The sequence below is a fragment of the Komagataeibacter ossonobensis genome (genome assembly GCF_057359305.1).
The window spans coordinates 166066-220433 of sequence record NZ_JBXAYQ010000003.1 but is presented as its reverse complement, the minus strand read 5'-3'; the positions used below and the strand labels follow the sequence as shown (position 1 = coordinate 220433).

Annotated in this window: 60 protein-coding genes and 1 tRNA gene (2 of these 61 only partly in view); 19 read left to right on the top strand and 42 right to left on the bottom strand. The window is 64.0% G+C overall.

Annotated features, from left to right (window positions below; genetic code table 11):
• The 5 genes in view from metG to AC1RQ9_RS05030 are tightly spaced (at most 3 nt apart) and all read right to left on the bottom strand, a layout consistent with a single transcriptional unit that may run on beyond the window.
• On the bottom strand, positions 1–1411 hold the 5' portion of the coding sequence (metG, locus tag AC1RQ9_RS05050; RefSeq protein WP_485985829.1) for a methionine--tRNA ligase. The gene continues 128 nt to the left of window position 1, outside the view; 1411 of the gene's 1539 nt are visible here — the first part of the coding sequence; its start codon is at positions 1409–1411; the stop codon falls past the left edge of the window.
• Positions 1408–2370, bottom strand: a complete 963-nt coding sequence (locus AC1RQ9_RS05045) for a DNA polymerase III subunit delta' (protein WP_485985828.1) — start codon at positions 2368–2370, stop codon at positions 1408–1410. The genes metG and AC1RQ9_RS05045 overlap by 4 nt, the downstream gene beginning before the upstream one ends.
• A complete protein-coding gene (gene tmk / locus AC1RQ9_RS05040; RefSeq protein ID WP_485985827.1) occupies positions 2363–3007 on the bottom strand; it encodes a dTMP kinase in 645 nt (214 codons plus the stop codon). The genes AC1RQ9_RS05045 and tmk overlap by 8 nt, the downstream gene beginning before the upstream one ends.
• 3 nt (positions 3008–3010) lie before the next feature.
• Positions 3011–4285: a D-alanyl-D-alanine carboxypeptidase family protein gene (locus tag AC1RQ9_RS05035; protein ID WP_485985826.1), complete on the bottom strand. Its 1275-nt coding sequence runs from the start codon at positions 4283–4285 to the stop codon at positions 3011–3013.
• A complete protein-coding gene (locus tag AC1RQ9_RS05030) occupies positions 4282–5295 on the bottom strand; it encodes a lytic murein transglycosylase (protein ID WP_485985825.1) in 1014 nt (337 codons plus the stop codon). Before AC1RQ9_RS05030 ends, AC1RQ9_RS05035 begins: the two co-directional genes overlap by 4 nt.
• 289 nt (positions 5296–5584) lie before the next feature.
• Between AC1RQ9_RS05030 and AC1RQ9_RS05025 the strand changes: the two genes are divergently transcribed.
• Together AC1RQ9_RS05025 and AC1RQ9_RS05020 are read left to right on the top strand one after the other, a co-directional pair.
• A complete protein-coding gene (locus AC1RQ9_RS05025; RefSeq protein ID WP_193732181.1) occupies positions 5585–6160 on the top strand; it encodes a DedA family protein in 576 nt (191 codons plus the stop codon).
• Entirely contained in the window at positions 6157–7251 is a 1095-nt protein-coding gene (locus tag AC1RQ9_RS05020; RefSeq protein ID WP_485985824.1) for a D-alanine--D-alanine ligase, read from the top strand. Before AC1RQ9_RS05025 ends, AC1RQ9_RS05020 begins: the two co-directional genes overlap by 4 nt.
• 186 nt (positions 7252–7437) lie before the next feature.
• On the opposite strand, the gene AC1RQ9_RS05015 is transcribed toward AC1RQ9_RS05020, so the two are convergent.
• On the bottom strand, positions 7438–7896 hold the full coding sequence (locus tag AC1RQ9_RS05015) for an MlaD family protein (protein ID WP_193732183.1): 459 nt from the start codon (positions 7894–7896) through the stop codon (positions 7438–7440).
• 123 nt (positions 7897–8019) lie between these two features.
• Here AC1RQ9_RS05015 and AC1RQ9_RS05010 point away from each other — a divergent pair, with 123 nt between their 5' ends.
• The gene (locus AC1RQ9_RS05010) at positions 8020–8862 is read left to right on the top strand and encodes an undecaprenyl-diphosphate phosphatase (RefSeq protein ID WP_193732184.1); all 843 of its coding nucleotides are present in this window, start codon (positions 8020–8022) and stop codon (positions 8860–8862) included.
• A 147-nt stretch (positions 8863–9009) separates the two neighbouring features.
• Here the strand turns inward: AC1RQ9_RS05010 and AC1RQ9_RS05005 are convergent, their stop codons facing one another.
• Positions 9010–10239, bottom strand: coding sequence for a mechanosensitive ion channel family protein (locus AC1RQ9_RS05005; RefSeq protein ID WP_485985823.1), 1230 nt, complete (start codon positions 10237–10239; stop codon positions 9010–9012).
• A 177-nt stretch (positions 10240–10416) separates the two neighbouring features.
• Between AC1RQ9_RS05005 and AC1RQ9_RS05000 the strand changes: the two genes are divergently transcribed.
• A tRNA-Met gene (locus AC1RQ9_RS05000) sits at positions 10417–10491 on the top strand.
• Positions 10492–10869: 378 nt separating this feature from the next.
• Here AC1RQ9_RS05000 and AC1RQ9_RS04995 read toward each other — a convergent pair.
• Both AC1RQ9_RS04995 and AC1RQ9_RS04990 read right to left on the bottom strand, forming a co-directional pair.
• The gene (locus AC1RQ9_RS04995) at positions 10870–11049 is read right to left on the bottom strand and encodes a hypothetical protein (protein WP_485985821.1); all 180 of its coding nucleotides are present in this window, start codon (positions 11047–11049) and stop codon (positions 10870–10872) included.
• Positions 11050–11075: 26 nt separating this feature from the next.
• On the bottom strand, positions 11076–11948 hold the full coding sequence (locus AC1RQ9_RS04990) for a class I SAM-dependent methyltransferase (RefSeq protein ID WP_485985820.1): 873 nt from the start codon (positions 11946–11948) through the stop codon (positions 11076–11078).
• A gap of 178 nt (positions 11949–12126) precedes the next feature.
• On the opposite strand from AC1RQ9_RS04990, the gene AC1RQ9_RS04985 reads away from it, so the two are divergent.
• The gene (locus tag AC1RQ9_RS04985) at positions 12127–13056 is read left to right on the top strand and encodes a DMT family transporter (RefSeq protein WP_485985819.1); all 930 of its coding nucleotides are present in this window, start codon (positions 12127–12129) and stop codon (positions 13054–13056) included.
• A gap of 144 nt (positions 13057–13200) precedes the next feature.
• Here AC1RQ9_RS04985 and AC1RQ9_RS04980 read toward each other — a convergent pair whose 3' ends face one another.
• Together AC1RQ9_RS04980 and AC1RQ9_RS04975 are read right to left on the bottom strand one after the other, a co-directional pair.
• Complete coding sequence (locus AC1RQ9_RS04980) at positions 13201–14103, bottom strand: sulfurtransferase (protein WP_485985818.1); 903 nt, start codon at positions 14101–14103, stop codon at positions 13201–13203.
• Positions 14104–14194: 91 nt separating this feature from the next.
• On the bottom strand, positions 14195–15595 hold the full coding sequence (locus AC1RQ9_RS04975) for a M20/M25/M40 family metallo-hydrolase (RefSeq protein WP_485985817.1): 1401 nt from the start codon (positions 15593–15595) through the stop codon (positions 14195–14197).
• 59 nt (positions 15596–15654) lie between these two features.
• On the opposite strand from AC1RQ9_RS04975, the gene AC1RQ9_RS04970 reads away from it, so the two are divergent.
• The 3 genes from AC1RQ9_RS04970 to AC1RQ9_RS04960 all read left to right on the top strand — a co-directional run bounded on the left by AC1RQ9_RS04970 (position 15655) and on the right by AC1RQ9_RS04960 (position 16428).
• Positions 15655–15777: a hypothetical protein gene (locus AC1RQ9_RS04970; RefSeq protein ID WP_256431441.1), complete on the top strand. Its 123-nt coding sequence runs from the start codon at positions 15655–15657 to the stop codon at positions 15775–15777.
• Positions 15778–15880: 103 nt separating this feature from the next.
• On the top strand, positions 15881–16069 hold the full coding sequence (locus AC1RQ9_RS04965) for a CsbD family protein (RefSeq protein WP_227672512.1): 189 nt from the start codon (positions 15881–15883) through the stop codon (positions 16067–16069).
• Positions 16070–16188: 119 nt separating this feature from the next.
• A complete protein-coding gene (locus tag AC1RQ9_RS04960) occupies positions 16189–16428 on the top strand; it encodes a hypothetical protein (RefSeq protein WP_193732191.1) in 240 nt (79 codons plus the stop codon).
• 177 nt (positions 16429–16605) lie between these two features.
• Here the strand turns inward: AC1RQ9_RS04960 and AC1RQ9_RS04955 are convergent, their stop codons facing one another.
• A complete protein-coding gene (locus tag AC1RQ9_RS04955) occupies positions 16606–17880 on the bottom strand; it encodes a DUF2075 domain-containing protein (RefSeq protein WP_485985816.1) in 1275 nt (424 codons plus the stop codon).
• 163 nt (positions 17881–18043) lie between these two features.
• On the opposite strand from AC1RQ9_RS04955, the gene AC1RQ9_RS04950 reads away from it, so the two are divergent.
• Together AC1RQ9_RS04950 and trhA are read left to right on the top strand one after the other, a co-directional pair.
• Positions 18044–18295 carry a hypothetical protein gene (locus AC1RQ9_RS04950; protein ID WP_485985815.1) on the top strand — a complete coding sequence of 84 codons (252 nt, stop codon included), beginning with the start codon at positions 18044–18046 and terminating at the stop codon, positions 18293–18295.
• Between the two features lie 456 nt (positions 18296–18751).
• Positions 18752–19429, top strand: a complete 678-nt coding sequence (gene trhA / locus AC1RQ9_RS04945) for a PAQR family membrane homeostasis protein TrhA (protein ID WP_485985814.1) — start codon at positions 18752–18754, stop codon at positions 19427–19429.
• 147 nt (positions 19430–19576) lie between these two features.
• Here trhA and AC1RQ9_RS04940 read toward each other — a convergent pair whose 3' ends face one another.
• Complete coding sequence (locus tag AC1RQ9_RS04940; RefSeq protein WP_485985812.1) at positions 19577–21031, bottom strand: sugar porter family MFS transporter; 1455 nt, start codon at positions 21029–21031, stop codon at positions 19577–19579.
• 168 nt (positions 21032–21199) lie between these two features.
• Here AC1RQ9_RS04940 and AC1RQ9_RS04935 point away from each other — a divergent pair, with 168 nt between their 5' ends.
• Positions 21200–22570 (top strand): DUF6056 family protein, encoded by a 1371-nt coding sequence (locus tag AC1RQ9_RS04935; RefSeq protein WP_485985810.1) that lies wholly within the window; start codon positions 21200–21202, stop codon positions 22568–22570.
• 111 nt (positions 22571–22681) lie between these two features.
• Here AC1RQ9_RS04935 and AC1RQ9_RS04930 read toward each other — a convergent pair whose 3' ends face one another.
• Complete coding sequence (locus tag AC1RQ9_RS04930; RefSeq protein WP_485985809.1) at positions 22682–22978, bottom strand: hypothetical protein; 297 nt, start codon at positions 22976–22978, stop codon at positions 22682–22684.
• A 182-nt stretch (positions 22979–23160) separates the two neighbouring features.
• On the opposite strand from AC1RQ9_RS04930, the gene AC1RQ9_RS04925 reads away from it, so the two are divergent.
• The gene (locus AC1RQ9_RS04925) at positions 23161–23349 is read left to right on the top strand and encodes a hypothetical protein (protein WP_193732198.1); all 189 of its coding nucleotides are present in this window, start codon (positions 23161–23163) and stop codon (positions 23347–23349) included.
• Positions 23350–23583: 234 nt separating this feature from the next.
• On the opposite strand, the gene AC1RQ9_RS04920 is transcribed toward AC1RQ9_RS04925, so the two are convergent.
• The 4 genes from AC1RQ9_RS04920 to AC1RQ9_RS04905 form a co-directional block, all read right to left on the bottom strand.
• Positions 23584–23880 carry a hypothetical protein gene (locus AC1RQ9_RS04920; protein ID WP_193732199.1) on the bottom strand — a complete coding sequence of 99 codons (297 nt, stop codon included), beginning with the start codon at positions 23878–23880 and terminating at the stop codon, positions 23584–23586.
• Between the two features lie 104 nt (positions 23881–23984).
• A complete protein-coding gene (adhP, locus tag AC1RQ9_RS04915; protein ID WP_193732200.1) occupies positions 23985–25019 on the bottom strand; it encodes an alcohol dehydrogenase AdhP in 1035 nt (344 codons plus the stop codon).
• Positions 25020–25161: 142 nt separating this feature from the next.
• On the bottom strand, positions 25162–26421 hold the full coding sequence (gene metC, locus AC1RQ9_RS04910) for a cystathionine beta-lyase (RefSeq protein WP_485985808.1): 1260 nt from the start codon (positions 26419–26421) through the stop codon (positions 25162–25164).
• Between the two features lie 11 nt (positions 26422–26432).
• On the bottom strand, positions 26433–27281 hold the full coding sequence (locus AC1RQ9_RS04905) for a sulfurtransferase (protein ID WP_193732202.1): 849 nt from the start codon (positions 27279–27281) through the stop codon (positions 26433–26435).
• 118 nt (positions 27282–27399) lie between these two features.
• Here AC1RQ9_RS04905 and AC1RQ9_RS04900 point away from each other — a divergent pair, with 118 nt between their 5' ends.
• Complete coding sequence (locus AC1RQ9_RS04900; protein WP_193732203.1) at positions 27400–28476, top strand: AI-2E family transporter; 1077 nt, start codon at positions 27400–27402, stop codon at positions 28474–28476.
• Positions 28473–29171: an endonuclease/exonuclease/phosphatase family protein gene (locus AC1RQ9_RS04895; protein WP_193732204.1), complete on the top strand. Its 699-nt coding sequence runs from the start codon at positions 28473–28475 to the stop codon at positions 29169–29171. The genes AC1RQ9_RS04900 and AC1RQ9_RS04895 overlap by 4 nt, the downstream gene beginning before the upstream one ends.
• 9 nt (positions 29172–29180) lie before the next feature.
• On the opposite strand, the gene AC1RQ9_RS04890 is transcribed toward AC1RQ9_RS04895, so the two are convergent.
• From AC1RQ9_RS04890 to AC1RQ9_RS04880, 3 genes are all read right to left on the bottom strand, one after another.
• Positions 29181–29582, bottom strand: a complete 402-nt coding sequence (locus tag AC1RQ9_RS04890) for a cytochrome c3 family protein (RefSeq protein ID WP_485985806.1) — start codon at positions 29580–29582, stop codon at positions 29181–29183.
• On the bottom strand, positions 29570–30274 hold the full coding sequence (locus AC1RQ9_RS04885) for a ferric reductase-like transmembrane domain-containing protein (RefSeq protein ID WP_485985805.1): 705 nt from the start codon (positions 30272–30274) through the stop codon (positions 29570–29572). The genes AC1RQ9_RS04890 and AC1RQ9_RS04885 overlap by 13 nt, the downstream gene beginning before the upstream one ends.
• 204 nt (positions 30275–30478) lie before the next feature.
• On the bottom strand, positions 30479–31897 hold the full coding sequence (locus tag AC1RQ9_RS04880; RefSeq protein WP_485985804.1) for a phospholipase D-like domain-containing protein: 1419 nt from the start codon (positions 31895–31897) through the stop codon (positions 30479–30481).
• A gap of 121 nt (positions 31898–32018) precedes the next feature.
• Here AC1RQ9_RS04880 and AC1RQ9_RS04875 point away from each other — a divergent pair, with 121 nt between their 5' ends.
• Positions 32019–32417, top strand: a complete 399-nt coding sequence (locus AC1RQ9_RS04875; protein ID WP_485985803.1) for a YraN family protein — start codon at positions 32019–32021, stop codon at positions 32415–32417.
• A gap of 15 nt (positions 32418–32432) precedes the next feature.
• On the opposite strand, the gene AC1RQ9_RS04870 is transcribed toward AC1RQ9_RS04875, so the two are convergent.
• The 10 genes from AC1RQ9_RS04870 to purB all read right to left on the bottom strand — a co-directional run bounded on the left by AC1RQ9_RS04870 (position 32433) and on the right by purB (position 40103).
• Positions 32433–32765 carry a hypothetical protein gene (locus AC1RQ9_RS04870; RefSeq protein WP_193732207.1) on the bottom strand — a complete coding sequence of 111 codons (333 nt, stop codon included), beginning with the start codon at positions 32763–32765 and terminating at the stop codon, positions 32433–32435.
• A 142-nt stretch (positions 32766–32907) separates the two neighbouring features.
• Complete coding sequence (gene grxD / locus AC1RQ9_RS04865) at positions 32908–33243, bottom strand: Grx4 family monothiol glutaredoxin (protein ID WP_193732208.1); 336 nt, start codon at positions 33241–33243, stop codon at positions 32908–32910.
• A gap of 37 nt (positions 33244–33280) precedes the next feature.
• Positions 33281–33514, bottom strand: coding sequence for a BolA family protein (locus AC1RQ9_RS04860; RefSeq protein WP_485985802.1), 234 nt, complete (start codon positions 33512–33514; stop codon positions 33281–33283).
• 19 nt (positions 33515–33533) lie between these two features.
• Positions 33534–35744 carry a phosphoribosylformylglycinamidine synthase subunit PurL gene (gene purL / locus AC1RQ9_RS04855; RefSeq protein ID WP_193732209.1) on the bottom strand — a complete coding sequence of 737 codons (2211 nt, stop codon included), beginning with the start codon at positions 35742–35744 and terminating at the stop codon, positions 33534–33536.
• A complete protein-coding gene (gene purQ, locus AC1RQ9_RS04850; protein ID WP_485985861.1) occupies positions 35741–36445 on the bottom strand; it encodes a phosphoribosylformylglycinamidine synthase subunit PurQ in 705 nt (234 codons plus the stop codon). The genes purL and purQ overlap by 4 nt, the downstream gene beginning before the upstream one ends.
• Positions 36442–36825, bottom strand: a complete 384-nt coding sequence (locus AC1RQ9_RS04845; protein WP_193732210.1) for a Rap1a/Tai family immunity protein — start codon at positions 36823–36825, stop codon at positions 36442–36444. Before AC1RQ9_RS04845 ends, purQ begins: the two co-directional genes overlap by 4 nt.
• Positions 36822–37064, bottom strand: coding sequence for a phosphoribosylformylglycinamidine synthase subunit PurS (gene purS / locus AC1RQ9_RS04840; protein ID WP_193732211.1), 243 nt, complete (start codon positions 37062–37064; stop codon positions 36822–36824). The genes AC1RQ9_RS04845 and purS overlap by 4 nt, the downstream gene beginning before the upstream one ends.
• On the bottom strand, positions 37061–37825 hold the full coding sequence (purC, locus tag AC1RQ9_RS04835) for a phosphoribosylaminoimidazolesuccinocarboxamide synthase (RefSeq protein ID WP_485985799.1): 765 nt from the start codon (positions 37823–37825) through the stop codon (positions 37061–37063). The genes purS and purC overlap by 4 nt, the downstream gene beginning before the upstream one ends.
• Before the next feature lie 131 nt (positions 37826–37956).
• Complete coding sequence (locus AC1RQ9_RS04830) at positions 37957–38700, bottom strand: NRDE family protein (RefSeq protein WP_193732212.1); 744 nt, start codon at positions 38698–38700, stop codon at positions 37957–37959.
• Positions 38701–38750: 50 nt separating this feature from the next.
• Positions 38751–40103: an adenylosuccinate lyase gene (purB, locus tag AC1RQ9_RS04825; RefSeq protein ID WP_485985797.1), complete on the bottom strand. Its 1353-nt coding sequence runs from the start codon at positions 40101–40103 to the stop codon at positions 38751–38753.
• 226 nt (positions 40104–40329) lie between these two features.
• Here purB and AC1RQ9_RS04820 point away from each other — a divergent pair, with 226 nt between their 5' ends.
• Genes AC1RQ9_RS04820 through AC1RQ9_RS04805 form a run of 4 tightly spaced genes read left to right on the top strand, consistent with a single transcriptional unit; the run spans position 40330 to position 43910 of the window.
• Positions 40330–40935 (top strand): YjbE family putative metal transport protein, encoded by a 606-nt coding sequence (locus AC1RQ9_RS04820; RefSeq protein ID WP_485985796.1) that lies wholly within the window; start codon positions 40330–40332, stop codon positions 40933–40935.
• A complete protein-coding gene (locus AC1RQ9_RS04815) occupies positions 40935–42911 on the top strand; it encodes a lytic transglycosylase domain-containing protein (protein ID WP_485985794.1) in 1977 nt (658 codons plus the stop codon). The genes AC1RQ9_RS04820 and AC1RQ9_RS04815 overlap by 1 nt, the downstream gene beginning before the upstream one ends.
• Positions 42911–43375 (top strand): phosphatidylglycerophosphatase A family protein, encoded by a 465-nt coding sequence (locus tag AC1RQ9_RS04810; protein WP_485985793.1) that lies wholly within the window; start codon positions 42911–42913, stop codon positions 43373–43375. Before AC1RQ9_RS04815 ends, AC1RQ9_RS04810 begins: the two co-directional genes overlap by 1 nt.
• 31 nt (positions 43376–43406) lie before the next feature.
• Positions 43407–43910: a CinA family protein gene (locus AC1RQ9_RS04805; RefSeq protein WP_193732217.1), complete on the top strand. Its 504-nt coding sequence runs from the start codon at positions 43407–43409 to the stop codon at positions 43908–43910.
• Between the two features lie 18 nt (positions 43911–43928).
• On the opposite strand, the gene AC1RQ9_RS04800 is transcribed toward AC1RQ9_RS04805, so the two are convergent.
• The 11 genes from AC1RQ9_RS04800 to AC1RQ9_RS04750 form a co-directional block, all read right to left on the bottom strand.
• A complete protein-coding gene (locus AC1RQ9_RS04800) occupies positions 43929–44219 on the bottom strand; it encodes a hypothetical protein (RefSeq protein WP_485985792.1) in 291 nt (96 codons plus the stop codon).
• 39 nt (positions 44220–44258) lie between these two features.
• Positions 44259–44747, bottom strand: coding sequence for a type II toxin-antitoxin system RatA family toxin (locus AC1RQ9_RS04795; protein WP_193732219.1), 489 nt, complete (start codon positions 44745–44747; stop codon positions 44259–44261).
• Entirely contained in the window at positions 44747–45739 is a 993-nt protein-coding gene (lipA, locus tag AC1RQ9_RS04790; RefSeq protein WP_485985791.1) for a lipoyl synthase, read from the bottom strand. Before lipA ends, AC1RQ9_RS04795 begins: the two co-directional genes overlap by 1 nt.
• A gap of 235 nt (positions 45740–45974) precedes the next feature.
• Positions 45975–47384 (bottom strand): dihydrolipoyl dehydrogenase, encoded by a 1410-nt coding sequence (lpdA, locus tag AC1RQ9_RS04785; RefSeq protein ID WP_193732221.1) that lies wholly within the window; start codon positions 47382–47384, stop codon positions 45975–45977.
• Between the two features lie 12 nt (positions 47385–47396).
• Positions 47397–48659, bottom strand: coding sequence for a pyruvate dehydrogenase complex dihydrolipoamide acetyltransferase (locus AC1RQ9_RS04780; protein ID WP_485985790.1), 1263 nt, complete (start codon positions 48657–48659; stop codon positions 47397–47399).
• 14 nt (positions 48660–48673) lie between these two features.
• Positions 48674–50044, bottom strand: coding sequence for a pyruvate dehydrogenase complex E1 component subunit beta (locus AC1RQ9_RS04775; protein ID WP_485985789.1), 1371 nt, complete (start codon positions 50042–50044; stop codon positions 48674–48676).
• Between the two features lie 7 nt (positions 50045–50051).
• Positions 50052–51011 carry a pyruvate dehydrogenase (acetyl-transferring) E1 component subunit alpha gene (gene pdhA, locus AC1RQ9_RS04770; RefSeq protein ID WP_227672521.1) on the bottom strand — a complete coding sequence of 320 codons (960 nt, stop codon included), beginning with the start codon at positions 51009–51011 and terminating at the stop codon, positions 50052–50054.
• 133 nt (positions 51012–51144) lie between these two features.
• Positions 51145–51636: a cyclic pyranopterin monophosphate synthase MoaC gene (gene moaC, locus AC1RQ9_RS04765; protein ID WP_193732225.1), complete on the bottom strand. Its 492-nt coding sequence runs from the start codon at positions 51634–51636 to the stop codon at positions 51145–51147.
• A complete protein-coding gene (trpC, locus tag AC1RQ9_RS04760) occupies positions 51633–52508 on the bottom strand; it encodes an indole-3-glycerol phosphate synthase TrpC (RefSeq protein WP_485985860.1) in 876 nt (291 codons plus the stop codon). The genes moaC and trpC overlap by 4 nt, the downstream gene beginning before the upstream one ends.
• 18 nt (positions 52509–52526) lie before the next feature.
• Positions 52527–53921, bottom strand: a complete 1395-nt coding sequence (gene trpD / locus AC1RQ9_RS04755) for an anthranilate phosphoribosyltransferase (protein ID WP_485985788.1) — start codon at positions 53919–53921, stop codon at positions 52527–52529.
• Between the two features lie 6 nt (positions 53922–53927).
• A protein-coding gene (locus tag AC1RQ9_RS04750) for an anthranilate synthase component II (protein ID WP_193732247.1) crosses the window boundary here: on the bottom strand, positions 53928–54368 show its 3' portion. It continues 156 nt past the right edge of the window; only the last 441 of its 597 coding nucleotides appear in the window; its start codon lies off the right edge, out of view; the stop codon is at positions 53928–53930.

The following is a 54368-nucleotide window of genomic DNA, read 5'->3' as shown; positions in this document are numbered from 1 at the left end:
GCATTTTATCCATGCTGCCGGGCATGTAGGGCTGCAGCACGGTGGCGATAATGCGCAGCGCATCGGCCAGCACGCGCAGCACGTCGCCCATGCGGGCGGCATCGGTCTTTTTCAGCTTCCATGGCGCCTGATGGTCGATATAGGCGTTGCAGGCGCGAATGACCTTCCACACTTCCTCCAGCGCATCGGTCAGGGCCTGCCGGTCGATCTGTTCATGCATGATCTGCGGCAGCAGGCTGGCGGCGGCCAGAAGCTTCGTGTCCTCGGGCGTGTGGGTGCCCTGCGGCGGCAGCTTTCCATCGCAGTTGCGTGCGATCTGCGACAGCGTGCGCTGGGCCAGGTTGCCAAGGTCATTGGCCAGTTCGACATTCATGCGCGAGATGATGGCGCGACGGCTGAGGTCGCTGTCACCGCCAAAGGGCATTTCACGCATCAGGAAAAACCGGATCGGGTCGAGGCCGAATTCCGCCACCAGGTCGCGCGGATCCACCACATTGCCCAGCGACTTGCTCATTTTCTGGCCTTCGATGGTCCACCACCCGTGCGAGAACACGCGATCGGGCAGGTCCAGCCCCGCCCCCATCAGCAGCGCGGGCCAGTAGATGGCATGGAAGCGCAGGATGTCCTTGCCCACCAGATGCAGGTTAGCGGGCCAGAAATCCCAGCGCGGGGCCGTCTGGTCCGGGTAACCCACGGCGGACAGGTAGTTGGCCAGCGCGTCCACCCACACATACATCACATGCTTCGGGTCGCCCGGCACGGGAATGCCCCAGTTGAAGCTGGTGCGGCTTATGGACAGGTCGCGCAGGCCCTGCTTCACGAAACTCGCCACCTCGTTGCGGCGGCTGGCGGGTTCGATGAAGCCGGGGCGGGTTTCGTACAGTTCCAGCAGCCTGTCACCGAATTTGGACAGATTGAAAAAGTACGACGGTTCCTTCACCCATTCCACGGCGGCACCCGTGGGGGCGACCTTCTTCCCGTCCGGGCCGTCGATCAGTTCTTCCTCGCCATAGAAGCACTCATCACGCGTGGCGTACCAGCCTTCATACGCGCCAAGGTAGATATGGCCGTTTTCCTCCAACTTTTTCCACAGCGCCTGCGCGCCGTCCGCATGGCGCGGTTCGGTGGTGCGGATGAAGTCATCGTACGAAATGGCCATCTTGTCGTACATGTCACGGAAATCGGCGGCCACGCGGTCGGCAAAGGCGATGGGGGTCATGCCCGCCGCCTGCGCCGCCTGTTCCACCTTCTGCCCGTGTTCGTCCGTGCCGGTCAGGAAAAAGACGTCAAACCCCGCCAGACGCTTGAAACGCGCGATCACATCGGCTGCGACCGATGTATAGGCGTGGCCGATATGCGGCGCCCCGTTCACGTAATAGATTGGTGTTGTGACGTAGTAGCGCCGTGTCATATTCCACTCACCCGCGCAAGCGCCGTAAGCAGCGCCTGCTGTTTATCCAGATTGAATTGTTCGGTTTCCGCGCGCAGCCGTACCATGTCCTGCCACAGCAGGGCCAGTCGGGCCGGATGCGGATCCCCCTCACGCCCCTGCTCCGTGCGCAGGGCAAGGTTACGCGTCCTGTCTGATATGGCATCACACAGCAGATCGAAAAAGACGCTAAAGCCATTTTCACGCCGGGTCACCTGTTCGGCAATGTCATACCCGGCATCCTCCCCCACCGTGCCATCCATCACGCCCGCCACGATTGCGGTCAGTTCCGCTGCATTCCCCGCCAGCAGCCCCCCCGCCCGTCCCGGCGCGCCGTGGGCCAGCGGCAGGATGCGCGCGACCTGGTCCGGCGTGGGGGCGGATTCCATGTCCGCCAGCACCGCGCGCATGGCCGCGTCATCCAGCGGCGACAGGGCCAGCACCCGGCAGCGGCTGCGGATGGTGGGCAGCAGCCGTCCGGGCACCGATGTGGTCAGGATCAGGATGGCGCGTTCGGGCGGTTCCTCCAGTATCTTGAGGATGGCGTTGGCCGCCGTGCGGTTCATGTATTCCGCGCCATCGACAATCACGACCCGCCAGCCCCCTTCAGCCGCCGTGCGGCGCAGGAAGGCGGATATGGGGCGGATGTCATCGCCCACGATTTCACGGCGCGGGCGGTGGCGTTTTTCATCCATCCCGCGCGCGATCACCAGCAGGTCGGCATGCGTGCCCGCGGTAACGCGGCGGCCCACGGGGCTGTCATGGTCCTGCGCGCCCAGCAGGGTACGCGCCATCATGAAGGCCATGGTGGCCTTGCCAATCCCCTCCGGCCCGGTCAGCAGCCAGGCATGATGCAGCCTGCCGGTGCGGATGACCGACAGGAATTCCTGCCACGCCATGTCATGCCCCAGCAGGCGGCGACAGGCGCGTGGATCAGGCATTGCCCGCCCGTTTCAGGTACGGGCCGACGACAGCGCGGATGTCGTCGCGCACTGCGTCCATCGTCGCGCTTGCGTCAATGCGGCGGCAGCGCGTGGCGTCACGCCGGGCAATCGCGTCGAACCCGGCCGCGACACGGGCATGGAACGCGGTGTTCAGCGCTTCATACCGGTCGGTGCGGCCATTGGCGCGTTCCGCCATGCGGGCGACGGCAATGGCGGGTGGCACCTGCAGCACAAGGGTCAGGTCGGGCACCACGGGCACCAGCGCGCGCAGGTGGGCGATCATGTCCAGCAGCGCGGGATCACCATCGCCCAGCCCATGCCCCTGATAGGCTTCGGTCGAATCGCTGAAGCGGTCGCATATCACCACCTTCCCCGCCGCAAGTGCCGGGGCGATACGCCGGTCAACATGGTCGGCGCGGGCGGCGAAATGGGCCATGACCTCGGCCCGGGGCGACAGGTCGTGACCGCCAAACAGCAGGAAGTCGCGCAGCGCCTCCGCCCCCGGCGTGCCGCCCGGCTCCCGCGTCAGGTCCACATCCAGCCCGAGGCCGCGCAGGTGGTCGGCCAGCAGGCGGGCCTGCGTGGACTTGCCCGCCCCCTCGCCGCCTTCAAACGTGATGAACAGCCCGGACATGGCCTAGCCGTGTCCCAGCTTGCGACCCAGCACGGCCGAGGCCCGGCCCATAAGCCCCAGCCGTGGCACCGCGGCCCCCGCGACCAGCGGAATGCGGATTTCCGCAAGGCCCGTATTGGCAATAACCATTTCACCCAACTGCTGCCCCGCCGTGACCGGCGCGGGCACGGGGCTGCGGTAATCCACGCTGACATGCACCCGGTTCTGCCAGCCATGGGGCAGCGTAAGCGTCACGTCACGGGTCGCGACCAGCGGCACGGTGGGCGCCTGCCCCAGCCAGACCGGGGCGTTGTCCACCACCGCGCCGTTACGGATCAGGGTCGCGTTTTCAAAATTGACGAATGACCATTCAAACAGCCGCTCACCCTCATTGGCGCGCGCGTTGCTGCTGGGCAGGCCGTTGATGGCCATGACAATGCGGTTGCCGCCGCGTTCGGCGCTGGCGCACAGCCCGAAGCCACCGGCGTCGGTATGGCCGGTCTTCAGCCCGTCGGCCACGCCCCGGACCACCAGCGCGTTGCGGTTTTCCTGCGATATCCTGTTGAAGGTGAAGCTGCGTTCGGAAAAGAAATGATAATATTCGGGGAAATCGTGGATCAGGTGCATGGCGATGGTCGCGACATCGCGCGCGGACATGTAATGCCCGTCCATCGGCCAGCCCGTGGCGTTCAGGAAATGGCTGTTGGTCATGCCCAGCTGTGCGGCCTGCGCATTCATCATGCTGACGAACTGGTCTTCCGACCCCGCGACGCCTTCGGCCAGCACGATGCACGCATCATTGCCCGACTGGATCACCATGCCCTGTATCAGGTCGGACACCGCAACGGACCCGTTCAGGGGCACGAACATCTTCGACCCCTGCATGCGCCATGCCTTTTCACTGACCGGCAGCGACTGTTCCAGCGTCAGCCTGCCGGCACGCAGCATGCCGAACACGACATAGGCCGTCATCATCTTGGTCAGCGATGACGGCGGCATGCGCTCATCCGCCGCCTTTTCCAGGATCACGGCGCCCGTGGTGTAATCGACAATGCACGCCCACCGCGCAATGGTGTCGATCGGCCCGATCAGGCTGTTCGCCGGGGAGGACGGGATCGCGGGTTCGGCCGCGGCGGGCATTGCTGCGGGATGGCGGCGGCGGCCCGCGGCCCATGCCGGGGTGGATACAAGAAGGCTGGTGGCCCCAGCCAGAAGGAAACGTCGGGTGTGCATTGCATCCTTGGTCCGGTAGGTGCCAGCCGGGCGCGCGGCCATGGCTGGCGTGACAGGGTCCGTCACGCGATTTCGTTCCCCAGCAGGCCAACGGCCAGCGCATAGAAATCAGATGGATTGTAGCGACGGATCGCGGCGAAATTACGATAGACCATGAAGGCCTCGCCCCCCGGCCCGTCGGGGCGCAGGACGGCGCCGGTATCGGCCGGCCGTTCAAAGGGCGCGCCGCCCATCTGCCGCACGCCCATCGCCATCCATTCCGCCAGCGTGCGGGTCTGGGTGCGGCCCAGCGTGGACTGCGCCACGGTGTCGGGCACGATCACCTGCTGGCCCCAGCTTTCGCCCCCCACCCAGCCGGACCCGGCAAGGTAGTTGGCGATGGAGCCGAACACGTCCGGTATGGAATGCCAGATGTCGCGCCGCCCGTCGCCATCGATATCGACGGCGTATTTCACGTAGGCCGAGGGCATGAACTGCGGCTGCCCCATGGCGCCTGCGTAACTGCCGGTCATGAGTTCGGGCGTGATGTCGCCCGCATTGAGGATGGCCAGCGCGTGGAACAGCTCGTCATGGAAGAATTTCGCACGCCGTCCCTCGAACGCCAGGGTACACAGCGCATCCACCACCGCGAATTTGCCCGTCATCGCGCCATAGCCCGATTCCAGCCCCCATATGCCCATCACCGCGCCGGCGGCCACGTCGTAGCGGGTCAGCACCTGCTGTTCCAGAATCGCGCGCTGCTGCGCGAAGGCGGCGCGGCCATCCGCGATCTTGCGCTGGGTCAGCACGCGGTCACGGTACTGCGCCCATGTCAGGTGGAATTCCGGCTGGTTGCGGTCACGCTGTATGACCTGCATGTTCGGCGCGGACAGCGCCAGCGCCCGGGCCACGGCATCAGCCGTCAGCCCCTGACGAATCGCATCACGCCGCACGGTGGCCAGGAAGGTGGCGTAATCCCCGCCCCCCGTGGCGGACGCGGCCGCATGGTGCGCCGCGCGCGCGGGCATGAGCCATGAGGCACCAGCCCCGGCAAGGGAAGCGGCGGCGACATGAAGAAGGCGGCGACGTACAAGCATTCCGAATGCTGTGCCACGGCCTTGCCCCCGTTTCAATGTCTGACTTGCATCCATATCAATGTCGGGCCGGCCCACACGGGGCGCGGGCATGGCCGTGTACACGCTGCGACACAATTTCGCGTTTGTGACGACAGGCGAAGCATGTCACAAGAACGCCCGTCGTCATTTCCCGTTGGCCGCTTATGGCCAATGTTTTCCACGCCCGCCTGCCGGGCCGACTGAAGGGCTTGTGCTTGCGTAGTCACGGTTTTCCCATCCCGCCCGGTCGGGACACGCTGGAACTGCGCGCATGCCCACGCTGACCGCCTACCTCATGGCGGCCGGGGCGTCGCCTGTCATGCAGGGGCTGGCGATCATCATCGGCACCTTCATACTGGAAGACGCCGCGACCATCATGACCGCCATGCAGGTGCGCACCGGGCATGTCGATCTTACGGTGGCGCTGGTGGCGCTGTATATCGGCATTGTCGTGGGGGACATGGGGCTGTACGGCATGGGCAGGCTGGCGGCGCTGTGGCCACCGGCGCGGAAATGGATCACCCTGCCCGGCGGCGCGCAGGAAGGACAGTGGTTCGACCGCAACGTATTCCGCATCGTGTTCATCAGCCGTTTCGTGCCCGGCGCGCGCTTGCCGCTTTACACCGCGTGTGGTTTCTTCCGCGCACGGTTCGGGCTGTTCTGTATCGCGGCGGTGCTGGCGACGCTGATATGGACATCCATGCTGTTCCTTGTCTCACTGCGGGTGGGGCAGTTCCTGATCGACCATCTGGGGACATGGAAATGGGCAGGCATGGCCGGTTTTGTCCTGACCATATTCCTGATCAGCCGCATGATCGCACGTTTGCAAAGTAATGAGACCCGATGACCGACGTAACCACAGCCATTGACAGCAGGCCGGACAGGCAGGCCGGGGCCCCTACGGTTTCCGCGTTTGAATTCTGGCCGGGATGGATCTTCTACACCCCCATCGTGCTGTACTGGATCATACTGGGGCTGTGGCACCGTGATTTCAGCCTGCCCACCGCCGCCAACCCCCGGATCGAGACCGGCGGCCTGTGCGGGGAAAGCAAGAGTTCGATCCTGGACATGGCGGGAGATGTGGCCCGTAAGTGGATCGCCCCCTATGCCGTACTGACCACGGGCCGTGATGACCTGCCGCGCGCGCTGGCGGCGATGAAGGGGGCAGGCCTGTCCTTTCCCGTCGTGCTCAAGCCCGATATCGGGTGCAATGGCACCGGCGTGCGGATCATGCGCGATGAAGACAGCCTGCGCGCGGGTCTGGCCGCATTCGGCCGCGACGTGCCGGTCATGCTGCAGCACCTGATCCCCTACGGGCACGAGGTCGGCCTGTTCTACATCCGCCACCCCGATGAGGCGGACGGCCGCATCACCTCCCTGACCTACAAGGAAGTGCCGTGCCTGACAGGTGATGGCACCTCCACGGTGGAGGAACTGATCCATGCCGATGCCCGCACCCGCCTGGTCCCCCACATCTACCTGCCACGACTGAAGGCGCGCCTGCATGAAATCCCGCCAGCGGGCCAGTTACTGCCGCTGGTGTTCGCGGGCAATCACTGCAAGGGCTCGATTTTCCATGACCGCGCGGTGGACATAACACCCGAACTGCAGGCACGCGTGAACACCATCATGCGCGACATTCCCGATTTCCATTTCGGCCGGATCGACGCCAAGGTCCTCAGCCTGGCCAGCCTGCGCAAGGGCGAGGATTTCCAGATCATCGAAATCAATGGCGTGGGGTCCGAGGCCACCCATATCTGGGATGCCCGCACCACCCTGCGCGATGCCTACATGACGCAGTTCATGCATTACCGCGAAACCTTCCGCATCGGCGCGAAAAAGCGGCGCGAGGGATGGAAAAGCAGCGGGGCGATGGCCATGCTGCGCGCGTGGCTGCGCCAGCGCAGGCTCATGGCGTCCTATCCGATGAATGACTGAGTGCCGTGGCCTACCCGCCTGCAAGCTGCCTGAAAGCAACCCGACGATAAAAAACAACAAGAGTTATCGGGTACCGCCTTTTTCACAAAGGTGGCGTTTGTGGAGCGCGTTCTGAAAAAAGGGCGGCACCCAGCAACTTTATTGTGATTGCACGATATTTCCTGGCCTGGCTTTTCAGGCCGCCTTTCAGTCGCTGGGCAGGCCGCCATTGCCGAAGATGTAGTTGCTGACCTGCTGTTCCAGGCTGAGCGGTTCACGCGTATTTGTAATGACCGCGCCGGGTTTCAGCCTGTCCGCGGATTGCCCCGGCTGCACCAGCAGGGCCGTGTCCGCCGTAAGCGTCGGGCTGCCGATCGACAGGGTTGTATCCGTCGGCAGGGACAATGTACGGTCCAGCGTGAAGCCCACATTGGCCATGTAGGTTGCCGGATCCAGTGCAATGGATGTCACGCGCCCGACGGGCACGCCGTCCATGTCCACATTGGCCCCCACTGCCAGTCCGTTCGCCGAAATGAAGCGCGCCATGACAGGGTAGCGATCCTGTGATCCGCCGCTTTGCGAAGCGCGGGCATAGACACAGAACCCTCCCGCAACCAGAAGGACAAGCCCGCTGGAGATGATCGCGCCACTTTTTTGCCTTGCCATGACGGCTCCCTGCCCGATGCGGTCACGCACCATCCCGAAATCTGCCGCAATGACGGGCGATGTGGGATCAGCGCTATGCCTTGCCTTATCTTTTCATCCTACTGCGTCATGGACGGGCGGACAATGACACTCATTCAAGCTATTATCATTGCAATCATTCAGGGTTCCACAGAACAGTTTCCCATAAGCAGTCTGGGGCACGCGGCCATCGTGCCCGCCCTGCTGCACTGGCCCGTTGACCTGCATGGGGAAATGTTCCTGCCCCTGCTGGTCATGCTGCATCTGGGCACATGCGCGGCCCTGCTGGTTTTTTTCTGGCGCGACTGGGTGGCGCTGTTCACCGGGGCAGTCGGGCGCCATGGTGTCAACGTACAGATGGACAGCATCCGCATCCTTGCGCTGCTGGTTGTCGCTACCATTCCCGCCGTGGTGATTGGCGGGCTGTGTGAACACGCCATCCGCAGCCTGTTCGGCACGGCGCGGTATGCGGCGGTTTTCCTGACGCTAAACGGCGTCATGCTGCTGCTGGTGGACCGGATGCGCGCGGGGCTGCTGTCCACCAGCAACAGATCGCTCGCCTCCCTGGGTTTCGGGGAAGCCCTGGTGATCGGCCTGTTCCAGTGCCTGGCCTTCTTCCCCGGCCTGTCGCGTTCGGGGGCGTGTATCGTGGGGGGCCTGCTGCGCGGGCTGTCGCATGAAAACTCGGCACGGTTCGCCTTTCTCATGGCGCAGCCGGTCATCCTGGCCGCCACCGTGCTGGAGGCGCTGAAACTGCGCCACGCCCCGCCCCAGCCCGAACAGATGCACATGGCGATCATCGCATCCATCGTGGCCGGTGTCGTTGCCCTGGTCTGCACCGGTATCCTGATGCGCTATTTCCGCGACCATGAAGACTGGGCGCTGCGCCCGTTTGGCTGGTACTGCATCGCAGCCGGCGCGGCCGCGTTCGTTTACCTGTCGTTCTGAAAAATTGACAAAAGGCTGTTTGAAAATAGCTGACTGATAAAAAATAATAAAAGTTTTCGGGTGCCGCCTTTTTTCAAAAAGGCGGCATTGTTGGAAGCTTTTTGAAAAAAGCTTCCCCAAAAACGTCTTTATGGTTCAGGGACGTGGTCAGCCGTGGCCCTGACCGCCGTCGGTCATGCTCATGCCGCCGCCGCTCGTGCCGCTGCGCGGGCCTGTATAGGCACCGGGCGGCGGACGTTTGACGGGCGGCGACAGCATGCCCGGATCGCCCATCACATCCAGCCCCGACACCGACGCCACGTGCGATATGCGGTCACGCGGCAGGGCCTCGGGGCATTCATCACGCAGGAAGGCGAGGATCTGTTCACGGATCTCGCACCGCAGGTCCCAGCTCTGCATGGCTGAACGCGCACTGGCGATCACGCGGATCGTCATGACATGGGCGTTGCAGTCCGCCACCTGTACCGCGAATTCCTTACCGTCCCATAACGGGGCGGAATGCACGATTTCGCGCAGGCGTTCACGGATGCGGTCCATGGGCGCGTTGAAATCGACATACAGGAACACCACGCCAATCAGGGCCGCAGAATTATGCGTCCAGTTCTGGAACGTATTTTCCAGGAAATACGAAATCGGCACGATATGCCGCCGCCAGTCCCATACCCGCAGCACGACATAGGTGGAGGTGATTTCCTCCACCCACGCCCAGTCGCCATTGATGATGATGAGGTCTTCCATGCGGATGGGCTGTGTCATGGCGATCTGCATGCCCGCGAACAGGTTGGTCAGCAGCGGGCGGGCCGCAAGACCGACCACCAGTGACGCCGCACCGGCGGACGCGAACAGGCTGAGACCATACTGCCGCACCGGCTCGAACGTCATAAGCGCGGCGCCCACGGTCAGCAGGCCGATCAGCAGGTCGGTCGTGCGTCGCAGTACACGCACCTGCGTCATGTGGGTGCGCAGCAGGATGTCGTCCTTGTCATCCTTGCCATTGATCCGCTTGAGATATGCATCGGACAGGATGCGCGTGGCGACCACGGCTGCATAACCCAGCATCAGCACGAACAGCACCACCAGCGTATGCGTGGTGGCCTGCATGATGTCATAGGGCAGGCCCGATACCGGCAGTGCCGTGCCGACAAACATGATCACCAGCATGATGCGCACGGGGCGCTGCATGGCCATGGTGAAGGAGCGCACGAACGCCCCGCGTTTCTGCCCCGGTATGCGCAGGATCAGTTTCGTGATGAACCGGCTGAACATCTCCGCCACCAGTCCCGCCACGCACAGCATGAGTACGGAGGACAGCAGTCCCGGCAGCCACCCGAAGAGGTGCCGGATCTTGGTCAGGAGCGCCAGGAATTCTGTTTTCACGAAGGATGCATAGCCTTTCCGGGTTGTTTACGGATTATGGGCGGGGTCACCAGTAGTACCCCCTGTTGGGGGGGCGTGACAAATCAATGGGGTTTTCGGATCTTTTCATCCCGGTTTCCAAAACACGGGTTGACTTGCCCCGACAGCGCGGGTATTCCGCACTCATCCTAACGCGATGGCGGTGTAGCTCAGCGGTAGAGCAGGGGAATCATAATCCCTTGGTCGGCGGTTCAAATCCGTCCACCGCTACCATCTGCGTTAGGATTGATTTCCCTTACATTTTTAGACTTTTTCAGGACCATCATACGGGTCTGTCACAAGCTGTTTTAGCACTCTGCGATCCCCTGTTTAGCACTCTCCTGCTCTAAACGATAACGAGTGGCCTTTGTTGCGGCATTGTGTGCCCGCTGTTTCTGGTGGGCTTTACGCACATGGTGGCCGGTAACGCCGTGATCTCATGTTCAGGTCATGCCGGCAGGGCAGCACGATATATGCCTCTGCCTTGACTGACCCGATTGATTGTCTGTCAGACGCCCTGCCCCGGACTGGATACCCGTTATCGGGGCGGTTGGCTGACGATGCAGGGGGCCGCACTGACGCGGCGTCCTGCCGCCCGGTGGCTTTTGCCCTTCAGATCACGGGCATCGCGGTTATGAAATTGAACGAGCATGACGCGCCACGATAGGTCATGCAGGCCGGGCTTTCAGCGCCACCGTCAATGTTGCCTGCCCCATCAAGCTTCGTGGTGATGTCGCGGCGCTGCCCATTATCCGTGATGGCGACCAGTTTCATGCCGGTGGACGTACGCACGGCCTTGCCTCCCACGGTGCCAGTACCTAATCGACCTTGCGGAACTTCAGTTCAAAATTGTCGCCCTCACCAATCGCCTGATATTTTGCATGATCGACAGCGCCAAGCGCATAGGTGGGCGGTAGCGTCCAGACCCCCTTGGGCCAGTCCGTCGTATCTTTGGGATTGGCCGCGACTTCCGATGTGCCGATCAGTTTGAATCCGGCGCGTTCGATCAGCGCGATTGCGTAATCCTGCCGGACATAGCCGCTTGCGGCATCGGGGTCCTGTGGCCTGGTCGGGCGGGCGCGATGATCCTCGACACCGAAGATACCGCCGGTCCTGAGCGCCTTGTGAACAGCCGCCAGCAGTTCGGGCGCATCCTTGTCCTGCATCCAGTTATGAAGGTTGCGGAAGGTCAGGATCACGTCGGCGGTGCCCGTTGGCGCCAGGTCAGGATGCGCGTGCCCGAACTGCGTATAATGAATACGGTCATAAAGGTCAGGATGCGCATTGATCCGGGCCTTCATCGCCGCGGGCCAGTCGGCATATTCACGCTCGACCTCCGTCCCGTCCGGCACGCCCATCGCAGCATAATAGACGCCTTTGTCCCGCAACAGCGGCGCCAGGATTTCAGTCCAGTAGCCGCCGCCCGGCCATATCTCCACCACCGTCGATCGTGGCGTGACACCATAGAACGACAGCAGTTCATACGGATGCCGCGCCCCGTCGCGCGCCACCAGATCGGGGGTGCGGGTTGACGCGGTTACCGCGGCGCGCAGGGGCTGGCTGGCGGGGGCGGCCATTGCAGGCGTCGCGGTTGCAAGGCAGGCGATCACGTAAAATGAATTGCGCATGTACACTTTGCCCGATCCTTCCGATATTGGCATCGCGATCGTTACGATATCATAAATTACCATGCACACCATCCGCCTGCGGCCGATATCCCTTTCCGGCGACCGGGCCGACCGGTCCGCAGCGTCCGTCCCGGATGCATGCTGTCGCAGCAGGGTTGGCATGCCAAAATGTTGCGGTCTGGCAATGGCTACCCCCACGATCATCGGATATACGTGACGCGCAGCAGCCTCCGGAGCCGCCATGGATCGCCTTCACAGCCGCACTGTCGGCGTTGCCCTCGTCGCACTGTCCGCCCTGCTGTGGAGTACGGCGGGCCTGTTCGTGCGGATGAGCCACCTGGACACATGGACCATCGTGGCGTGGCGCTCGTTCTTTTCCTTCGTGACCCTCGGGGGCTTTGCCGTGGTGCTGTACCGGCGGGCGCTGGGGCGCGTCATCCTGCGGCAGGGGTGGCCGGGGGTGTTCACCGTTGCCGTGTCGGTGGGATCGGCCATCTGTTATGTCATGGCCCTGCGGATGACGACCGTGGCGAATGTCATGATCATCTATGCCGCCCTGCCCTTCATCACCACGGGCATTGCCTTCGTGTGGCTGGGTGAACGGGTCACCACGCGCTTCCTTGTGGCGGGCGGGATCGCAATCGCGGGCATTGCCATCATGGGGCGGGCGGCGGCAAGCCCGCGTGACCTGCTGGGCCTTGGCGCGGCCTTGGTCATGACGACCGGCTTTGCAATACAGCTGGTGCAGGTGAAGCGTTACCCATCACTGGACATGACCATCATCATCACCCTGATGTCAGGGATCTGCATGCTGGTGGCCATTCCCGTCATGCGGCCCGGCATCCCGCCGTTCCAGTCCATGCTGGCCTGCGCCCTGTTCGGCACCATGACGATGGGACTGGCGTATATGCTGCTGCTGAAGGGCAGCCGGCTGATATCGTCGGGCGAGACCGGGTTCATCTCGCTGCTTGACGTGCCCGTTGGCCCGTTATGGGTCTGGCTCTTCTACGGCGAACGCCCGACCGGGGCGGTCATGGGTGGCGGGGCCATCGTGCTGGTGGCGGTTGCATGGTACCTGCTGACCAACCGCGCGCCAGCCACCAGCACTGTCACCACCACTGTCACCAGCCCGACATGGACCGGACCTAATAACCGCGAAACAATCAATTGATAAATAAAGGTTTTTTGGTGCCGCCTTTTTCAAAAAGGCAGCATTTTCCGAAGCTTTTCGAAAAAGCTTCACCGGGAACTTCTTTTACCGCACAGGGGGCCGCGGGCCGCGCCTGAAGCGCGCCCCGCCCCATTCCCGGCGCGATCAGTCGCCGCGATACGGGGCGGCCGCCCTGGGCAGGCCGTCCTCGATCGGCAGGGCGGGATTGCGGGACCATTCGTTCCACGATCCCATGTAGATCCGCAAGCGGCTGAAACCGGCGGAAGCCAGCGCGACATAGGTATTGGCCGCCCGCGCGCCCTTGAAGCAGTAGATGATGATGTCATCATCGGGCCGCAGACCACGGCTGACGGCAAGGGCACGGATTTCATCGGTGCTGCGGAAGGCGGCGTGATTGTCGGTGACCTTCATGAAATCATACCACTCGATCCACACCGCACCCGGTATACGGCCCTTGCGCGGGGCGAAATCGACACCGTAGGGCGACGAACTGTCACCCAGCCATTCCACCCGGTCACGGTTATCCAGCAGCCTGACCGTGGGCGCCCCCAGGGCTGCGCGCACGTCTTCATAGGTTGCCATAAGCCCGGCATTGATATGCAGCGGGAATGTGGTGCGCACAGGGGTGATGGTTTCGGTCGTGAGTGCCCCGCCCCCCTTGCGCCATGCGCTCAGCCCGCCATCCAGAATGCCGACAGCGGGATAGCCAAGGTAGCTGAGGATCCAGTACCCCCGGCATGACGCGCCATAGCGGGTATGCAGGGCATCTTCATAAATGATGGCGGTCTTTTTTCCATCCAGCCCGTAATCCGCGAACAGGCTGGCGAATGTCTGCTGCAGTGTGTGCAGGCCGTCCTGCGTGGTTTCCGCCAGGTAGGTGAAGATATCGGGCATGTTGACCGCGCCCGGAATGTGGCCTGCGTCGAAATCCTTGCGGTCGCGCACATCGATCACGACCGCGTCGCCACCGGCAAGCATCCGGCGCACATCATCGGGCGAATGGAGAACAGTTGTCGGCATCACGGCTTCCTGCATGGTTCGGGACATGGCTCCAGCCCTATCAGAAACACGGCGGGCCTGCCCCCTGCCCCACGCAGGTTAGCCATCACCGGGGCGCAGGCACGCCCCGGCGGTCAGGTCAGTTGGACAGATCGGGAATGATGGACAGCAGGAAGTCCACGCCCGGCGCGATGGCGGCCACCGGCGTGCGTTCGTTCAGGCCATGCATGAAGTTTTCCGACGGCTTGATGAACAGCGGGCTGGCTTCGTAGCTGGGCACGTTATGGGCGCGGAACCACATGTTGTCCGATGCCCCTGCCTCCATGGACGGGATGACCGGCAGGCCGGGATAGACGCCGTGGATCGCCTTGGTCACCGCGTCAATGAAGCCCTTGTCCATGGGGGAGGCATCGGTCGCGACCGACCCGGCCGAAACGTCGCGCACCTGCACGTTCGGGTCGGCCACCACCTTCTGCAGTTCGGCCATGATGTCGGCCTTGGAATGACCGGGGAAGATACGGCAGTTGATGTTGGCCGTCGCCCGCTGCGGCAGGGCGTTGAGCGCATGGCCCCCGTTCACCATCGTGGCGACGCAGGTCGTGCCGATCTTGCCCACCATGGACGGATCGGCCGACAGGGTCGCAATCGCCTTTTTATCCGCCGGGTTGGCGGCGAACGCCTTCATCGCGGCACCCAGCCTGCCCGGTTCCAGCCTGGCCGCCCCCTCGAAATAGGCGCGGGTAATGTCGTTTTCCTCCGGCTTGAACTGGTATTTCTGGATACGCGACAGGGCTGCGGACAGTTCGGCGATTGCATTGTCGGCCCGGGGTTCAGACGAATGGCCGCCGGGATTGGTGACCGTCAGTTCATAATCGTCATAGGTCTTTTCCGCCGCCGCCCATGCGAAATATTCCGGCTTGCCGGTCTGTTCGTTCAGCACGCCATCGGCGCCATCGACATTCAGCACCATGCCCGTATCGGACAGCCTGTCCGCCAGGGCCGCGCCACTGCGCATGTCCGTTTCCTCATCCCCGGAGAAGGCGAGGATGATCGTGCGCTTCGGCCTGTAGCCCTCGCGCCGGAGTTCGATGAGGGAGGCGATCGCCAGCGTGTCATCCAGCTTCATGTCCGTGGCCCCGCGGCCGAACAGGTAGCCATCCTCCACCACCGGGGTGAACGGGTCACGCTTCCAGTCGGCGGGTTTCGCCTCCACCACGTCCATGTGGCCCAGCACCACCAGCGGCTTGAGCGACGGGTCGGTGCCATGCCACGTGGCGGTCATGTACATGGTTTTGCCGACCGGGACGATCTGGATGTCCTTTTTGGAAAAACCACCGGCCACCAGCGCCTTGCTGAACAGTTTGGCCACATCCGCCGTCCTGTTCTCCGGCCCGGCCACCGAACGCAGTGCAATCGCCTTTTCCGCAAGGTCCAGTGCCTGGGCATCGGCCTGCGGGTGTGGCACCACGTCCGCGTGCGCCATGGGGGGAAGCAGGGCCGGAAGGGCGGTAAAGGCAAGCAAGGCCATGACTTTGCGCATAGATCGGTAACTTTCCAAAAGTATCATTTCGATAAAATAATGACATGGAACCGCCCTGCATGCCAGTCGCCCATCACACGGCACCGGATACCGGGCGGGAGCAGGCACATGCGCAAAATACGGGTGCGGGCATGGCCGGACGGGTCATGCGGGCGGGCGTGACGGCCATCATCATGCATTAAATGTTTGTCAGGTATGCATTAATTGTTGCATGTGCACATGCATCATGCTGTTGTCTGCCATGCGCATGGCGCAGCATTCTTTCCAATGGATGAAAGGTCTGACATGGATCGTTTCAAGACGATGCTTAGCGGTCGCACCAACATGCTGCTGGGCCAACTGAAACAGGAAATCGGCTATGCCACGGGCCTGCGGCGGCTGGAACGCCAGGGCATCGCGCAGGAAATGCGGGGCTTTTCCCAGACGGCCCGCCTGCACCGCATGGCGGCCATGGACCAGTCCGAACAAGGCTGAATCTCCCATACTGCATTCATGCTGACAAACGCATAACCGCATCGCGCGCATGGAGGTTGCCGGGAAACCGGCAACCCGTACGATGGCCGCATTACCTAATCCATTCAGGAATGACGGCCATGAGCAAAGACCAGATCATCGACATGCCCTTCACCACGGACGCCATGAAGGCGGCCATTGAACGGCGCATCATCCAGGCCCCCGGCCTGTCCGATTCCCAGAAGCATGACCTCAGCGTGACCCTTGCCGGGCTTGATGCCACGAAGCTGGCGACGCTGGTTGAAACCGTGCTGGGCCACGCCATTGAATCCGGCCCTGAAATCCTGCCGTACCTGCAGCGTCTGGGCCAGCGCGGCTGACAGGCTGTTTTCGGGATAAACGTTTCCGGGTGCCGCCTTTTTTCAGAAAGGGCGGCGCTCCTTGAAGCTTTTTGAAAAAACCTTTCCCTGATCTGCGCACCGTTTCAAAAACGGGCCTTCGCACATCAGGCGTGCGGCCCGTTGAGTGTTATAACAATCTCACCTGATTGCCCGCATTCATGACATTCCCGTCTGGTCCGGACATGCATCCGCCCCCACCGGGGCCAGCGCACGGGCCTTCCACAACGCTGCCAGCCGGGCATGCAGCTGCGGGTTGCTGGCATGGATGTACAGCCCCCTCACCCCGCGTGTCATGAGCACGTTGATGGAATTGAGGATGATGCGTTCCATCACCACCTGCGGGTTGTCCACGCCGTCCCGCCCGGTAAAGGCGGCCCTGTCCTCATACCGTGACGGGTCGATCACGATCCGGTCGGCCGCCGGGTCATAGGTCACGGACGGGCCAAGAATCACGCCCGCGTAATTCAGGTCGAACCCCTGTATGGTATAGACCGAACCGACCTCATCAATCGTATCGGGCCGTTCCGCCCATGGCAGGCGCGCCTGCGGCATGGCGCGGTCCCAGCGCAGGTGGAAACGTCCCTCGGTAATGAAATGGTCCTGCCCGTTCAGGGTATAGGGGTAATCGTACGTCGCCAGCATGCGGCACAGGCCATACCGCGCATTGTGTTGCCTTATGGCTTCATACATGGCCTGCGCATCGTCAAAGATACGGAAATCAAAGGGCTGCGGGGCGGGTAATGGCAACAGCCTGCCGTCACGCAGGGCGTGGATCCATGCCATGACATCCGCATGGGCATGCACGCGGAACTGCTGGTCCAGCCTGCGGGTCACGACCGGATAGCCCGCTACAAGCCGGGCCAGTGTGGCGTCGTTCCACAGGCTCTTGAACTTCAGCACCTGATACGCGTCGAATATGATGACCACGACATGGGCATGGCGGATGATTTCCGCCAGCTGGTTATCCTGCCGGAACCGGTTGTACGGATCGCTGCGGGTCAGCAGCAGGTGCGCCTCATCCACCAGCACGATATCGGCGCGGCCATCACGGTCGTGCATCTGGTTGATGAAGGTGGTCGGGCGTTCGAAATCCTTCTTGCGCAGGCAGGGCTGGGTTTCGGAAATGTTGCGGTACAGCTTGATCATTTCCGGGTGGTTGACCAGCAGCCAGTTGCGGCTGCCATGCAGCGGGTCATGCGCATCGCGTCCGCGCGCCGCATCCTGTATGGCGGTAAACAGGGAATTGAGCAGCAGACTCTTTCCCGTACCCGCGTCCCCTTCGATGATGAACAGCGCGTGGTCATCCGCCCGATGGGCGCGGCAGAAGGCCATGACCTCCGCCTTCAGCGCCTGCTGCTGGCCCGTCAGCGCCATGGTGGGGGCAAGACGCGCAAGCGCGCTGTCGGGGGTATGGTCGGTGGGGTCTGGCATGTCTGTCCCTTCTGGTATCCCCCTTTTACGGCGCGGGGTGACTGACCAGATATGTGAAATATGACGCAAGGGCATGTGTACCCTATTGGTTTTCCTGCCCTGCCATGCGTTATATCATCCATGCACGCGCATATCGCGCATCATTCAGACAGGATTGCCCATAATGACCGACAAACCCACCGCCGCCGCACGCGAACACATGCACAAGCTGGCGGACAAGGGCCAGAAGGAACCCAAGCTGCTGACCAGGGAAGAAGTGATCGCACTGGGCCAGCACGTCGCCAAGGAACATGGCCACGCCACCGAAGCCGAACATGAAATCGCCAGGAAGGCGCAGCACAACCCCGAAGGCATCACGGTGGCCGAAATCAAGACCCTGTGCAGCCACGTCAAGGGCGAGCGCACGGCCCGCTAAGGTCCGGGACCGGGGGATGTCGGGCGCCTGCATGCGCCTGCGTTCCCCGGTTCGTCCCGTTGCCGGGCGTTTAAAAAGTTTTTGGATGCCTCCTTTTTGAAACAAGGCGGCGTCTCTTGAAGCCTTAAAAAAGCTTCACCAAGAAATTCTGTACTGTTTTTAGTATGCCTCAGGTGGAGTTTTTAAGTAAAGATAGCAACCTGATGCCTTTTTTATTTCCCGTCAACGGGCTGTCCTGAAATAATCCCCTGCCCGCGCAACCTTCATGCCGGACATGGATCAACCACCCCATCATGTGGCGTGGACTGTATGACCCGCGGGGGCCGACGGGACGGGTGACGGATCCGGCCTGCCGGAGGCCTAACGCATGCATGATCTTTTTTGCATATATAGAAACAGACTTATTCATTATATGGGATCGGACCTGCGGAAAAATAAGGAGTATTTTCCGCCGCCATGAACACCCGCACGCGTTTTCCCATCTATTCCCTGTCCGAACGGGCTGCCGACCTGCTGGTGCATATCATCGGCGTGGTGGGGCTGGGGTATGGCGTGCTGTGGCTGGTGCATACCGCCATGCTGTCCCATTCGGGACTGGAATCCGGGGTGACGCTGCTGTACTGCGGGGCGATACTGGCGACGTGCCTGTCCTCGGCTGCGTATAATTTCTGCCCGTCATGCTGGCTCAAGGGCGGGTTGCAGCGTGTTGACCAGTCCGTAATCTTCGTCGCCATCGCCGCGACCTATACCCCGTTTATCCTGCTGGGTGGCCGGGGTCGCGGCAGTGTGTGGTTCTGCGCCCTGTTATGGGCCATGGCCGGGACCGGCGTGCTGGCCAAGATGTGTTTCTTCACATGGTCGCGCCGGTTCCATGTCGTGCCCTATCTGTGTGTTGCGTGGGTTTTCTTTCTGTGTCCCGACCCGCTGGTGTGGACGCTGCCGGCGCCTGTCTTTTTCCTGATCGTGCTGGGGCTGGTGTTCTTCTGTATCGGCGTTGTGTTCTACATGCGTGAAAACATGCCGTTTTCCAACGCGCTGTGGCATGTGATGGTCGTGCTGGGTGCTGGCACGCACATGGCCGCGGTGGGATCGATGCTGCTGCATTACAGCCGGGGGGCAATGCGCGGCTTCTAGGCCGAGGACTACCCCTTGAGGTGTCCCACGCAATCATAAAGACGTTTTTGGTAAAGCTTTTTTCAAAAAGTTTCTGGATATGCCGCCCTTTTTGAAAAAAGGCGGCACCCGGAAGCTTTTATTATTCCTCAATGGATTATTTCGGCCCTAACGCCCGATTTCACGCAGCGGGCGACCGGCCTCCAGATGCTGTTCGATCACATCCAGCGGCACGTCACGGGTTTCGGGCACCAGGGCCAGCGTGAACAGCACGAACACCACGTTCATCACGCTGAACCCGGCAAAGGTCCAGCCCGCCCCGGCAACCGCCACGATGCTGAGGAACGTGTTGCTGACCGCCCAGTCCATGCCCCAGTTGGCCAGTGTGGAACAGGCGACGCCAAAGTCCCGTCCCTCGATCGGCTGGATTTCCGAACACAGGGTCCACACCAGCGGCCCGGCCCCCATGCCAAACCCCGCCACGAACACCAGCAGGGCGGCTACCAGCGCCAGCACCGCGCCCAGTCCGGTCAGGTGCATCCCCTCGATCACGCCTGCGGCCGCCAGTGCCACCGCCATGATGACGCAGCTTGTCACCAGCAGCGGCCTGCGCCCCCAGCGCGAGACCATGAAGATGGCCAGCACGCCCACGACCGCGTTGACCGCGCCGACCATGACGGTGGCCCATGCGGCGGCGGATGTCCCGAAATGCGCGCCTTTCAGGATCTTGGGCGCGTAATACATCACCACATTGATGCCGGTCAGCTGCTGCATGACCTGCAGCCCGATACCCAGGGCGACGGAGCGGCGGAAAAACGGTCTGGTCCGCAGCAGGGTGAAGCCCCCCACCGGCCTGCCCGCACCCAGTTCGCGGCGGATGTCATCCAGTTCCCGGTCCGCCGTCACTTCATCCCCGCGCAGGCTGCGCAGGACCTTGCGCGCTTCCTCGAACCGGCCCTTGGCCGCCAGCCATGACGGGCTGGATGGCAGGAACGCGCACCCCATGAACAGCAGCGCCGCCGGAATGACCGGCAGCCCCACCATAAGCCGCCAGTGCCCCCCGCCCGACAGGATGCCGCCAGCAAGGTACCCCAGCAGGATGCCCGCCGACTGCAGCATGGAAAAGGTGGTGACCATGGTGCCGCGCATGCGCCCCGTCGTCAGTTCGGAAATATACAGCGGCGCGGTAAAGGTGCAGATGCCAATGGCCATCCCGATCAGGAACCGCCCCAGCATGATCTGCCCGATCAGGCCCGCCGTGGCGCATAACAGCGCCCCCAGCCCGATCAGCAATGTTGCCGTGCCCAGCGCCAGCCTGCGACCGAAACGGCTGGAAAATACCCCCGCGGCCCCCGATCCCAGCAGCGCGCCCACCATCAGTACCGACACGACCCATTCCTGCGCCCGGGCGGAGGCATGGAAATCATGGCCGATGAAGCCCAGCGCCTCCGCGATCAGGCCGGTATCCAGCCCCACCAGCAACCCCGCGCTGGCCGTGGTCAGGGCCGCGCGCGCAGCCCCCCCGCCCGCGCCGGGGGACGGCGGGGGCGACCCGGCGGAGGCCGGGGTGGCAGGCGCCGCGCCATGCGGGGGGGCGACGGATCGATCGGCAGGCTGTAACACGTGGCTCTATCCCCTGATCTCCGGCATGATCGTGATTGACGGGGCCGGTCAGGGTGGATTCATAGGCGATGCGACGGCAGCGATCCATGATACAACCCCAATTACGGATCAATTGCGCGAACGGCCCGGGGCCGGAGCGTATCATTTTTCCGTAGGGACCGCGCCGTCATGGCGGAACCGAACCCCGGACCGGCAGAGGCCCAGCATCGAATGAAACCACCCGCATGCATTCCCCCCCGCCCCGAACCCGGTGAACGGGTCGGGCTGGCGCTGTGCTTTGCTTTCCTGCTGTGGGCCAACTGGATCACGCCGCTATGGGCGGATGATTACTGCCGCACCATGCCGTTCAACCCCACCACCATCGTGCGGATTGTCTGGGGCAATTACAATTTCTGGACGGGACGGTGGTTCACCACGTTGGTAACCTTTTTCGTGCTGGACCTGCGTCCCTATGGGTCACTTGCGGCCTTTGCGGTGGTGAATGCGGGCATCTTCACCTTTCTGGTCCGTGTCGTGGTGCATATGTGTCGTGCGGCGACGGGCCAGCCCGCCCCTGCCCGCTGGCGGGACGGGGTGGCGCAGTACCTGCTTGTGTTCCTCATGCTATGGTGGCTGCCGCGCACCATTGGCGAGGTCGCGTTGTGGAAAACCGGGGCCATTGGCTATCTGTGGCCTGTCGCGGGGGAAACGTGGCTGCTGTCGCGCATCCTGTCGCGCCGCACGGACATGAACATGGCGCAGCATGTCGCCACTTTCCTGATCGCCACGTTCCTTGAACCGCTTTCGCTGCTGCTGACACTGATGCTGGCAGGGGACGCGGTGCGGGCGTGGAAGCGGGGCCAGCGCGCGCCATGGCCACTGCTGTGCAGCCATGGGCTGGGCACGCTGGTGCTGGGGATCGCGCCGGGCAACTATGTGCGCATGCGCACCATGACGCCCAGTCCGGTCATGGACCGGCTGGATGGGCTGCTGGGCAATCTTGGCAGCCTGTTTGACCCGTTCTGGCTGCCATTTGTGGCGGTGATCGGTATCGGCCTGTTCCTGGGCCGGCGGCAGGTGCCGTTTTCCGCCAGCCTGCGCGCGGGGCACGGGATATGGTTTGTCGGGCTGGCGCTGGCCTATATGGCGCTGCTGATCATGTTCCCACGTGAAGCCTTGGCCGCGCGGGTGTCCTTTCCCGCCAGCGTGCTGCTGGTGTGCTACCTGACCTGCCTGCTGTTTACCTGTCCCGTCGGGCCGGTTTTCAGTCGGGTCGTGGCGTCGGGCTGTGCCGGGCTGGCTGTCATGCATATGGCCATTGTGGTGCCCGATTTTGTGCGTCTGGCGCGCATAAGCCACGACCGGGTGGCCAGCACCCGCGAACAGGTGGCGCGTGACCAGCCGGTTGTCCTGCCCCGCGTCACGATGGGGCCACGGCACAAACTGCTTTATGTGCGCAAGGACATTATTTTCGTGGGTATCAACCCCGACCCGCACAACATGCTGACCATGTGTTTCGCGCAGGCCATGGGGGCATCATCCGTCCGGTCCGTGCCATGACGGATGATAAAAGGTGATAAAAGTCTTCGGGTGCCGTCTTTTTTCAAAAAAGGCGGCGTTTTCCAAAGCTTTTGGGAAAAAAGCTTCACCAAAAACTTTTACTTTGACCTCTTACTGACCACCGTTACTGGGCGGCGGCGCGGACTGCGCTCCCCCTTCGGGCGGGCCATTTTCGGGTGGCTGCTGCTGGTTTTCACGCGCTTCCTTGCGCGCATGGTGGCGTCGCGCCATGCCTGCGGCACAACCGGCCGCCGCCCCGCCCTTGCCATGGCCACTGCCAACGAAATGCCCCGCCACGCCACCGGCGACGGCCCCCTTTACGCAGCCCCCCGGTTCCGCCTGCGCCGCAAGCGGCAGGGCGAGGACAGTCGTGGTGGCAAGGGCCAGTGCGGTACGCCTGAAAAACATATCTTATCCCATCAGGTTGGTGTTGAAGCCTTTCAACGGTGGATACTGTCCGGGGTTCCCCCGTTTCGTTCCGGCACGGTTTCAAGGGGTATCAGGGAACGGCAGTCATGCAGGGGCAATGGTTGCCAGCCACCGTGGCATCTTTCATCCTCTGCCCATCAACCCAACGGGAGACTGCCGACATGGCCAAAGAACCGACAGACGTCATCCACGCCGCCCTGATCCACGCCGCCGCCACCCTGACGGCCGCGAAAAAGGACGTGATGGAAAAGGCTTCCCCTGACGAGGTGAAGAAGCATTTCAAGACCTTCCTTCACACGCTGGAAGAAGGCTGGCGCGAGCATGAGGCAGGCGATCACCACCATTCCTGATCGCAGGGCGTGAATGCATAAAAGGGAGCGGTACCATCTGGCACCGCCCCCCCTTTTTTTTCATGTTTCCCGGACGAACCGGGGCCATGCACGCGCTGGTATCCCCGCAAAAATGTCCGGCAACCATATGAAAAGTTTCTGGTGAAGCTTTTTTCAGGAAGCTTCAGAAAACGCCGCTTTTTTTAAAAAGGCGATACCCAAAAAATTTCCTGTTTTATCAGTATATTATTTCAATCAGCGATGCCCTGTGAAGAACTGGCTCATGTCGCCCTTGGTATCATGGCCCCACTTGTCCAGCTTCTTGCCGGTCCGGTTGCCCCAGTCCTTGGCATTGTCGGTCTTTTCCGCCGCCTTTTCGTGCGCTTCATGGGCCTTTTCACGGGTTTCCGCGCTGGTTTCGTGTGACTTCAGGCGTACTTCACATTCCGCATGATCCGTAACGCCGTCACAGGCATCCGCCAATGCCGGGGCCAGGGTTGCCACGTTCAGTCCGGTTGCGCACAGCCCTGCCAGAATCAGCGTCTTTTTCATGATTACCTTACCTGTCCTAAATGGTTTGTCAGATGCGGGCACGGACGCACCGGACGTCCATGCCGTGTCTGTATGCCAAACGCACCCGGCAACGCGGAGTTGCCTTACGCCCCGTTGCGGAAATCCAGCACCACGCGCCCCTGCACCCGGCCGTGCTCCAGATTGTCGAAAATGGTGTTGATGTTTTCCAGCCTGTCGGGGCTGACCACCGTCGTGACCTTGCCATCGGTAAAGAAGGACATGGCTTCGATCATGTCCAGCCGCGTGCCGACAATGGACCCGCGCACGGTCGTGCCGTTCATGACCATGTCAAAGATGGACAGCGGGAAGTCACCGGGCGGCAGGCCGTTCAGCACCACCGTGCCGCCACGCCGTGCGTACCCCACCGCCTGGCTGAACGCCTTGTCCGACACGGCGGTGACCAGCACGCCATGCGTGCCGCCCGTCTGTTCACGGATATACGCGACGGGATCCTGCTTCAGTGCATTGACGGTCACGCGCGCGCCCAGTCTGCGGGCTTCCGCCAGCTTTTCATCGCTGATATCCACCGCCGCAACATTCAGGCCCATGGCCACGGCGTACTGGATGGCCATCTGCCCCAGCCCCCCCGCGCCGGAAATGGCGACCCATTCCCCGGCCCGGGTATCGGTCATCTTCAGGCCCTTGTACACCGTCAGCCCCGCGCACAGCACGGGGGCCGTCTTGATCGGGTCGATGTCCTTGGGCAGGTGGGCAACGTAATTGGGGTCGGCCACCACGTATTCGGCAAAGCAGCCATTGACGGAATAGCCGGTGTCCTCCTGCTTTTCACACAGGGTCTCCCACCCGCCCAGGCAGTGTTCGCAATGCCCGCAGGCCGAATACAGCCACGGCACGCCCACCACGTCTCCGGTCTTGATCCAGTTGACGTTGCTGCCGACCTCGACCACATGGCCGATCCCCTCATGCCCCGGAATGAACGGGGGCCTGGGCTTGGTGGGCCAGTCGCCACGGGCGGCATGCAGGTCGGTATGGCAGACGCCGCAGGCATCGACCTTGACCAGGATCTGGTTGGCGTTGATCTGCGGAATGTCCAGTTCCTCGATCGTCAGCGGCTTGCCGAATTCCCGTACAACCGCAGCCTTCATCTTTCCAGCCATCTTGCACCTTCCGTTCCGATGTCATGGCCCCGGCCATGGAGCCACCATTCCTGCGCCCCCCGCCCGGCCGGCATGGCCGGGCGGGGGGCATCATGTGTGGGCCAAGTGTCCCATCCCTGCCCCGTCGCAACCTTGATCTACGTCAGCCGGTCCCCCGCCCTGCGCGGGCGGCAGACATGCCATCCAGACCACGCGCCAGATCGGCCACCAGCAATGTGCCCGCCTCCAGCCCCACATGCAGCCTGCAGGCCGGCCCCGCACCGGTAACCGACGGGCAGGAACGCGAGATCCCGCCCGTGGTGGGCAGCACAAGGCTTTCGTACCCGCCCCATGACGCGCCAATGCCGAAATGCTGCAGGCCATCAATCATGGCGGTCAGGTCCGCCTGCGTGAAGCCCGCGTCAAACACCACGCCAAACAGCGAGGACGCGCCACTGAAATCCCGCGCCCAGTATTCATGCCCCGGGCAGGACGGCAGGGCGGGATGCAGCACGCGATGCACCTCGGGCCGGGACTGCAGCCACAGCGCCACCCCCAGCGCGGTGGCCGCCTGGCGTTCCAGCCGCGCGCCCATGGTGCGCAGCCCGCGCAGGGTCAGCCAGCAGTCATCCGGCCCCGCCGTCTGCCCCGCCTGTATCGCCGTGTCGCGCAATGGCCGCCAGTGCGCATCCGACGCCACCGTGACCGCGCCGATGATGGTGTCGGAATGGCCCGCCGCGTATTTGGTCAGCGCCTGCACCGAGACATGCGCCCCATGCGCGAACGGGTTGAACAGGCCGATGCCCCATGTGTTGTCCACCACCAGCGTGGCCCCCGCGCGGGCGGCAAGGCGGCCGAGCATGGGCACATCCTGCACCTCGAACGAATGGCTGCCGGGGCTTTCGGCAAAGATCAGGCGGGTATTGGGCTGCACCAGCGCCTGCACTTCATCTTCGCCCGCCATGGGGGGAAAGTAGGTGACCTCCACCCCGAAACGCCGCAGCACCCTGTCGGCAAAGCGCCGGGTGGGACCATAGACGGAATCGGACAGCAGGCAGTGATTCCCCGCCTGCAGGTAGGTCAGCAGCGGCAGCGTGCAGGCCGCAAGCCCCGATGGCACGACCTGCGCCTGGGTGCCGCCCTCGATTTCGGCAATGACCGCTTCCAGCCTGTGCTGGATGGGCGTGCCCATGGCGCCGTAAATCAGTTCCGGCCCGTAGCGGCCATGCCCGGCGCGGTCCATGGCCTCCAGACTGGAAAACAGCACGGTGGACCCGCGCCCGGCGGCGGGATTGACGAATACGCCCCTGTCGCCTTCGGGCGCATCACGCCCCATCTGGACAAGCCGCGTGGACATGTCGCGCCAGCCGCGCACGACGCGTTCAAGCAGGTCAGGCGGCACCAGCGCCATGGGATCGGTCATATCGTCCGCCCTTACGCGCCGCACACGATGGGCGAATCAGGCGTGGACGCCCATTCCGCCCATGACCCGTCATAGACCGCGGGTTCCCCCGCGCCGGCCCCGATACTGACCAGCGCGAGCGCGATCATGCACGCGGTCATGCCGCTGCCGCATGAACATGTCACGGCCGTGCCGTCGGTCACGCCAAGGCTGGCGAATTTTTCCTTCAGCGCGTCAACCGGCAGGAAGCGGCCATTGTCATCCAGCAGTTCGGTATAGGGCAGGCTGCGCGCGCCGGGCATGTGGCCGGATTCGATCCCGGCGCGGGGTTCGGGGTCGCGGCCTTCGAACCGGCCCCGGCTGCGCGCATCCAGGATCAGCCCCGGCAGGCGGCCCTGCACGATATCCAGCACGTCGCCCGTCCCATGTAGCCGACCGTAGCGCGGGCGGCTGACAAACGGCGCGGGGGCGGCAAGGTCCGGGCCGCTTTCCAGTGGCAGGCCAGCGCTTTTCCACGCGGCCAGCCCGCCTTCAAGCACCTGCACCCGTTCATGGCCGAACAGGCGCGTCAGCCACCATGCGCGCGCGGCACATGCCATGCCGTCCTGGTCATAGAAAACGATGTGTTTCGTGTTCGCCATGCCGCGTTCGGTCGCAAGGCGGGCGAAGCGGGCCTGACCGGGGATGGTGTGCGGCAGGGGGGAATCCGGGTCGGAGAACGTGTCGATGTCAAACCGCACGGCACCGGCGATATGGGCATTGGCAAAACGCTGCTGCGGGTCGAAGGCCTGTCCCGGCAGCGCCATGGAGGCATCGAGCACAAGGATGTCGCCATGCTGGATGGCCTGTGCCAGGTCGGTGGCTGAAATCAGCGGATGCATACCTTCTCCCGGTGTTTAGGAATTGCGTGTCGCACAATAAGGTGCAGCATACGGCAAGGGAACGAAAGTCCTGAACATTTGTCTTTCGTTTAATGGCAGGAGGGGATAGGCCACCGTTATGGTCGAACGTATCATGATGGGACTGATGCTGGGGGGGATCGCATTCGGCTGCGTCCTGATCCTGTATCCGTTCATGACCGCCCTGCTGTGGGCTGCGATCCTGACCTTTTCCACGTGGCCGGTGTTCATGCGGCTGCGGCGGCACATGTCGCTGCTGCCCGCGGCCCTGATCATGACGGTGCTGTGCGCGCTGGTGCTGGTGGTGCCGCTGGCCGCCGTGGTATCCAACGGCATTGCCGATGTCCCGGCGACACTGCAGTACATGGTGGACGCGGTGGGTACGCTGCACCTGCCGCCACTGCCCGCGCGCATTGCGCATATTCCACATTTCGGCCCTGAAATTGTTGAAAAATGGCAGAAATGGTCGGTTGATATCGGCAGCATAGACCAGATCGTGCGCCCCTATGCCGGGCGCATCGGGCAATCGATCCTGACCGGCATGATGCAGCTGGCCAGCGGGCTGGCGCACCTGGCCATGGCGCTGTTCATTTCCTTTTTCTTCTGGCTGGGCGGGGATGCGCTGGGGGATACCTTTGTCGCCGTGGTGCGCAGGATCGCGGGCGTGTACGCCGACCGGATCCTGCGCATCGTGGGCCGGACCATACGTGGCACGGTGTACGGCATTCTTGGCACCGCCATCATCCAGGGCATCCTGACCAGCATCGGTTTCGCCATCGCGGGTATTTCCAGCCCCGTGCTGCTGGGGGCTGTCACCGCCTTTGTCGCGGTGCTGCCGATCGGCGCGCCGCTGATCTGGATTCCCGCCGCCGTGTTCCTGCTGCTGACCCATCATCCGGGCTGGGGTATTTTCCTGCTGCTGTATGGCACGATCATCGTATCGGGGGCGGACCATGTCATCCGGCCCATGTTCATCGCGCGCGGGGCGCAGATGCCCTACCTGCTGACGGTGCTGGGCGTGCTGGGGGGCGTGCTGACCTTCGGGGGCCTGGGCATTTTCCTTGGGCCCGTGCTGATTGGCGTGGGCTATACCCTGACTGCCGAATTCGCTGCCGGTGATCCCCGGTCCAAAGACCCCATTCCTGATGAGATACGCGAGCCGTTTATCGAACCATGACCCTAGCGCGCCCCTACCTTCGCCTGCCCTCCATCCAACCCCGGCACGGCACGCCGCCACAGATGGACCTGACCCCGCCCGAGCGTGAGGGCGAGGCGATCAAGATCGTCAGCTGGAACCTGCTGCGCCGCATCGGGGCGACGGTGCGCGACGTGATCGACCTGATCCGCACCGAACGGCCCGACCTCATGCTGATGCAGGAAGCGACGGTGGAAATCGACACCCTGCCCACGCTGATCGGCGGGCATTACGCACGCTCCCCCCTGCCCGGCCGCATACACGGGCTGGCATGCTGGAGCCCGTGGCCCTACCGCCGCCAGCCGCTGACCTGCACCCTGCCCGCGGGCACGCTGATCCGCCGCGTGGCCCAGATTGTCGATTGCGGAACGGTGACGGTGGCCAATGTCCACCTTTCGCACGGGCAGCTGCTCAACCGCAGGCAGTTGCGCCGCGTCGTGCAGATCCTGCCGCATCAGGCCGCCATCCTGGGCGATTTCAACCAGGTCGGCCCCGCCCTGATCCGGCATTTCCATGACGTGGGGCCACGCGAACCGACGCACCGCATGGCCGACATGCTGCCCATCCGGCTGGACCGCTGCCTTGTGCGCGGCCTGACCTGTGTCGAACGCCACGTGATCGAGAATTACGCATCCGACCACCGCCCCATTTCCGTCCTGCTCAGACCCATGCGCTGACCCTGCCGGTCAGAACAGCCGCCCATGCGCCGGTATGTCGGGCCTGTGGGCATGGCAGTCGCGGCATTCATGCACCGGTCCTGCCTGCCGTCCCTGCTGCTGCAGGTTCAGGTGGCAGCTTTCGCACAGTTCATGGAACTGGTCACGGATGATGGGGGCCAGTTGCGGCGTTTCCTTGTGGCAGGCAATGCAGGTGCGGTGTGTTGCCGGCGTTACCACCGGCCTTAGGAAATCATGGTGGCAGGTGACGCAGTTATAGCCACCATGCGCGCGGTGGTGGAACACAAGGGGAATGTCCTGCCCCGTTGCGACCGTCATCCGGTGCCCTGCCACCAGCAGGGCGAACAGCCCCGCAAGCCCGACAACCGTCAGCACGGGCGCCATCGCGCGCCGCAGGGTTAATGCCGCCATAACACGAACACCACCGTTTCGAACACACCCACGCACAGCATGATGCCTGCCAGCCTGCGGGCCAGATACGCCGTATGCAGCCGCCGCCTGCGCCCGTCGTGGCGGGCGGACATACGCGCCAGCAGCCAGCGTTCCCCCACGGGCAGCACGCAGGCGACCACGGCAATCCCGATGCACATCCAGACCTGCCACCACCGGACCACATGCACCCGCGTCGCCACGACATGAAAGACCGAAGCCCCCAGCACCGCCATCGCCAGCAATGCATGTGACCGGCGGAACATCGCCGCCGTCGTATAAAGCCCACGCCGCACGCGCTGCAATGCAAGGCATGGCGTGATGACCGCCATTAACGCCGCCGCGGCACCGAACTGCATGCCGGGCGCGCCCGATGGCCACAGATCGTACAGTGTCTGCGGATCAACCCATATGACCATCCCGGCATGCAGCGCCACACACCCGACAAACAGCCATGCCAGCCAGCGGTGCAGGGTCAGGAAAAACCGGCCGTCAAAAAAGGGTTCGGGCAGCGGGCGTCCGGTCAGGGCAAACAGCGCAAGCAGGAAAAACAGCGCCGAAAACCCGCACAGCATGCTGCCTTCCCACGCGGTGGACAGGTGCATGATGCCGCAGGACCAGAAACACAGCAGGAAAACGCTATAGGCTGCGCATAATGGCAGGATCAGGAACATGCGACACGCGCCATATGTGGCATGGCCATAAGGAACTGCTTCAGGGAAATCTGTTGATAGAACGTAGTAAAGATTTTTGGTGACGCTGCTTTCAAAAAGCTTCGGAAGACGCTGCCTTTTTGAAAAAAGGCGGCACCCAGAAACTTTTATTGCTTATATGAAATGATAGGCATGCATGCCCACCCCTGTCAATTTGCCCCTCCCCTACAGGTAAGGCAGGAACAGCCGCGCCGCCGCATCACGCATTTTCAGCGGGAAGGACCGGCGGTCCAGGTCATGATGCGTCAGGCGCACATGGCGGTGGGTGGCGATGAAATCATCAATCATGGTCGCCAGTACCTCGTCATACGCTTCCAGGTTGATTTCAAAGTTCAGCCGCAGACTGCGCACGTCCAGATTGGAACTGCCGACAAATGACCAGTGCCGGTCCACCACCATAAGCTTGGAATGGTTGAACGGTGGCCGCGCCAGCCAGATCCGGCAGCCCGAATCAAGGAAACGCGGCAGGTTGGCCGACCGCGCCCAGTCCAGCAGGATATGGTTGCTGTGCCATGGCACGACGATATCGACCTCGATCCCGCGCATGGACGCAAGCGCAAGTGCGGTCAGGAACCGGTCATCGGGCAGGAAATATGGCGTCATGATCCGGATGCTGCGCCGCGCCAGGGTGAAGGCCTGCAGCATGGTGTATTCGATCTTTTCCAGATCCATGTCCGGACCTGCGGTCACGACGCGGCTCAGGCTGGGGCCATGGCTGTCCTGACGCGGGAAGTAGATGTCCGCCGTCAGTTCCTCGCCACGGGTAAAGGCCCAGTCACGGGCAAAAGCCTCGCTCAACTGGTGGACGATCGGGCCTTTTACTTCAAAATGCGTATCCGATACCGGGTGACGGGGACGGGATGCGGCAATGTTTTCCACGCCGATGTTCAGGCCACCCATGAAACCGGTCAGCCCGTCCACCACCAGTATCTTCTTGTGGTCGCGCATGTTGATGAACGGCATGCGCCACGGCAGCATGGAATGCATGAACCGCCCCACCGGCACGCCCGCATCATGCAGGATGCGCCCCACGCCACAGTTGAAATACCCCGACCCCACGCCATCAACCAGCACGCGCACCTGCGCGCCACGCCTGTGGGCTGCGATCAGCGCATCACAGAACTGCCGCCCGATCCGGTCATCACGGAAGATGTACGAGCACATCAGCACGCTGCGCCGCGCGCCGTTGATGGCATCCAGCATGCGGGGATAGACGGTGTCCCCATCATGCAGGGGCATGATCGCGTTACCGCCCAGCAGCGGCCGGCCGGTCAGCTTGCCCACCATGGAAGCCAGCGGCGCGAATACCCCGGATTCGTCACGCCGCCATTGCGATGACATGGTGCGGCTGCGCCAGGGGTGCTGTCCTGCCATGCGCCGCGCGCGCCGGTGCACGCGGTTGATGCCGAACATCAGGTACAGCGCCCCGCCCGTCAGCGGCATGAGCACGGTCACGCCAATCCAGCCGATGGACGCCCCGACATCGCGCTTGGTCAGCAGCACATGCACCACCACCGCCGTGATAATGGACACGCGCGCCAGCAGCAGGCAAAGATCCCATATGGTCAGGAAATGAAGAAGCATGTCGCACATCCTGTCGCGGCCCGCGGCGTTCCCCCATGGTCGGCAAGGCCCGGTCGTGCTGCCTGCTATATCCTACCAGCCGGGTTTTACACACCCATCTCCGCCACAGGAAAAACAAAGCATGACAACGCGTAACGCTGCCCCTGTTCCCTTGCACCGCCAGCGGCGCGGCAGGCGGGCCTGCGCGGATGGCATGGCGGCGGAACGGCTGGCGATCGCGGATATTCAGGCCCGTGGCGGACAGGTGCTGCTGCACCGTGCCCGCACGCGATGGGGGGAAGTGGATATCGTGGCGCTGCACGACGGCTGCCTGATCTTTGCCGAGGTCAAGGCCCGCCCGTCCCTGCTGGCTGCGGGAGAAGCGATCCGCCCGGCGCAGGTGACGCGCATCACGAACGCCGCGCAGTTTTTATGCGCGGCCAACCCGCACTGGGTTTACGACAGCATCCGCTTCGATCTGTGCGCGGTGCTGCCGGGCAATGTCGTGGAATGGATACCGGACGCCTTCAGGCAGTACTGAGGGCGCTGTCCGGGATCAGGTGCGGTGGCGGGCCGCCGTGGGGTGAATATGGTGGGCCATCGTGCCATGCGGGTGATAGACGATGGTATGGACCATGGTGTGCCGCGTATGGGCCGCCGTGCTGTGATTTGCCGCCATCAGGACCGGGGCGCCATGACGACCCGCGCGGCGGGCATAGGCCACATGCCGGACCGGCGGCGGGGCCGCGGTCAGCGCACCCAGTGTCAGCCGGTCGGCTTCCATGTCCGTCACGGCGTGGGTACGGGCATGGGCGGGGGTTACGATACTGCCAACAAGACCTGCGCCAAGCAGTAACATTGTAGCAAAACGCAAGTCGCTATAGCGCATCAGGCCCCCTTGTTTTTCAAACCTGCACGAAGCTAGGCGAAAGCACGGGCGCGACGCAAGAGATGTTGTCCACAAAACATGAAACGGGCGGAACATTTCTGTCCCGCCCGTCCAAATCCACCATGATATGGCGCGTACGTACTCAGGCCGCGGCGGTGGCGATGCCCTTTTCCACCAGCAGCTTTTCCAGTTCGCCGGTCTGGTACATTTCCGTCACGATATCGCAGCCACCAACGAATTCGCCCTTGATGTAAAGCTGCGGCACCGTCGGCCAGTTGGAGAAATCCTTGATGCCCTGGCGCAGTTCGGGATCCGCCAGCACGTTTTCGGTCTTGAACGGCACGCCAAGGTGCTTGAGCACCTGCACCACGCGCGCGGAGAAGCCGCACTGCGGGAAGTTGGCGTCGCCCTTCATGTACAGCATGACGGGATTGGCGTCGATCTGCGCCTGGATGCGCTGTGCGATTGTTTCAGCCATTGTTTTCGTTTCCTGCGTTGGGGGTAAGAATCCGTGGTCAGTCCGGGGTCTGCGTCTGCAGGGCCAGGGCGTGCAGCTTGCCGCCCATGTGTCCCTGCAGCGCATCATAGACCAGCTGGTGCTGCCGCACGCGTGGCAGGCCGCGAAAGGCCTCGCTCACGACACGGCAGGCATAGTGGTCCCCGTCGCCCGCCAGATCATCGATCTGGATCTTCGCGTCAGGCAGGGCTTCGCGGATATAGGTTTCGATTTCCTGTGCCGTCATTGCCATCTGGCTTAAAACTCCTGCCCTATCGGTCCATCAGTCGCGGAAAGAATTCGGAATGCACCGCGAGCAGACGTGCCTTGGATATTGTGGACCCGCTGGGCAATGTCAAACCCTGCCCGCCCGAACGGCCCAGCCTGCGGCATGGCACATCCGCCTTTGCCGCAAGGGTGGCCAGCGCCTGCCCGTCGCGCACGGCGACGACATAGCGCGACTGGTCTTCACCAAACCAGAAGGCTTCGGGCCGCATGCCCGACTGCGGCGCGTCCAGCACGCAGCCCGCCTGCCCCGCCATGACCATTTCGGTCACCGCCACCAGCACGCCACCATCAGCCACGTCATGACAGGCGATGACGGTGCCATCAAGGATCAGGCCACGCACGAAGTCACCATTGCGCCGTTCGGCCGCCAGGTCGAGTTCGGGCGGTTCCCCATCCTGCGCGCCAAGGATCTCACGCAGCCAGATCGACTGGCCAAGCTGGCCCTTCGTTTCCCCCAGCAGCATGATGTCGCAGCCATCGGGCATTTCCAGACCGACCGCCTTGCGCACGTCCTCCAGCACGCCCAGGCCGCCAATGGCGGGGGTGGGCAGGATGGACTGTGACGTGCCATCCGGCGCGCGGGTTTCGTTGTACAGCGAGACATTGCCACTGACGACCGGGAAATCCAGCGCGCGGCAGGCGTCGCCCATGCCCGCGATGGCATCGACAAACTGGCCCATCACCTCCGGCTTTTCAGGCGAGCCGAAGTTGAGGTTGTCGGTCACCGCCAGCGGGCGCGCGCCGGTCGCGGTAATGTTGCGCCATGCCTCGGCCACGGCCTGCGCGCCACCCAGCTTCGCATTGGCGCGGCAGTAGCGCGGCGTGCAGTCGGTGGTCAGCGCCAGGCCGATTTCCGTGTCCTCGACCTTCACGATCGCCGCATCGGCCGCACCGGGACGGCGCACCGTCTGCCCGCCCACCGTGCTGTCGTACTGGTTGTACACCCATGCGCGCGATGCCAGGTCCGGGCAGCCGATCAGCCGGATCAGCGCCTGTTCCACGCCCACGGGGTCGATGATCGGCTCCATCGGCTGCGGCTTCAGCGCGGGCGCCGTGGGGCGATGGTAGACCGGGGCCTGATCGGCCAGCGGGGCCAGCGGAATGTCGGCTTCCACTTCGCCCTTGTGACGGATCACGATGTTGCCGGTATCGGTCAGGTGGCCGATGACGGCAAAATCCAGTTCCCACTTGTCAAAAATGGCGCGGGCCTGTTCCGTGCGGTCGGGACGCAGCACGATCAGCATGCGTTCCTGACTTTCGGACAGCATCATTTCATATGCCGTCATGCCGCGTTCGCGCTGCGGCACGTTATCCAGGTCAAGGTCGATGCCAACCCCGCCCTTGCCCGCCATTTCAACCGACGAGGAGGTCAGGCCGGCAGCCCCCATGTCCTGAATGGCCACGATGGCGTCGGTCGCCATCAGTTCCAGACAGGCCTCGATCAGCAGCTTTTCGACAAACGGGTCACCCACCTGCACGGTCGGGCGCTTGGCCAGCGCGTCCTCGTCAAATTCGGACGATGACATGGTGGCCCCGTGGATGCCGTCGCGCCCGGTCTTGGACCCGACATAGATCACCGGGTTGCCAACGCCTGCGGCCGCCGACAGGAAAATACGGTCCTGCCGTGCCACGCCCACCGTCATGGCGTTGACCAGCGGGTTGCCATCGTATGCGGGGTGGAAGTTGATTTCGCCCCCCACGGTCGGCACGCCCACGCAGTTGCCGTAGCCGCCCACGCCGCGCACCACGCCATCAACGATACGGCGGGTCTGCGGGTTGTTGGGATCACCAAAACGCAGGGCGTTGAGATTGGCTACGGGCCGTGCGCCCATGGTGAACACATCGCGCAGGATACCGCCCACGCCCGTCGCCGCCCCCTGATAGGGTTCGATGAAGGAGGGGTGGTTATGGCTTTCCATCTTGAAGATGGCGGCCAGCCCATGGCCGATATCGACCACGCCCGCGTTTTCACCGGGGCCGTGGATGACCCACGGGGCCTTGGTCGGCAGGGTTTTCAGGAACGCGCGTGACGATTTGTACGAGCAGTGTTCCGACCACATGACCGAGAAAATGCCCAGTTCGGTAAACGTGGGCGTGCGGCCCATGATCGACAGGACATTGCCGTATTCTTCCGCCGTCAGGCCGAATTCGCGCGCCAGTGCCGCATCAACGGGGCGCGGTGACTTTGCACTCATCCGACCAGTGCCTCCACAAGTCCCGTAAACAGGGGTTTTCCATCCTCGCCGCCCATCAGCGGATCAACCAGATCCTCCGGGTGGGGCATCATGCCGCAGATCCGCAGGTTTTCGCTGAACACGCCGGCAATGGCGTTCATGGACCCATTGGGGTTCAGCTGCGGGTCGCCTTCATCCACGCGGCCATCTTCGGCCACGTAGCGGAAGGCCACGCGGTCCGTGTCCTCCAGCATGCGGATGGTGTCGGGGCTGGCGATGTAATTGCCATCACCATGCGCCATGGGGGTGCGGAACACATCGCCCTTCGCCCAGTGGCGGGTGAACGGCGTATCGTTACGTTCCACGCGCAGGAAGCAGTCCTGCGACAAAAAACGCAGCGCCGCGTTGCGCAGCAATGCGCCGGGCAGCAGCTGCGCTTCGGTCAGGATCTGGAACCCGTTGCACACGCCCAGGATATGCCCGCCCTTTGCCGCGAAATCGCGGATGGCGGCCATGATCGGCGCATGGGCAGCCATGGCGCCACAGCGCAGGTAATCGCCATAGCTGAAGCCGCCGGGCAGCACCACAAGGTCACAGCCCGCGGGCAGCGCCGCCTCCCGGTGCCACACCATGGCGGGCGCCTGGCCGGTCACGCCGCGCAGGGCAATGGCCATGTCACGTTCGCGGTTGGTGCCGGGGAAAACTACAATCGCCGCCTTCATTTGCTGCCGCCGCACGGATAGGATTCATGAAGTGCGGTGAACACGGCCTCCCCCGCCGGGCGGGACAGCGTGTCACGGTGGTCCTTCATCCAGCTTACAACCTTGGTGCGCAGGTCCGCCGTGGGGGTTGCGGGGGTTATGCAGAAGGCCGAGACGTCCTTGGTGTCCTTTTCGGCATTACGCTCGAACAGGTGGTCAAGGGCCCCGGAATCGGCAACGCCGGAAATATAAGCGTCACAGATGCCGGTACCGGCGGGCTTGGTGCAGAGTGAACCAAGCTGCTCGCCCGTCAGGCGCGACAGGCGCTGCGCGGATGCATGGGCCGCAGGCAGCCCGACAGCCATGATGCAGCCAAGGGCAAGAAGGCGGGCGATCTTCATCCAACGACCTCCGTTGTGAAATCCTCGATCACAAGGTTGGCCAGCAGCGCGCGCGCCATGGCGTCGGCCTGCGCGCGGGCGCGTTCGCGGTCGGTTTCGTCAATGTCCAGTTCGATCACGCGCCCGATGCGGACTTCGCCCACATTCTTGAAATCCAGCACGTGCAGGGCGTGTTCCACCGCCTTGCCCTGCGGGTCGAGAACGCCTTCCTTCAGCATGACGGTCACACGCACCTTCATTGCATTACCTCCGGTCCCTTCATGTCGGAATTCGTGGCCTCGGGCAGGATACCCAGGCGCATCGCAACTTCCTGATATGCTTCCTCAACCTTGCCCATGTCCTTGCGGAAACGGTCCTTGTCCAGTTTCTCGCTGGTCTTGGCGTCCCACAGGCGGCAGTTATCGGGCGAGATTTCATCCGCCAGCACGATACGCATGTTATCGCCCTCGAACAGGCGGCCGAATTCCAGCTTGAAATCGACAAGGATGATGCCGATGCCCATGAACAGGCCGCACAGGAAGTCGTTCACGCGCATGCTCAGCGCCACGATGTCTTCCATGTCATGCGGGCAGGCCCAGCCGAAGGCGGTGATGTGTTCCTCACTCACCATCGGGTCGCCCAGGGCGTCGTTCTTGTAATAGAATTCGATGATCGGGCGCGGCAGGCGCGTGCCTTCCTGAATGCCCAGCCGCTTGGACAGCGAACCCGCGGCGACGTTGCGCACCACGACTTCCAGCGGAATGATCTCGACTTCGCGGATCAGCTGTTCGCGCATGTTCAGGCGACGGATGAAATGGGTGGGAATCCCGATATCATGCAGCCGCAGCATGAGGTGTTCGCTGATACGGTTGTTCAGCACCCCCTTGCCGGTGATGATGCCCTTTTTCGCGCCGTTGCCGGCGCTGGCGTCATCCTTGAAATACTGCACGAGGGTACCCGGTTCGGGCCCCTCGAAAAGGATCTTGGCTTTTCCTTCGTAAAGCTGGCGGCGGCGGCCCATACTCGTCCTTCACATAACGCTGCGGGGACGGGCCGGGAGTGGCCCCTCCCCTGATCTGCGGGATCCGTTGTCGGCATGATCCCTGATGATGCGCATGGCATAGCAGCGATCCGGCCCGGAAGATACCATATTTACCCTGCCTGCGCGCCCGGGGCTGACAGGTTGATGGGCTGGTAGCCCACGCGGTCCGGGGCGCCGGCGGCGAAAAACCATGAATGCCGCCCGTCGCGCGCCACCCCGATGGCCGACGAGCTGCAGGTGCCAAAGCCCGAACGCGGCGGGATGTTCAGCTCGCTGCCCGCGGGCAGCGAACGGTCGGACAGCAGCGTGGTCCATGCCGTCCATTGCGGCGGCACGGGACGCATGGCCGCGCGGAAACGCGGCAGGTGGCGGGCGATGCGCGGCATGGCCATGTCATCGGGGTCGGTGGTGGCGACCATGTGCACGCCGGGCGCCAGTGGCTCGACCTGTGGCTGGCCATAGCCGGGACCACGGATGAAAAAGGCGTCATCACCATCGGCCACGATCATGTTGAACGACCGCCATGCGCCCGCGTCGATCGTGGCGATATGCGCCACGGCGTCGCGCGCGGTGGGAAAACGCCCGGCCAGCAGCGGCAGCGCCCCGCGTGAGTTCTTGCCCGGCATCGGGCCAAGGCTGCCCACGCGGTTCATGATCCCCGCCACAACGCCCGCATCATTCAGCGTCAGCCACGACCCGCCCGCGACCTGGTCCTGCCCGCCCACGACATCAGGCTGCCCCGGCCAGTGCCGCCCCGGTGGCAGCCATGGCCGGTCAAGGCGTTCATCACGGTTGGCCGCCATCAGCAGCGGCCATTCCTGGGCCGGGTCGTGGGAAATGACGACTGTGCACACGCCTTGATATCCTGCTGTTGTTTGCGTCAGGCCACGGGTGGTCCGTGGGGTCAGTCCCGCGCGGGGCCGGGCTCACCAAACACGCGGCTGTAGGTATGGTCGATCTGGCGCAGGTGGGCATTGCTGTCCATGGCCGCTTCCAGCACTTCGGGCGGCACCCGGCCCGCGACCTCGGGGTCGGCGTCCAGGTTCTCGCGGAAGGTCCTTGCGCCCTTCTGGCCCAGCTTCGTCCATGTCTCCATGGCGTTGCGCTGGACGATGCGGTACGCATCCTCGCGCAGGATGCCCGCGCGCGCCAGCGCCAGCAGCACCTCGCCCGAATGCACCACCCCGCCCAGGCTGTCGATGTTGGCCTGCATCTGATCGGGATAGACCACCAGCTTTTCCATCATGCCCGCAAGCCGCATCAGCGCGAAGTCGAGGCCGATCGTGCCATCGGGGCAGATGTTACGCTCGACCGAGGAATGGCTGATATCACGTTCATGCCACAGCGCCACGTTCTCCAGCGCCGGGATGACGTGCGAGCGCACAAGGCGCGCCAGCCCCGTCAGGTTTTCCGACAGCACCGGGTTGCGCTTGTGCGGCATGGCGGACGAACCCTTCTGCCCCTTGTGGAAGAACTCTTCCGCCTCACGCACTTCCGAACGCTGCAGGTGGCGCACTTCGGTCGCCAGACGCTCGATCCCGCTGGCGATCACCGCCAGCGCGCAGAAATACGCCGCATGCCGGTCGCGGGGGATCACCTGCGTGGACACGCCTTCGGGTTCCAGACCCAGCTTCGCGGCCACGTATTCCTCAACGCGCGGGTCGATATGGGCATAGGTGCCCACCGCGCCGGAAATGGCGCAGACGGCGATTTCCGCACGCGCGCGGACCAGGCGTTCACGGTTGCGGGCGAATTCGGCATAATGCCCCGCGATCTTCAGGCCGAATGAAGTCGGTTCGGCATGGATTGCGTGGCTGCGGCCGATGGTCAGGGTATGCTTGTGTTCGAACGCCCGGCGCTTCAGCGCCGCCAGCACCGCGTCCAGATCGGCCAGCAGCAGGTCGGTCGCCTGCACCATCTGCACCGACAGGCAGGTGTCCAGCACGTCGGACGATGTCATGCCCAGATGCACGAAGCGGCTGTCCGGCCCCACCTTTTCCGCCAGCCACGTCAGGAACGCGATCACGTCGTGGCGGGTTTCGGCCTCGATTTCATCAATGCGGTCAAGGTCCGCCTGTGAAAAGGCGGCCATGGCGGCATCGCCCTTCGTGCGGATGGTCTTTGCGGCATCGGCCGGGATCGCGCCATATTCCGCCATGGCTTCACAGGCCAGGGCCTCGATCTCGAACCAGATTCGGTAACGGTTCTCGGGCGACCAGATGGCGGCCATGACGGGGCGGGTATAGCGCGGTACCATGTTCTCGGGCTTCCTTTGCACAGATGGGCGATACGGGATCAGGCGGCCTTCCTAGCCAATTCTGCCGCGTGCGTCTCCCTTATATTCACCTGTGATTCATAACGTGGCATATAACACGCGCCGGAACGGATGTGTTTGCATGATGCGGGCGGCAAACGGCATAAAGCGATTGTGAAACCCCGCGCCATTCCCGCCATGGCCCATTGTCCCAGGAACGTATCTGCCCATGTCCGCCATTTTTTCCGCCTCCTCCCTGTACGCACTGGCGCAGGTTGTCCTGATTGACGTGACGCTGGCGGGGGACAACGCCATCGTGGTGGGGATGGCGGTACGCAACCTGCCGCATTCCTCGCGCCGAATCGCCATCCTGTGCGGCGTGCTGGGGGCGGCGGTCATCCGGATCTGCCTGGCGCTGGTGGCGGTCAGGCTGCTGGCCATCATCGGGCTGACGCTGGCGGGCGGGCTTCTGCTTTTGTGGGTATGCTGGCGCATGTACCGTGAAATGGGCGGCGACGCCCATGCCGAAGGCGACGCCCCTGCGCCTGCCTCGCTGCGCAACGCCATCATCCGCATCATCGTGGCCGACCTGTCCATGAGCCTTGATAACGTGCTGGCGGTGGCCGGTGCGGCGGGCGAGCACATGGGCGTGCTGGTGGCGGGGCTGGTCATATCGGTGGTGCTGATGGCGGTGGCGGCGTCGCTGATCGCGCGCCTGCTGGAACGCTATCGCTGGATTTCGTGGGTCGGGCTGCTGGTGGTGCTGGCGGTGGCGATCGAACTGATCGTCAAGGGCGGGGGCGAGGTCTGGACCCATGTGGGGGGCGGCGCATAATGCCGCGCCGGGGCCGCCCCGGTCGCGTTGCGGCATGGGGCCTTGCGGCAGGACTGGCGCTGCTGGCCACGCCCCCGCTGCATGCGGCCCCTGCCCCTGCCGCACCGCAGGGCAACTGGCCCACGCCGGGACAGGCCGCGACTGGCAATGCCGATGATGACCCCGTCGCCGCCAAGCTGCTGGTTTACCTGCGCCTGCTGTCGGTCGGCGGCACGGCGGAGGAATACGCCACTTTCCTGAACGAAAACCCTTCATGGCCACAGCGTGCGCTGCTGCTGGCGCGTTTCCAGCAGAAGCTGGCGGCCGAACCCGATGATACGGTGGCCGGCGCGTTATGCGACCGCCAGCAGTTGACGGACGTGCATGCGCTGGTGCGCTGCGCGCACGCAACGCCCCGCCCGGCCGCACTGGACAGCTGGGCGCGGGTTGCGTGGGTCAACCGCGCCGATACGCAGCCTGATGCGCAGGCCATGCTGTCCACCTTCGGCCCCGTGCTGACGCCACAGGACCACTGGCTGCGTTTCGACCGGCAGGAACGCGCGGGCAGGATTGACGCGGCAACGAAGCAGGTCGTCATGCTGGACACCATCCAGCAGCCCGTCGCCCGCGCCCGCCTGGCCTTCCGCCGCAATGACCCGGATGCCGAGGACACGCTGGCCACCCTGCCGCCCGAACAGCAGGCCGATGGCGCGCTGGTACTGGACCGCCTGCGCTGGCTGCACCATGCGCAGCGGCTGGATGAGGCCCTGGCCCTGTGGCACGAACGCGGGGTGGAAACCGAAAAACAGCAGACCCCGGCGGTTGCCGCGGTTTTCTGGCGCGAACGCGACGCGATGGCGCGCGACCTGCTGCTGGCCCATCGCACGGATGATGCGCTGTTCATGGCCAATGACAGCGCCGATACCGGGTCGGCCACCCGGTACGACGCCCTGTTCCTGACCGGGTGGATCCGGCTGGAATACCTGCATGATGCCGACCATGCGCTGGCGGATTTCACGCCACTGGCGCAGGCCGTGCCCGTCATTACCCGCAGTCGCGGACTGTACTGGGCCGGGCGCGCGCTCTGGGCGCAGGGACGGCACGGCGCGGCAAGGGCGCAGTGGCAGCAGGCGGCGGCCCTGGCCAACACGTTTTATGGGCAGATGGCCATTGAACGGCTGGCGGGCGACAGCATGAACCAGCTGATCGTGCCCGATCAGGCGGGGCGGCAGATCCGCGGCTATCTGCTGCGCGAACGCGAACCCGCGCCCAGTGTGGCCGATTCCGTGCATTTCGACACAAGTGACCTGGCCCGCGCGGCCGAAATACTGGTGGCGTGGGGCGACCGGCACCATGCCCGTGACTTCATCCTGGCCCTGGATGCGCAGGATACCGGCCCGATGAAGCATGTGCTGGCCGCGCGCATGGCCACCCGGCTGGGCATTCCCGATGCCGCCGTGATGGTGGCGCGCCTGGCGGGCAAGGACGGGCTGACGCTGGTCCATGAAGGCTGGCCGCGTGCCTATACACCGCCCACGTCCACCCTGCCCGCCGATGTGGAACTGGCGGTGGCGCGGCAGGAAAGCGGGTTTGACGCGGGCGTGGTCAGCCCCGCCCACGCGGTGGGACTGATGCAGCTGCTGGTCCCCACCGCGCGTGAGGTGGCGCGCAAGGCCGGGCTGAACGTGAATGTCAGCGCGGCCAGCCTGACCGACCCGCAGCTGAACATGCGGCTGGGGGCGGCGTTCCTGGCGGATATCGCGCAGCGTATGGGTGGCGCCGTGCCCTATGTGGCCGCCGCCTACAATGCGGGGCCGCACCGCACGGATACCTGGCTCATGACACTGGGTAACCCCGCGCGTGACACACCCCAGCCGGACGCCATGCTGGACTGGATCGAGAGCATCCCCTTTGGGGAGACGCGCAACTACGTTGAACGGGTGGAGGAAAACATGGCCATTTACCAGGCAACCGATCCGGCGCTGGGCCACGGCTGATGGCGCGCCCCCTGTCCCACCTGATCGCAAGTTTTGGCGGCACGGGGTTCGCCCCGCGCGCACCGGGCACCGTGGGGTCGCTGGCGGCCCTGATCGTGGGGGTGCCGCTGCTGGGCCACTGGATCTGGATGGCGCTGGCGGTGCTGGTGTGCACGGCGGTGGGGTATCGCGCCACGCAGCTTGCCTCCAACGGGGAGGATCACAGCTGGATCGTGATTGATGAGGTCGCGGGCATGTGGCTGGCCATGTTCCCGCTCGCCCCCCTGCGCCTGTCCGCCCTGCGGTGGGCGGACGGGCTGTGGCTGCTGCTGGCGTTTGCCCTGTTCCGCCTGTTTGACATTACCAAGCCGGGCCCGGTGGGCTGGTTCGACCGCAGGCATGACGCCATGGGCATCATGGGGGACGATATCGTGGCGGGAATCATGGCAGGCATCATCCTGACAGGCATCCGTTTCCTGGCGTGATGCGTTAGGACGGGAAAGGAGACCATACCGGATGTTACCTGATACATTCCTTGCCCACATGCCCGACGCGCTGGCCCGCTTCCGTTCGGCGGGATGCCGGGTCGTCACGGCGGAAAGCTGCACCGGCGGCCTGCTGGCGGCTGCCCTGACCGAAGCCGCCGGGTCGTCGGATGTGGTGTGCGGCGGATTTGTCACCTATTCCAACAGCATGAAGGCCCATGCGCTGGGCGTGCCCGCAAAGCTGCTGGAACAGTACGGCGCGGTCAGCCGCGAAGTCGCGGCCGCCATGGCGCAGGGCGCGCTGGCCCATGCGCCGGACGCCAACCTGTCCGTCGCCATTACCGGCATTGCCGGTCCCGGCGGGGCGACAGTGGGCAAGCCGGTGGGACTGGTCTGGTTTGCCGTGGCCACCAATGGCACGGTGGATACGGTGTCCCATCTTTTCGCGGGGGAACGGTGGGATGTGCGCACGCAGGCCGTGCGCACGGCGCTGGCCCTGTTGCTGGACCATGCGGGGCGGCTGTCGGCGGAATAGCCGCTGCTTCAGAAAGCGTCAGTATCCGGCAACCGTGCTGCCCGTTTCAGGCACGCGGATGACCGGTGCGGTCTGGCCCGTGCCCTCGGCCTGTACCGGGTGGCCGGAGCTGGCGACGGGAGCGGCAGGCGCGGTCTTGAGTGACGCACGGGCCTTCTGCAGGCTCTGGTCATTCAGGTCGGCGGTTTCCGCATCACTGGCGGCAACGGATTCCCGGCTGGCGTGATGGGACGACACGGGCGCTGCAGACGCAGGCTGCGCCATGCACAGCAGCACGCCCCCTGCCATGGCGGTCATAATGATTTTCATGATGGGTATTTCCCTGTCCGGTTTTACGTAAGGGGGATGTCAGGCGTTCCCGGCCTTGGCCGGGCCAACGGGTTGCGCAGGTGCCGCAACGGCGGGCGGCGGCCCGTAGATGTCACGCGCCCGACGGATGAAGGCCGAAACCATAAGCCGCACCGCTTCGTTGAACACCACGCCGATCGCCGCCTGCAGCAGGCGGGAGCGGAATTCGAAATCCACGAAGAAATCAACCAGGCAGCCACGCGGTTCCGGGGTGAAGGTCCACACGTTGTTCAGGTAACGGAACGGTCCCTTTTCATAACTGACGCGGATGGTGCCGGGCGCTTCCAGCAGGACACGACTGGTGAACGTCTCCCGGAAGGGACCAAAGCCAATGGTCAGGTCAGCCACCAGTTCATCCGCCGTGCGGGTACGCACGCGCGCACTGGTGCACCACGGCAGGAACTGGGGGTATTTCCCGACGTCGGCCACCAGGTCAAAAAGCTGGCTGGGGGTATAGGCGATAAGCCGACGTTCGGCATGGGTGGGCATCACTTCATCTCCGTTGCGCCACGTTCTGTCCGCAGGCGTTGTTCACGTGCGGCGCGCAATTCCGCAAAATCAGAATCCGCATGGTACGACGACCGTGTCAGTGGCGAGGAACTGACCTGCAGGAACCCCTTTACACGGGCCATGCCTGCATAATCGGCGAATTCCTCGGGCGTTACGAACCGGGCCACCGCAGCATGCTTCACTGTTGGTTGGAGATATTGTCCCAGGGTGATGAAATCAACGTCCGCAATCCGCAGGTCATCCATGACCTGAAGTATTTCGGCCCGTTCTTCCCCCAGCCCCAGCATCAGCCCCGATTTGGTGAAGATGGACGGGTCCAGCCGCTTCACGTCATCCAGCAGGCGCATCGACTGGTAATACCGCGCGCCGGGCCGGATGGTGGGATACAGCCGGGGCACGGTCTCCAGGTTATGGTTGAATACATCAGGCCGCGCGGCCACCACCACCTCCAGGCTGCCGGGCTTGCGCAGGAAGTCGGGGGTCAGGATTTCAATGGTGGTATCCGGGGCGGCCGCGCGTATGGCCGCGATCACGCGCGCGAAGTGATGCGCGCCGCCATCGGGCAGGTCGTCACGGTCCACCGATGTTATGACAACGTGCCGCAGGCCCAGCTTCGCCACCGCATCGGCCACGCGCTGCGGTTCATCCGCGTCCAGCGCATGCGGCAGGCCCGTGGTGACATTGCAGAACGCGCACGCACGGGTGCAGATTTCGCCCATGATCATCATGGTGGCGTGGCGCTGGGACCAGCATTCACCGATATTGGGGCAGGCTGCTTCCTCGCACACCGTGACCAGCTTGTTATCACGCATGAGCTTGCGCGTCTCGTGATAGGTCGGATGGTTGGGCGCGCGCACGCGGATCCATTCGGGCTTGCGCGCGATGGGGTTGTCGGGCCGGTGTGCCTTTTCCGGGTGCCGCTGTGCGGCCTCCCCTTTCTTCCGGTGATCGATCATCAAACGCACGGACATGACGCAAAAATTCCCGTAAACAGGCAGATAACCAGAAGTGTAACGCCTGCCCCACCACGTCAAGCGTTCTTGCCACCTTCGCCCCGGCCGGGGATCACAACCGCACGATCAGCCCGGTCATCCCCTGCGTTACAGACAACAAAAAGTTTCTGGTGAAGCTTCTTGCAAAAAGCTTCAGGGAACGCCGCCTTTTTGAAAAAAGGCGGCGCCCAAAAACTTTTCCCTTTCTTATCAATTAGATATGCAGTGCCCCGTCATAGGCCGCCAGTACCGCTTCGTGCATGGTTTCCGATATGGTGGGGTGCGGGAAGATGGTTTCCTTCAGTTCCGCGTCCGTCAGTTCCCCGGTGCGGGCAATGACGTAACCCTGGATCATCTCGGTCACTTCGGCACCGACCATGTGGGCGCCCAGCAATTCACCGGTGGCGTCGTCAAATATGGTCTTGACCATGCCCTCCGGCTCCCCCATCGCAATCGCCTTGCCATTGCCGATGAAGGGGAAGCGCCCGATACGCAGCTTATGACCCGCAGCCTTCGCCTTTTCTTCCGTCATGCCAACCGATGCCACCTGCGGGCGGCAATAGGTGCAGCCGGGAATGTTCAGCGGGTGGATCGGGTGGACGGTGCGGCCCGCGATCTGTTCGGCCACCATCACGCCTTCATGGCTGGCCTTGTGCGCAAGCCACGGGGCGCCGGCGATGTCGCCAATGGCATACACCCCCTTTTCCCCCGTGCGGCAGTAGGGATCGACCTTGATATGGGTGCGGTCCACTTCGATCCCGGTGCCTTCCAGGCCGATATTCTCGACATTGCCGACAATGCCGACCGCCGAGATCACGCGTTCCACCATGACCTGCTGCACCTTGCCGCCCACGGTCACGTCAATGGTGACGGCATTGTCGCCCTTGCGGATCGCGCCCAGCTTCGCCCCGGTCAGGATCTTCATCCCCTGCTTTTCCAGCGCCTTGCGGGCAAAGGCGCTGATTTCCGCATCTTCCACCGGCAGGATGCGGTCGGCAACTTCCACAATCGTCACCTCCGCACCCATGTTGCGGTAGAAGGAGGCGAATTCGACCCCGATCGCCCCTGATCCGATCACCAGCAGGCTGCGCGGCAGTTCCCCGGGCACCATCGCCTCACGATAGGACCAGACCAGTTTGCCATCGGGTTCCAGACCCGGCAGCACGCGGGCACGCGCGCCCGTGGCCACGACCACGTTGGGCGCGGTCAGGGTGGCGGTTTCCTTCCCATCCACGCTAACCGATACCTTGCGCTGTCCGCCTGCAGTACCCGCCAGCCTACCAAAACCGTTGATGACCGTGACCTTGTGCTTTTTCAGCAGGTGCGCGACACCGGCGGAAAGCTGGGCCGCGACATTGCGTGACCGCTTGATGACCCTGGCGAAGTCAAAGCGCACATTGTCCGCCGCAAACCCGAATTCGCCAAGGTTGTGCAGCAGGTGGTTGATTTCGGACGCGCGCAGCAGCGCCTTGGTCGGGATACAGCCCCAGTTGAGGCAGATGCCCCCAAGCTGGGCGGCCTCGACCACCGCGACCTTCAGCCCAAGCTGGCCCGCGCGGATGGCCGCGACATAACCGCCCGGCCCGCCGCCGATGATAATGACATCAAATTGCGTGGTGCTCATCAGACCGTTTCCTCAGACCACAAGGCTCATGGGGTTTTCGACCACGTTGCGGAAGGCTGATACCCATTCCGCCGCCAGCGCGCCGTCCACCACGCGGTGGTCAACCGACAGGGTCACGGTCATGACGGTGGCGATGGTGATTTCATCCCCCTTCACCACCGGCCTGCGCTCACCCGCCGCAATGGCCAGGATACCGGCCTGTGGCGGGTTGAGGATGGCGGAAAACGCCTTCACCCCATACATCCCCATGTTGGAGATCGAGAACGTGCCGCCCTGGAATTCCTCCGGCTTCAGCCTGCCTGCCCGCGCGCGGGTGGCCAGGTCGCGGATTTCGGTGCTGATCTGGCGCAGGCCCTTGGTGTCGGCACGGCGCACGATGGGCGTAATCAGCCCGTCGGGGATGGAGACGGCAACGGAAATATCCACGTCGTCATATACCAGCGTCGCATCATCGCTGTACGCCACGTTCACCTTCGGCACGCGGCGCAGCGTAAGGGCTGCGGCCTTCACCAGCATGTCATTGACGGAAATCTTGTACGCGCCCGGCCCCTCGGCGGGGGATGCGGCGTTCAGCTGCCTGCGCAGCGCCATCAGCGCGTCAAGCTGCACATCCATTTCCACATAGAAATGCGGAACGGTGGTCTTGGCTTCCGTCAGCCTGCGCGCGATCACCTTGCGCATGGTGGAATGCGGCACGCTTTCATACCCGGCACCAGCCTCCACCGGGGCCACCGCCGGGGTTGCGGGTTTGGGCGCGGGGGTCGGGGCCTGCGGTGCGCTGGCGGCCTGTTCCACGTCCCGGCGCACGATGCGGCCGTTGGGGCCGCTACCCTTCAGCGTGGACAGGTCAATGCCCTTGCCTGCCGCGATCCGGCGCGCCAGCGGGGAGGCGAAAACCCGCTTCCCCGTGCCCGCCGGGGCGGCCTGCGGCGCGGGGGCCGCGCTGGCCGCGGCAGGTGCCGCCGTCGCCACGGGGGCCGGAGCCGCCGCCGGGGTCGCAGGGGCGGACACGGCGGTGTCAGGCACGCTTTCGCCTTCGGCCACCAGTATGCCGATGGGGGTGTTGACGGCGATGCCTTCCGTCCCTTCCGGGATCAGGATACGGCCCAGCACGCCTTCATCCACGGCCTCGACTTCCATCGTGGCCTTGTCGGTCTCGATTTCCGCAATCACGTCGCCTGCGGCAATCGCCTCGCCTTCCGCCTTGACCCAGCGGGCCAGCTTGCCTTCCTTCATGGTGGGCGACAGGGCGGGCATCAGGATGTTGATGGACATCGTGCGATCCCCCTTCACACAACCTGCCGGACGGCATTGATGATCCAGTCCGGGTTGGGCAGCGCGAGTTTTTCAAGGTTGGCGGCGAACGGCATGGGCACATCGGCCCCGGCCACGCGCACCGGTGGCGCGTCAAGGTAGTCAAAGGCGTGTTCGATCACCTGCATGGCGATTTCCGCGCCAATGCCCGCGAACGGCCAGCCTTCTTCCACCGTGACCAGGCGGCTGGTCTTCTTCACGCTGTCCACCACGGTCTGGGTATCCAGCGGGCGGATGGTGCGCAGGTTGATGACCTCGGCCTCGATCCCCTGCTCCGCCAGTTTCGCCGCCGCTTCCAGCGCCGTGCCCACCATGATGGAGAAGGTGACGATGGTCACGTCCGTGCCCGCGCGTTCGATCTTCGCCTTGCCGATCGGCAGGATGAAGTCCTCATCCACCGGACAGGGGAAACGCTGTCCGTACAGGATTTCGTTTTCAAGGAAGATGACCGGGTTGGGATCGCGGATGGCGGCGCGCAGCAGGCCCTTGGCGTCTGCTGCCGACCAGGGCGCCACCACCTTCAGCCCCGGCACATGGCCGTACCAGCTTGCGTAACACTGCGAATGCTGCGCGCCCACGCGGGCAGCCGCGCCATTGGGGCCACGGAACACGATGGGGCACGACATCTGCCCGCCCGACATGTAGCGCGTCTTGGCGGCGGAATTGATGATCTGGTCAATGGCCTGCATGGCGAAGTTCATGGTCATGAACTCGACAATCGGCTTGAGTCCGGTCAGCGCGGCGCCGATGGCCATGCCGGTAAAACCCTGTTCGGTAATGGGGGTGTCGATCACCCGCTTTTCGCCAAACTGGTCCAGCAACCCCTGCGAGACCTTGTACGCGCCCTGGTACTGGGCCACTTCCTCACCGATCAGGAACACGTCCCCGTCCCGCGCCAGCTCGGCGGCCATGGCGTCGCGCAGGGCTTCGCGCACGGTGATCTCGGCGGTTTCGCCCCAGTCCTTTTCCGGCTGGGCGGATGCGGGCGGCGCGCTGGGGGCGGCTGGCGTCGGGCCACATGACGGCGGTGCGGCAGGGGCAGCAGCCGCACCGGCAGCCGCCGCGCCGGGGGCAGCAGTGGCAGGCTGCGCGTCCGCGTCCTCACCTTCGGCCAGCACGATGGCGATGGGCGTGTTGACGGCCACGTTTTCCGTCCCCTCGGGGATCAGGATGCGGCCCATGATGCCTTCATCCACGGCCTCGACTTCCATCGTGGCCTTGTCGGTCTCGATTTCCGCAATCACGTCGCCAGCCGCAATGGCCTCGCCCGGCCTGCGCAGCCAGCGTGCCACCTTGCCCTCCTTCATCGTGGGGGACAGGGCGGGCATGAGTATTTCTGTTGCCATCTTTAATTCAGCTTCCTACCAGAATGTCCGTCCACAGTTCCGAGGGATCAGGCTCGGGACTGGTCTGGGCAAACTCCGCCGCGTCAAGCACGACCGCCTTGACCTTGTCATCCATCGCCTTCAGGTCGCTTTCGGCAACGCCGCGTTCCAGCAGTTCGCGGCGCACGCGGTCGATGGGGTCATGGTTCTTGCGGATTTCGTCCACTTCCGAACGCTGGCGGTATTTCGCCGGGTCGGACATGGAATGGCCACGGTAGCGGTAGGTATCGACCTCCATCAGCACCGGGCCCTTGCCCGCGCGGCAATGCGCCACGGCTTCGGCCGCGGCGGCCCGCACGGCCTCGACATCCATGCCATCGACATACATGCCCGGAATGCCCCACGGTTCCCCATTACGCCACAATGCCTTGGACGCGGAGGAACGTTCGACACTGGTGCCCATGCCGTAACGGTTGTTTTCCAGCACGAACAGGCAGGGCAGCTTGTGGAGTGCCGCAAGGTTGAAGCTTTCGTAAACCTGCCCCTGGTTCGATGCGCCTTCACCATAATACGTGACCGAGACTTCGTCCGTGCCGCGGTACTTGTTCGCGAACGCCAGCCCGATCCCCAGCGAGACCTGCGCACCGACAATGCCGTGCCCGCCATAGAAATGCTTCTCGGAGGAGAACATGTGCATGGACCCGCCCTTGCCGTGGGAATAGCCGCCCTCACGCCCGGTCAGTTCCGCCATCACCCCGCGCGGGTCCATGCCGGCGGCCAGCATCTGCCCGTGGTCACGGTAGGAGGTGATGATCTTGTCCCCCTGCTTCAGCTCCATCTGGATCCCGACCACGACCGCTTCCTGCCCGATATACAGGTGGCAGAAACCGCCGATCAGCCCCATGCCATACAGCTGGCCCGCGCGTTCTTCAAACCGGCGGATCAGCACCATCTGGTAATAGGCTTCCTTCAGGTCGGCCTCGGTCATGGTCCGGCTGTTATGTCCACCGGACAGGCCGGGATCTGTCTCGTTACTCATCAAACGTCCTCAGGTTCATGTTTCCTGCGCCGTGCCGGTGCGGGCACGGCAATCGGGACCAGCGCCGGAAACCGGCATGCCGTCATGGTGTGACGGCACGGTCATAAGTACCCGACGCCCCGCCGGATTTATGGATCACGTGTATCTGACCGATTTCCATGTCCCGTTCCACCGCCTTGCACATGTCATACAGCGTCAGCGCCGCGACGGAGGCCGCGGTCAGGGCCTCCATCTCCACCCCGGTCGGCCCGGTGGTGCGCACGCGGGCGGTGATCTCGATCCCCTCGCCCGCCGTATCGGGTGTCAGCTCCACCTTTACCGATGATATGGCCAGCGGATGGCACAGCGGGATCAGGTCCGACGTTTTCTTGGCCGCCATGATGCCCGCGATGCGCGCGGTGGCCAGCACGTCGCCCTTTGGCATCTCCCCCGACAGGATCATGGCCAGCGTCGCGGGGCGCATCCTGATATGCCCGTGCGCCACGGCTTCGCGCCGCGTATCGGGCTTGGCCGAGACATCGACCATGACCGCATGCCCCGCCGCATCAAGGTGTGACAGGCGCGTGCCCGTCATGGCGCGGCGCTGTCCGCCGGCGCGTCCGGCACGGTACCCAGCAGGGCATGCACGGCGGCCCCCACGTCCTCATGCCGCAGCAGGCTTTCCCCCACCAGGAAGCCCGATGCGCCAACGGCGTTCAGCTTCACCACGTCGGCATGGGTGCGGATGCCGCTTTCGGATACGATGATCCGGTCAGGCGGCACCAGCGGGGCCAGGCGGCAGGTGGTTTCAATATCGGTCTGCAGCGTTTTCAGGTTGCGGTTGTTGATGCCGATCAGCGAGGTATCAAGGGCAAGGGCGCGGTTCAGTTCGCCCTCGTCATGCACTTCCACCAGCACGTCCATGTCCAGCCCGCGCGCGATGTCCAGCAGTTCGGCCGCTTCCGCATCGGTCAGGATCGCCATGATCAGCAGGATGCAGTCCGCCCCGATCAGGCGGCTTTCATGCACCTGCCACGGGTCGATGATGAAATCCTTGCGCAGCAGCGGCAGCTTGCACGCCTCACGCACGCGCGTCAGGTCTTCCGCGCAGCCGTGGAAGCACGACCCTTCCGTCAGGACCGAAAGGCACGCGGCCCCCGCCTTTTCATATTCCTGCGCGATCACGGTCGGTTCGTAATCGGGGCGCAGGATACCGGCGGATGGCGACGCCTTCTTGATTTCCGCGATCAGCCCGATCTGGTGGTCGGCGGTCTTCTGCTTCAGCGCCTGACCGAAGCCGCGCGGCGGCGTGGTCACTTCGCGCGCGCGCGCCGTGATTTCCTTCAGCGGGGTGACCTTGGCACGCTGCGCCACGTCCACCCGGGTCCGTGCACAGATACGTTCCAGAACATCGGGAATGCTGTCCACATCCGCCGGCTGGACACTGCCTGTCTGGGGGGGGGTCATTGGCGTGTCGTTCATTTTCTACCCTGTTACTCTGTTTGGCATGTTCGCCCGGAAATTCCGGACAGCCTCCAGCACGGCCGCGACCGCACCCTTATCAAGCGCATCGGCCGCAAGGCCGACATTCGCGCGCAGGACGGCATGATCGATTGCGCCGCCCCGGATAATACTGTCGCCCCGCCCCGCCACGTGCAATGCCACCGCGGCATTCAGCAGCACGGTATCACGATAGGCACCGCGCGCGCCCTGCGCCAGCGCGCGCAGGGCCGCGGCATTATGCGCGGGCGTGCCACCGGCAATGGCCGAAATCGGCGCGGGCGCAAGCCCCGCCTGCCCTGCATCCACGATCAGGGACATGACCTGCCCGTCTTCAAGGATGGTGGCATGGTTGGGACCGGCCAGGGTCAGTTCGTCAATGTACCGCCCCGCGCCGCAATCCCCGCATATGGCCCATACGCGCGCCGACCCGGTCGCCTGCAGTGTCCGGACCATGGGGGCCAGCCAGTCGGGGGAAAACACGCCCACCATCTGCCGCGCAACCCCCGCGGGGTTACACAGCGGGCCAAGCAGGTTGAAAATGGTGCGAAAGCCCAGCGCCCGGCGCACCGCCCCCACATGCCGCATGGCGGGATGGTGATTTGTGGCGGCAAGGAAGGCCAGCTTATGCTCCGCCACCATGGCACCGATATGCCCGTGGTCCACCGGCAGCGGCACACCCAGTTCCAGCAGCACGTCCGTCGCCCCCGAGCGCGAGGACAGCGCGCGGTTACCATGCTTGACCACCGGCACCCCCAGGGCGGCCAGCACGAACGCCACGGCGGTGGACACATTCAGCGTGCCCAGCCCGTCGCCCCCCGTGCCGCATACGTCAATCGCCCCCGGCGGCATGCCGGGCACCGCCACCATGCGCGCGCGCATGGCGCGTACGGCGGCTTCCAGTTCGGTCACGGTTTCCCCGCGCATGTGCAGCGCGGTCAGGAAGGCCGCCAGCCCGCCCGCGGGCACAAGCCCGTCCATGATCTGGTCAAAGGCCACCTGCGCCATAGCCGCATCCAGCGCGCGGCCCGCCAGCGTCCAGTCCAGTATTTCGCGGAATTCCGGCGTCATGGCAGCAGCCGCGGGCACATTGGCGCCCGGTCCGGCTGCCGTCGTGGCATCGGCGTCCGGCACCCCGCCCGCAGGCGCGCGGTTACGCAGTTCGGCTTCCAGTTCCACGGGGTCGGACAGGATGCGGCCCTGAATGTACAGCCCGGTCAGGAAGGCGATGGCGGGAATTTCTTCCATCGCGCCCGCCTTGATGGCATCCAGCGCGGCCTTGACCTGTTCAGGCGCCACGACTTCGCCGCCCGCGACACGTCCCGGAAGATCGCGGAACGTGGTGCTGGCGGCCGAGGCGCTGTCCCTGCTGCTGGCCATCGCCGTTCAGGCGGCCTTGCGCGGCGTGTTGGTGCCGCGTGCGATGGACAGGAAATTGGCCATGATTTCGTGGCCGTATTCCGATGCAATGCTTTCGGGGTGGAACTGCACGCCAAAGATCGGCAGCGTCGCGTGCCGCAGGCCCATGATGACCCCGTCGGACGTATGCGCGGTCGCCACCAGCGTATCGGGCAGGCTGTCGGGATCAACCGTCAGGCTGTGGTAACGGGTGGCGTTGAACGGGTCGGGCAGGCCGGCAAAGATATCGGTCCCGTCATGGTACACCGGCGAGACCTTGCCATGCATCGGCACGGGCGAACGCACGACCCTGCCACCAAAGACCTGACCGATGGCCTGATGGCCAAGGCAGACGCCAAAGACCGGGACCTTTCCCGCCGCCGCCGCGATCAGGTCACAGCAGATCCCGGCCTCGTTCGGGGAACAGGG

What these genes read in the sequence shown, in the direction of transcription:
- AC1RQ9_RS05045 (WP_485985828.1), bottom strand. Translation starts at nt 2,370, where the DNA reads ATGCCTGATCCACGCGCCTGTCGCCGCCTGCTGGGGCATGACATGGCG.
- tmk (WP_485985827.1), bottom strand. Translation starts at nt 3,007, where the DNA reads ATGTCCGGGCTGTTCATCACGTTTGAAGGCGGCGAGGGGGCGGGCAAG.
- AC1RQ9_RS05030 (WP_485985825.1), bottom strand. Translation starts at nt 5,295, where the DNA reads ATGCTTGTACGTCGCCGCCTTCTTCATGTCGCCGCCGCTTCCCTTGCC.
- AC1RQ9_RS05025 (WP_193732181.1), top strand. Translation starts at nt 5,585, where the DNA reads ATGCCCACGCTGACCGCCTACCTCATGGCGGCCGGGGCGTCGCCTGTC.
- AC1RQ9_RS05020 (WP_485985824.1), top strand. Translation starts at nt 6,157, where the DNA reads ATGACCGACGTAACCACAGCCATTGACAGCAGGCCGGACAGGCAGGCC.
- AC1RQ9_RS05015 (WP_193732183.1), bottom strand. Translation starts at nt 7,896, where the DNA reads ATGGCAAGGCAAAAAAGTGGCGCGATCATCTCCAGCGGGCTTGTCCTT.
- AC1RQ9_RS05010 (WP_193732184.1), top strand. Translation starts at nt 8,020, where the DNA reads ATGACACTCATTCAAGCTATTATCATTGCAATCATTCAGGGTTCCACA.
- AC1RQ9_RS04990 (WP_485985820.1), bottom strand. Translation starts at nt 11,948, where the DNA reads ATGGTAATTTATGATATCGTAACGATCGCGATGCCAATATCGGAAGGA.
- AC1RQ9_RS04985 (WP_485985819.1), top strand. Translation starts at nt 12,127, where the DNA reads ATGGATCGCCTTCACAGCCGCACTGTCGGCGTTGCCCTCGTCGCACTG.
- AC1RQ9_RS04980 (WP_485985818.1), bottom strand. Translation starts at nt 14,103, where the DNA reads ATGTCCCGAACCATGCAGGAAGCCGTGATGCCGACAACTGTTCTCCAT.
- AC1RQ9_RS04975 (WP_485985817.1), bottom strand. Translation starts at nt 15,595, where the DNA reads ATGCGCAAAGTCATGGCCTTGCTTGCCTTTACCGCCCTTCCGGCCCTG.
- AC1RQ9_RS04970 (WP_256431441.1), top strand. Translation starts at nt 15,655, where the DNA reads ATGCCAGTCGCCCATCACACGGCACCGGATACCGGGCGGGAGCAGGCA.
- AC1RQ9_RS04965 (WP_227672512.1), top strand. Translation starts at nt 15,881, where the DNA reads ATGGATCGTTTCAAGACGATGCTTAGCGGTCGCACCAACATGCTGCTG.
- AC1RQ9_RS04960 (WP_193732191.1), top strand. Translation starts at nt 16,189, where the DNA reads ATGAGCAAAGACCAGATCATCGACATGCCCTTCACCACGGACGCCATG.
- AC1RQ9_RS04955 (WP_485985816.1), bottom strand. Translation starts at nt 17,880, where the DNA reads ATGCCAGACCCCACCGACCATACCCCCGACAGCGCGCTTGCGCGTCTT.
- AC1RQ9_RS04950 (WP_485985815.1), top strand. Translation starts at nt 18,044, where the DNA reads ATGACCGACAAACCCACCGCCGCCGCACGCGAACACATGCACAAGCTG.
- trhA (WP_485985814.1), top strand. Translation starts at nt 18,752, where the DNA reads ATGAACACCCGCACGCGTTTTCCCATCTATTCCCTGTCCGAACGGGCT.
- AC1RQ9_RS04935 (WP_485985810.1), top strand. Translation starts at nt 21,200, where the DNA reads ATGGCGGAACCGAACCCCGGACCGGCAGAGGCCCAGCATCGAATGAAA.
- AC1RQ9_RS04930 (WP_485985809.1), bottom strand. Translation starts at nt 22,978, where the DNA reads ATGTTTTTCAGGCGTACCGCACTGGCCCTTGCCACCACGACTGTCCTC.
- AC1RQ9_RS04925 (WP_193732198.1), top strand. Translation starts at nt 23,161, where the DNA reads ATGGCCAAAGAACCGACAGACGTCATCCACGCCGCCCTGATCCACGCC.
- AC1RQ9_RS04920 (WP_193732199.1), bottom strand. Translation starts at nt 23,880, where the DNA reads ATGAAAAAGACGCTGATTCTGGCAGGGCTGTGCGCAACCGGACTGAAC.
- adhP (WP_193732200.1), bottom strand. Translation starts at nt 25,019, where the DNA reads ATGGCTGGAAAGATGAAGGCTGCGGTTGTACGGGAATTCGGCAAGCCG.
- metC (WP_485985808.1), bottom strand. Translation starts at nt 26,421, where the DNA reads ATGACCGATCCCATGGCGCTGGTGCCGCCTGACCTGCTTGAACGCGTC.
- AC1RQ9_RS04905 (WP_193732202.1), bottom strand. Translation starts at nt 27,281, where the DNA reads ATGCATCCGCTGATTTCAGCCACCGACCTGGCACAGGCCATCCAGCAT.
- AC1RQ9_RS04900 (WP_193732203.1), top strand. Translation starts at nt 27,400, where the DNA reads ATGGTCGAACGTATCATGATGGGACTGATGCTGGGGGGGATCGCATTC.
- AC1RQ9_RS04895 (WP_193732204.1), top strand. Translation starts at nt 28,473, where the DNA reads ATGACCCTAGCGCGCCCCTACCTTCGCCTGCCCTCCATCCAACCCCGG.
- AC1RQ9_RS04890 (WP_485985806.1), bottom strand. Translation starts at nt 29,582, where the DNA reads ATGGCGGCATTAACCCTGCGGCGCGCGATGGCGCCCGTGCTGACGGTT.
- AC1RQ9_RS04885 (WP_485985805.1), bottom strand. Translation starts at nt 30,274, where the DNA reads ATGTTCCTGATCCTGCCATTATGCGCAGCCTATAGCGTTTTCCTGCTG.
- AC1RQ9_RS04880 (WP_485985804.1), bottom strand. Translation starts at nt 31,897, where the DNA reads ATGCTTCTTCATTTCCTGACCATATGGGATCTTTGCCTGCTGCTGGCG.
- AC1RQ9_RS04875 (WP_485985803.1), top strand. Translation starts at nt 32,019, where the DNA reads ATGACAACGCGTAACGCTGCCCCTGTTCCCTTGCACCGCCAGCGGCGC.
- AC1RQ9_RS04870 (WP_193732207.1), bottom strand. Translation starts at nt 32,765, where the DNA reads ATGCGCTATAGCGACTTGCGTTTTGCTACAATGTTACTGCTTGGCGCA.
- grxD (WP_193732208.1), bottom strand. Translation starts at nt 33,243, where the DNA reads ATGGCTGAAACAATCGCACAGCGCATCCAGGCGCAGATCGACGCCAAT.
- AC1RQ9_RS04860 (WP_485985802.1), bottom strand. Translation starts at nt 33,514, where the DNA reads ATGGCAATGACGGCACAGGAAATCGAAACCTATATCCGCGAAGCCCTG.
- purL (WP_193732209.1), bottom strand. Translation starts at nt 35,744, where the DNA reads ATGAGTGCAAAGTCACCGCGCCCCGTTGATGCGGCACTGGCGCGCGAA.
- purQ (WP_485985861.1), bottom strand. Translation starts at nt 36,445, where the DNA reads ATGAAGGCGGCGATTGTAGTTTTCCCCGGCACCAACCGCGAACGTGAC.
- AC1RQ9_RS04845 (WP_193732210.1), bottom strand. Translation starts at nt 36,825, where the DNA reads ATGAAGATCGCCCGCCTTCTTGCCCTTGGCTGCATCATGGCTGTCGGG.
- purS (WP_193732211.1), bottom strand. Translation starts at nt 37,064, where the DNA reads ATGAAGGTGCGTGTGACCGTCATGCTGAAGGAAGGCGTTCTCGACCCG.
- purC (WP_485985799.1), bottom strand. Translation starts at nt 37,825, where the DNA reads ATGGGCCGCCGCCGCCAGCTTTACGAAGGAAAAGCCAAGATCCTTTTC.
- purB (WP_485985797.1), bottom strand. Translation starts at nt 40,103, where the DNA reads ATGGTACCGCGCTATACCCGCCCCGTCATGGCCGCCATCTGGTCGCCC.
- AC1RQ9_RS04820 (WP_485985796.1), top strand. Translation starts at nt 40,330, where the DNA reads ATGTCCGCCATTTTTTCCGCCTCCTCCCTGTACGCACTGGCGCAGGTT.
- AC1RQ9_RS04815 (WP_485985794.1), top strand. Translation starts at nt 40,935, where the DNA reads ATGCCGCGCCGGGGCCGCCCCGGTCGCGTTGCGGCATGGGGCCTTGCG.
- AC1RQ9_RS04810 (WP_485985793.1), top strand. Translation starts at nt 42,911, where the DNA reads ATGGCGCGCCCCCTGTCCCACCTGATCGCAAGTTTTGGCGGCACGGGG.
- AC1RQ9_RS04805 (WP_193732217.1), top strand. Translation starts at nt 43,407, where the DNA reads ATGTTACCTGATACATTCCTTGCCCACATGCCCGACGCGCTGGCCCGC.
- AC1RQ9_RS04800 (WP_485985792.1), bottom strand. Translation starts at nt 44,219, where the DNA reads ATGAAAATCATTATGACCGCCATGGCAGGGGGCGTGCTGCTGTGCATG.
- AC1RQ9_RS04795 (WP_193732219.1), bottom strand. Translation starts at nt 44,747, where the DNA reads ATGCCCACCCATGCCGAACGTCGGCTTATCGCCTATACCCCCAGCCAG.
- lipA (WP_485985791.1), bottom strand. Translation starts at nt 45,739, where the DNA reads ATGTCCGTGCGTTTGATGATCGATCACCGGAAGAAAGGGGAGGCCGCA.
- lpdA (WP_193732221.1), bottom strand. Translation starts at nt 47,384, where the DNA reads ATGAGCACCACGCAATTTGATGTCATTATCATCGGCGGCGGGCCGGGC.
- AC1RQ9_RS04780 (WP_485985790.1), bottom strand. Translation starts at nt 48,659, where the DNA reads ATGTCCATCAACATCCTGATGCCCGCCCTGTCGCCCACCATGAAGGAA.
- AC1RQ9_RS04775 (WP_485985789.1), bottom strand. Translation starts at nt 50,044, where the DNA reads ATGGCAACAGAAATACTCATGCCCGCCCTGTCCCCCACGATGAAGGAG.
- pdhA (WP_227672521.1), bottom strand. Translation starts at nt 51,011, where the DNA reads ATGACCGAGGCCGACCTGAAGGAAGCCTATTACCAGATGGTGCTGATC.
- moaC (WP_193732225.1), bottom strand. Translation starts at nt 51,636, where the DNA reads ATGACGGGCACGCGCCTGTCACACCTTGATGCGGCGGGGCATGCGGTC.
- trpC (WP_485985860.1), bottom strand. Translation starts at nt 52,508, where the DNA reads ATGACCCCCCCCCAGACAGGCAGTGTCCAGCCGGCGGATGTGGACAGC.
- trpD (WP_485985788.1), bottom strand. Translation starts at nt 53,921, where the DNA reads ATGGCCAGCAGCAGGGACAGCGCCTCGGCCGCCAGCACCACGTTCCGC.